This window comes from Paraburkholderia phenoliruptrix, assembly GCF_902859825.1.
In the GTDB taxonomy this organism is placed as follows: domain Bacteria; phylum Pseudomonadota; class Gammaproteobacteria; order Burkholderiales; family Burkholderiaceae; genus Paraburkholderia; species Paraburkholderia phenoliruptrix.
Window position 1 is genome coordinate 1 of record NZ_CADIKB010000016.1, and the last position, 57,671, is coordinate 57,671.

Annotated in this window: 50 protein-coding genes (1 of these 50 running past the window's edge); 23 read left to right on the top strand and 27 right to left on the bottom strand. The window is 63.1% G+C overall.

The features are described from left to right. The first annotated feature begins 202 nt into the window (after window positions 1–202). A complete protein-coding gene (locus HV711_RS17245) occupies window positions 203–514 on the top strand; it encodes a superinfection immunity protein (RefSeq protein WP_013590280.1) in 312 nt (103 codons plus the stop codon). A gap of 17 nt (window positions 515–531) precedes the next feature. Here the strand turns inward: HV711_RS17245 and HV711_RS17250 are convergent, their stop codons facing one another. The 8 genes from HV711_RS17250 to HV711_RS17285 form a co-directional block, all read right to left on the bottom strand. Next, window positions 532–801, bottom strand: coding sequence for a YodC family protein (locus HV711_RS17250; protein ID WP_013590281.1), 270 nt, complete (start codon window positions 799–801; stop codon window positions 532–534). Window positions 802–1,303: 502 nt separating this feature from the next. Continuing rightward, window positions 1,304–2,884, bottom strand: a complete 1,581-nt coding sequence (locus HV711_RS17255) for an MFS transporter (protein WP_035479051.1) — start codon at window positions 2,882–2,884, stop codon at window positions 1,304–1,306. A gap of 30 nt (window positions 2,885–2,914) precedes the next feature. Further along, a complete protein-coding gene (locus tag HV711_RS17260) occupies window positions 2,915–3,505 on the bottom strand; it encodes a TetR/AcrR family transcriptional regulator (RefSeq protein ID WP_035479052.1) in 591 nt (196 codons plus the stop codon). A 142-nt stretch (window positions 3,506–3,647) separates the two neighbouring features. After that, window positions 3,648–4,496: an isocitrate lyase/PEP mutase family protein gene (locus HV711_RS17265; RefSeq protein WP_013590284.1), complete on the bottom strand. Its 849-nt coding sequence runs from the start codon at window positions 4,494–4,496 to the stop codon at window positions 3,648–3,650. A gap of 141 nt (window positions 4,497–4,637) precedes the next feature. Beyond that, window positions 4,638–5,063 carry an OsmC family protein gene (locus HV711_RS17270; protein WP_013590285.1) on the bottom strand — a complete coding sequence of 142 codons (426 nt, stop codon included), beginning with the start codon at window positions 5,061–5,063 and terminating at the stop codon, window positions 4,638–4,640. 252 nt (window positions 5,064–5,315) lie between these two features. Then, the gene (locus HV711_RS17275) at window positions 5,316–5,870 is read right to left on the bottom strand and encodes a carboxymuconolactone decarboxylase family protein (protein ID WP_035479054.1); all 555 of its coding nucleotides are present in this window, start codon (window positions 5,868–5,870) and stop codon (window positions 5,316–5,318) included. A 67-nt stretch (window positions 5,871–5,937) separates the two neighbouring features. Further along, window positions 5,938–7,266 carry an aspartate aminotransferase family protein gene (locus HV711_RS17280; protein ID WP_028359838.1) on the bottom strand — a complete coding sequence of 443 codons (1,329 nt, stop codon included), beginning with the start codon at window positions 7,264–7,266 and terminating at the stop codon, window positions 5,938–5,940. 169 nt (window positions 7,267–7,435) lie between these two features. Beyond that, complete coding sequence (locus tag HV711_RS17285; RefSeq protein ID WP_013590289.1) at window positions 7,436–8,290, bottom strand: MurR/RpiR family transcriptional regulator; 855 nt, start codon at window positions 8,288–8,290, stop codon at window positions 7,436–7,438. A gap of 166 nt (window positions 8,291–8,456) precedes the next feature. Here HV711_RS17285 and HV711_RS17290 point away from each other — a divergent pair, with 166 nt between their 5' ends. Both HV711_RS17290 and HV711_RS17295 read left to right on the top strand, forming a co-directional pair. Further along, window positions 8,457–10,025 carry a sensor domain-containing diguanylate cyclase gene (locus HV711_RS17290; protein WP_035479056.1) on the top strand — a complete coding sequence of 523 codons (1,569 nt, stop codon included), beginning with the start codon at window positions 8,457–8,459 and terminating at the stop codon, window positions 10,023–10,025. A gap of 328 nt (window positions 10,026–10,353) precedes the next feature. Next, window positions 10,354–10,665, top strand: coding sequence for a hypothetical protein (locus HV711_RS17295; protein WP_035479058.1), 312 nt, complete (start codon window positions 10,354–10,356; stop codon window positions 10,663–10,665). A gap of 71 nt (window positions 10,666–10,736) precedes the next feature. Here the strand turns inward: HV711_RS17295 and HV711_RS17300 are convergent, their stop codons facing one another. After that, the gene (locus tag HV711_RS17300) at window positions 10,737–13,019 is read right to left on the bottom strand and encodes an amylo-alpha-1,6-glucosidase (RefSeq protein ID WP_013590292.1); all 2,283 of its coding nucleotides are present in this window, start codon (window positions 13,017–13,019) and stop codon (window positions 10,737–10,739) included. 330 nt (window positions 13,020–13,349) lie between these two features. Here HV711_RS17300 and HV711_RS17305 point away from each other — a divergent pair, with 330 nt between their 5' ends. Beyond that, window positions 13,350–13,751 (top strand): hypothetical protein, encoded by a 402-nt coding sequence (locus tag HV711_RS17305; RefSeq protein WP_035479061.1) that lies wholly within the window; start codon window positions 13,350–13,352, stop codon window positions 13,749–13,751. Between the two features lie 111 nt (window positions 13,752–13,862). Here the strand turns inward: HV711_RS17305 and HV711_RS17310 are convergent, their stop codons facing one another. Further along, on the bottom strand, window positions 13,863–14,915 hold the full coding sequence (locus HV711_RS17310; RefSeq protein ID WP_028359834.1) for a rod shape-determining protein: 1,053 nt from the start codon (window positions 14,913–14,915) through the stop codon (window positions 13,863–13,865). 196 nt (window positions 14,916–15,111) lie between these two features. Continuing rightward, window positions 15,112–15,771, bottom strand: coding sequence for an alpha/beta hydrolase (locus HV711_RS17315; RefSeq protein ID WP_035479063.1), 660 nt, complete (start codon window positions 15,769–15,771; stop codon window positions 15,112–15,114). A 337-nt stretch (window positions 15,772–16,108) separates the two neighbouring features. Between HV711_RS17315 and HV711_RS17320 the strand changes: the two genes are divergently transcribed. The 10 genes from HV711_RS17320 to HV711_RS17365 all read left to right on the top strand — a co-directional run bounded on the left by HV711_RS17320 (window position 16,109) and on the right by HV711_RS17365 (window position 28,505). Further along, window positions 16,109–17,695, top strand: a complete 1,587-nt coding sequence (locus HV711_RS17320) for a DHA2 family efflux MFS transporter permease subunit (protein ID WP_035479176.1) — start codon at window positions 16,109–16,111, stop codon at window positions 17,693–17,695. Between the two features lie 91 nt (window positions 17,696–17,786). Further along, the gene (locus HV711_RS17325; RefSeq protein WP_013590296.1) at window positions 17,787–18,701 is read left to right on the top strand and encodes a glutaminase; all 915 of its coding nucleotides are present in this window, start codon (window positions 17,787–17,789) and stop codon (window positions 18,699–18,701) included. A 280-nt stretch (window positions 18,702–18,981) separates the two neighbouring features. Further along, on the top strand, window positions 18,982–20,820 hold the full coding sequence (gene glmS / locus HV711_RS17330) for a glutamine--fructose-6-phosphate transaminase (isomerizing) (RefSeq protein WP_035479065.1): 1,839 nt from the start codon (window positions 18,982–18,984) through the stop codon (window positions 20,818–20,820). 129 nt (window positions 20,821–20,949) lie between these two features. After that, window positions 20,950–22,482: a N,N-dimethylformamidase beta subunit family domain-containing protein gene (locus tag HV711_RS17335; RefSeq protein WP_035479066.1), complete on the top strand. Its 1,533-nt coding sequence runs from the start codon at window positions 20,950–20,952 to the stop codon at window positions 22,480–22,482. 481 nt (window positions 22,483–22,963) lie between these two features. Continuing rightward, window positions 22,964–23,704, top strand: a complete 741-nt coding sequence (locus tag HV711_RS33955; protein WP_013590299.1) for a helix-turn-helix domain-containing protein — start codon at window positions 22,964–22,966, stop codon at window positions 23,702–23,704. A gap of 12 nt (window positions 23,705–23,716) precedes the next feature. Beyond that, on the top strand, window positions 23,717–23,929 hold the full coding sequence (locus HV711_RS17345) for a hypothetical protein (RefSeq protein WP_014971881.1): 213 nt from the start codon (window positions 23,717–23,719) through the stop codon (window positions 23,927–23,929). 156 nt (window positions 23,930–24,085) lie between these two features. Then, window positions 24,086–25,039, top strand: a complete 954-nt coding sequence (locus HV711_RS17350; protein ID WP_063826548.1) for a GlxA family transcriptional regulator — start codon at window positions 24,086–24,088, stop codon at window positions 25,037–25,039. 46 nt (window positions 25,040–25,085) lie between these two features. Continuing rightward, window positions 25,086–26,390 carry a flippase gene (locus HV711_RS17355; RefSeq protein WP_028359828.1) on the top strand — a complete coding sequence of 435 codons (1,305 nt, stop codon included), beginning with the start codon at window positions 25,086–25,088 and terminating at the stop codon, window positions 26,388–26,390. Between the two features lie 36 nt (window positions 26,391–26,426). Then, window positions 26,427–27,386: a glycosyltransferase family 2 protein gene (locus tag HV711_RS17360; RefSeq protein ID WP_014971884.1), complete on the top strand. Its 960-nt coding sequence runs from the start codon at window positions 26,427–26,429 to the stop codon at window positions 27,384–27,386. Window positions 27,387–27,596: 210 nt separating this feature from the next. Beyond that, window positions 27,597–28,505 (top strand): LysR family transcriptional regulator, encoded by a 909-nt coding sequence (locus HV711_RS17365; protein ID WP_028359827.1) that lies wholly within the window; start codon window positions 27,597–27,599, stop codon window positions 28,503–28,505. Window positions 28,506–28,510: 5 nt separating this feature from the next. Here HV711_RS17365 and HV711_RS17370 read toward each other — a convergent pair whose 3' ends face one another. From HV711_RS17370 to HV711_RS17410, 9 genes are all read right to left on the bottom strand, one after another. Then, entirely contained in the window at window positions 28,511–29,887 is a 1,377-nt protein-coding gene (locus tag HV711_RS17370) for an MFS transporter (RefSeq protein WP_028359826.1), read from the bottom strand. Window positions 29,888–29,954: 67 nt separating this feature from the next. Continuing rightward, a complete protein-coding gene (locus HV711_RS17375) occupies window positions 29,955–31,676 on the bottom strand; it encodes a GMC family oxidoreductase (protein WP_035479070.1) in 1,722 nt (573 codons plus the stop codon). A 50-nt stretch (window positions 31,677–31,726) separates the two neighbouring features. Beyond that, window positions 31,727–32,533 carry an enoyl-CoA hydratase/isomerase family protein gene (locus HV711_RS17380; protein WP_013590306.1) on the bottom strand — a complete coding sequence of 269 codons (807 nt, stop codon included), beginning with the start codon at window positions 32,531–32,533 and terminating at the stop codon, window positions 31,727–31,729. Window positions 32,534–32,537: 4 nt separating this feature from the next. Beyond that, entirely contained in the window at window positions 32,538–34,121 is a 1,584-nt protein-coding gene (locus HV711_RS17385; protein ID WP_035479073.1) for an AMP-binding protein, read from the bottom strand. Next, window positions 34,114–34,650 (bottom strand): (2Fe-2S)-binding protein, encoded by a 537-nt coding sequence (locus HV711_RS17390; protein WP_013590308.1) that lies wholly within the window; start codon window positions 34,648–34,650, stop codon window positions 34,114–34,116. Before HV711_RS17390 ends, HV711_RS17385 begins: the two co-directional genes overlap by 8 nt. Further along, complete coding sequence (locus tag HV711_RS17395) at window positions 34,647–35,468, bottom strand: FAD binding domain-containing protein (RefSeq protein ID WP_035479076.1); 822 nt, start codon at window positions 35,466–35,468, stop codon at window positions 34,647–34,649. The genes HV711_RS17390 and HV711_RS17395 overlap by 4 nt, the downstream gene beginning before the upstream one ends. Continuing rightward, the gene (locus HV711_RS17400) at window positions 35,465–38,506 is read right to left on the bottom strand and encodes a xanthine dehydrogenase family protein molybdopterin-binding subunit (RefSeq protein ID WP_035479078.1); all 3,042 of its coding nucleotides are present in this window, start codon (window positions 38,504–38,506) and stop codon (window positions 35,465–35,467) included. The genes HV711_RS17395 and HV711_RS17400 overlap by 4 nt, the downstream gene beginning before the upstream one ends. Before the next feature lie 4 nt (window positions 38,507–38,510). Then, window positions 38,511–39,125: a UbiX family flavin prenyltransferase gene (locus tag HV711_RS17405; protein ID WP_013590311.1), complete on the bottom strand. Its 615-nt coding sequence runs from the start codon at window positions 39,123–39,125 to the stop codon at window positions 38,511–38,513. Beyond that, window positions 39,118–40,611, bottom strand: a complete 1,494-nt coding sequence (locus HV711_RS17410) for a UbiD family decarboxylase (RefSeq protein WP_013590312.1) — start codon at window positions 40,609–40,611, stop codon at window positions 39,118–39,120. Before HV711_RS17410 ends, HV711_RS17405 begins: the two co-directional genes overlap by 8 nt. A gap of 278 nt (window positions 40,612–40,889) precedes the next feature. On the opposite strand from HV711_RS17410, the gene HV711_RS17415 reads away from it, so the two are divergent. Next, on the top strand, window positions 40,890–41,834 hold the full coding sequence (locus tag HV711_RS17415; protein WP_035479082.1) for a LysR family transcriptional regulator: 945 nt from the start codon (window positions 40,890–40,892) through the stop codon (window positions 41,832–41,834). Window positions 41,835–41,858: 24 nt separating this feature from the next. Here the strand turns inward: HV711_RS17415 and argE are convergent, their stop codons facing one another. From argE to HV711_RS17435, 4 genes are read right to left on the bottom strand one after another with little or no spacing between them, the layout of a single operon-like run. Further along, window positions 41,859–43,016 carry an acetylornithine deacetylase gene (gene argE, locus HV711_RS17420; protein ID WP_035479084.1) on the bottom strand — a complete coding sequence of 386 codons (1,158 nt, stop codon included), beginning with the start codon at window positions 43,014–43,016 and terminating at the stop codon, window positions 41,859–41,861. Then, the gene (locus HV711_RS17425; protein ID WP_035479087.1) at window positions 43,009–43,686 is read right to left on the bottom strand and encodes a DUF1028 domain-containing protein; all 678 of its coding nucleotides are present in this window, start codon (window positions 43,684–43,686) and stop codon (window positions 43,009–43,011) included. Before HV711_RS17425 ends, argE begins: the two co-directional genes overlap by 8 nt. A gap of 9 nt (window positions 43,687–43,695) precedes the next feature. Then, the gene (locus tag HV711_RS17430; protein ID WP_035479090.1) at window positions 43,696–44,136 is read right to left on the bottom strand and encodes a RidA family protein; all 441 of its coding nucleotides are present in this window, start codon (window positions 44,134–44,136) and stop codon (window positions 43,696–43,698) included. A gap of 18 nt (window positions 44,137–44,154) precedes the next feature. Continuing rightward, window positions 44,155–45,462, bottom strand: a complete 1,308-nt coding sequence (locus HV711_RS17435) for a flavin-containing monooxygenase (protein WP_035479093.1) — start codon at window positions 45,460–45,462, stop codon at window positions 44,155–44,157. Between the two features lie 160 nt (window positions 45,463–45,622). On the opposite strand from HV711_RS17435, the gene HV711_RS17440 reads away from it, so the two are divergent. The 6 genes from HV711_RS17440 to HV711_RS17465 all read left to right on the top strand — a co-directional run bounded on the left by HV711_RS17440 (window position 45,623) and on the right by HV711_RS17465 (window position 52,208). Continuing rightward, window positions 45,623–46,549 carry a LysR family transcriptional regulator gene (locus HV711_RS17440; protein ID WP_013590318.1) on the top strand — a complete coding sequence of 309 codons (927 nt, stop codon included), beginning with the start codon at window positions 45,623–45,625 and terminating at the stop codon, window positions 46,547–46,549. 136 nt (window positions 46,550–46,685) lie between these two features. After that, entirely contained in the window at window positions 46,686–47,822 is a 1,137-nt protein-coding gene (locus HV711_RS17445; RefSeq protein ID WP_035479095.1) for an SRPBCC family protein, read from the top strand. A gap of 21 nt (window positions 47,823–47,843) precedes the next feature. After that, the gene (locus HV711_RS17450; RefSeq protein ID WP_028359813.1) at window positions 47,844–49,025 is read left to right on the top strand and encodes an ABC transporter ATP-binding protein; all 1,182 of its coding nucleotides are present in this window, start codon (window positions 47,844–47,846) and stop codon (window positions 49,023–49,025) included. 1 nt (window position 49,026) lies between these two features. After that, window positions 49,027–50,073 (top strand): ABC transporter substrate-binding protein, encoded by a 1,047-nt coding sequence (locus HV711_RS17455; protein WP_014971899.1) that lies wholly within the window; start codon window positions 49,027–49,029, stop codon window positions 50,071–50,073. Window positions 50,074–50,101: 28 nt separating this feature from the next. Continuing rightward, complete coding sequence (locus HV711_RS17460) at window positions 50,102–51,355, top strand: ABC transporter permease (RefSeq protein WP_035479098.1); 1,254 nt, start codon at window positions 50,102–50,104, stop codon at window positions 51,353–51,355. Window positions 51,356–51,380: 25 nt separating this feature from the next. Then, on the top strand, window positions 51,381–52,208 hold the full coding sequence (locus tag HV711_RS17465) for an ABC transporter permease (protein WP_028359811.1): 828 nt from the start codon (window positions 51,381–51,383) through the stop codon (window positions 52,206–52,208). Between the two features lie 66 nt (window positions 52,209–52,274). Here the strand turns inward: HV711_RS17465 and HV711_RS17470 are convergent, their stop codons facing one another. Next, window positions 52,275–53,171: a LysR substrate-binding domain-containing protein gene (locus tag HV711_RS17470; RefSeq protein WP_035479100.1), complete on the bottom strand. Its 897-nt coding sequence runs from the start codon at window positions 53,169–53,171 to the stop codon at window positions 52,275–52,277. Window positions 53,172–53,305: 134 nt separating this feature from the next. Between HV711_RS17470 and HV711_RS17475 the strand changes: the two genes are divergently transcribed. Beyond that, window positions 53,306–54,730: a M20 family metallopeptidase gene (locus HV711_RS17475; protein ID WP_013590325.1), complete on the top strand. Its 1,425-nt coding sequence runs from the start codon at window positions 53,306–53,308 to the stop codon at window positions 54,728–54,730. 46 nt (window positions 54,731–54,776) lie between these two features. Further along, window positions 54,777–56,066, top strand: coding sequence for an MFS transporter (locus HV711_RS17480; protein ID WP_035479103.1), 1,290 nt, complete (start codon window positions 54,777–54,779; stop codon window positions 56,064–56,066). Between the two features lie 135 nt (window positions 56,067–56,201). On the opposite strand, the gene HV711_RS17485 is transcribed toward HV711_RS17480, so the two are convergent. Then, window positions 56,202–57,131, bottom strand: a complete 930-nt coding sequence (locus HV711_RS17485; protein WP_035479180.1) for a substrate-binding domain-containing protein — start codon at window positions 57,129–57,131, stop codon at window positions 56,202–56,204. Window positions 57,132–57,327: 196 nt separating this feature from the next. Continuing rightward, window positions 57,328–57,671, bottom strand: the final stretch of a protein-coding gene (locus HV711_RS17490) for an MFS transporter (RefSeq protein WP_035479105.1). The gene runs 901 nt beyond the window's last position; only the last 344 of its 1,245 coding nucleotides appear in the window; its start codon lies off the right edge, out of view — the gene reads right to left on this strand; the stop codon is at window positions 57,328–57,330.

A 57,671-nucleotide genomic window follows, 5' to 3' on the forward strand; every position in this document is an offset into this window, starting at 1 on the left:
CCGGCCGCGGCGCTGCGGTCGGCCGGGCAGTGCTCACACCCGCCGGCATGGCGAGCTTTCATTGAAGCTGCACGCGGCAAACAATCGCGCGACAATCGCCATAACGGCCGCATGCGCCGCATGCGTGCATGGACTAGCCCGGTTCGCGGGCCGATGGTCTGACTAGCCGGCGTATAGCGGGTCGCGTTTCGGGAGGCGGCACATGGATGAGCGCGTTGCCGTTCAGATCGTCACCGTGGTGATCGCGCTGGCGCTGTATTTTCTGCCGGCGATTCTGGCCGATCGACGCAAGCGCGTCGACGTGCTGACGCTCGCGCTCTTCAACGCGTGTCTGGGCTGGACCGTGCTGGGATGGCTGCTCGCGCTCTACTGGTCGCTGCAGCCGAACCCGCCGAAAAATCTCGCGGGCGAAGTGGTGGAAAAACGCAAGCTCGTGCGGATGCGCGCGTTTTCGTCCGCGCTGCTGCTACGCGTGCAGCGTCGCGAGGCGACGCGCGAGCACCCGGAGAAATAAATACACGCAGTGTTGCCTTATGCCGCGCGGCTCATGCGGTTCCATTGCACGGAGCCGGCCGGAATGCAGCGCGGCTCGGCGCGCACGCTGGAAGGCGCGAACATTTCGCGGCGCAATTCGCCGCGCTCGTCGAACCATTCGCAGATCAGCCAGTCGCCGGGATTGAGCGCCACTGGGCCGGCATACGTGACCGTCATGCGCGGGCCGCCGTCTTTCAACGTGACGACGTCGCCGGTGGAAAAGCGGGCGGGAGGCGGTGTGAGTGCGTCAATGGTAGCGGTCAGCATTTTCAATCCTCTACGGAACCGTTTGCAGTATTTAAGTCATTGCGCCGTCTGTCGATTCGGACTCGACTCAGCCTCGACCACGAACGACTGAGAGAGACCTCTAAAACGCGTTCAGATTAACAACCGAAATTAAATACGGCAAGTGCTTTTTATTGATAGGGTTTTCATTAACATGAGAAAGACATTTTGCCGCATTGCAATTGCGGGTTACACCGGAGGCGCCTCGCATAAGGCCTGCAGGCGCCTCGGTGCGGGAGCGCACAGACCGCAAGAATTACTGCCACAGGCGTCCCGCGGGTAGAAAATGCATGGACAAAAATGCTTCAAAACTGAAACATGTTTGATCCTGATCAGGGTTGTTACTATTTGCCGCGCATCTGAATTACCTATGAATGAGCCGATCATCCGTAAATGGCGCGCCAATTAAAAATGAAATCCGTGTGAAACGCGTTAATCATTTTTGTGCTGCTACAGCGATGAAAACGATTACCGCCGCGCGGTTTTAAAGCGCGCGTGCCGCGCGGCGCCTTGCGAGTTGCTGGTGCCGCACGAGCAGGACCGAGATGCCGATGCAGATGAACATCAGCGCGGCGTTGATCGCGAGGCTCAGCTGGAACGCGTGGGCGTACGCGGCAGGTGTCGCGCGGGCGGCGGCTCCGGTCGCTCCGCCAGGGACGGCCGCCCCTAGCGCGCCGAAAAATGCGCCGCTGATCGCGGCTGTGCCGAACGCCGAGCCGATCTGCAACGTCGACGAAATCACGCCCGACGCGAGCCCCGCTTTTTCAGGCGCCACTTCCTGCGACGTAATGCGCATGATGGACGGCAGCAGCAAGCCATTGCCGACGCCCGCGCAGACGAGCCCCGCGTAGAACGCCAGGTCGGGCGCCGCCGCCTCGCCCGCGGCCCAGCCGGTCACGGCGAAGCCGAGCGTCATCATCGAAAAGCCGAGCGTGAGCACATGGCTGCCGATGCGCTTGACGACGGCCGGCGAAGCGAGCGGCCCGATCACGAAGCCGATCGCGAACGGCATGATGGCGATGCCCGAGGCGAGCGGCGTCCAGTGCAAGCCGGTCTGCAGAAAGATGCCGTAGGTCAGGAAAAACGCGCTGTTGCAATAGAACAGGAACGCCAGCACGAGGCCGAGCGCGAACGCGCGGTTGCGAAACAGCTGCAGATCGACGAGCGGGTGGCCGCCGCCCCCCTCCACCCGCTTTTCCGTGGCGACAAAGAGCGCGAATGCGGGCACCGCGAGCGCGAACATCGCAAAGGTCCAGGCCGGCCAGCCGGCCTCGCGGCCGTGCGTCATCGGGTAAATGACGAGCAGCAGCACTGCGGAGAGCAGCGCCACGCCCTTGATGTCGAGGCTGGTGCGCGTGGCCGGCTGGTTTTCCGGCACGAACTTCCATGTGCCGAGAAACGCGGCAATGCCGATCGGAATATTGATCAGGAAGATGATGCGCCAGTCGAGCCCGAACGGGTGATAGGTAATCAGCGCGCCGCCGCCGAGCTGCCCGACAATCGACGAGAGTCCAAAGACGAAGCCGTAAAAGCTCATCACCCGCGTCTGCTGATGCAGCGGCACGACCGCGCGGATCGTCGCCAGCACCTGCGGCGCCATCACGGCCGCCGCCATGCCCTGCACGATGCGCGAGATCACAAGCATGTGGCCGCTCGTCGCGAAGCCGCACAGCGCGGACGCGATCACGAACGCAGCCATGCCGGTCATGAACATGCGGCGCCGGCCGAACAGATCGCCGAGCCGGCCGCCGGTAATGAGCAGCACCGCGTACACCGAGGCGTAGGCCGACACGACGAGCTGCAGCTGCGCGTCGGTCGCGTAGAGGCCGGTGCGAATGGACGGCAGCGCGAGATTCACGATGAAGTAATCGAGCGGCGCGAGGAAAGCGCCGACGAACAGCACGGCGAGCGCGAGCCCCTGGCGCTGGAAGCGCACGGGGGGTCGCTCGGCGGCGCGCAGGGTGGCGCTGTGGTTGCGGGTCGCGGTTGCGGCTTCGGTTGCGGCTTCGGTTGCGGCTTCGCTGGGAAAAACCGAGGCTGACGATTGAATCGGGTCGGATTTCATGACTGATCGTTCAATAAATCGGCAAAAAAATTAGACGAGGGCCCGCATCGCGACATCGACGATACCGACTAGCGCGTCTTCCTTGTGGGCGACCCGGCCGAGCACGCGCAGGCCTTGCATCACGCACAACAGAAAATCACCGACGGCTTTTTCGTCCAGCGTGGCGTTGAAGGCGCCGCTTGCCTGCCCGCGGATGACCGACGCCGCCAGCAAAGTCGCCATGCGGCGCTGGATGGCGGCGACGCGCTCGCGCAACACCTCGTCGCCGGGCTGCATCTCGAGCGTGGTGTTGGTGATGAAGCAGCTGCGCTCGCCGGACAGCGCGCAGGCGACCCGCGCGTAATGCAGCAGTGCATTGCGCAATGCCTCTTCCGGCGGCACGGGTGCATTCAGCCGCTCGGCGAGGCGGGCGACGGAGCCTTCGGCGTAATGGTCCAGCGCGGCCAGCATGATGCCGTGCTTGTCGCCGAAAACGCCGTACAGGCTGCCGCGCAACAGGCCGGTCGCTTTGCACAGGTCGTCGATGGAGGTGGCGTGATAGCCGTGGTTCCAGAACACCTGGCTCGCGCTGGCCAGCACGGCCTCTGTATCGAACTCGCGCGGACGGCCGCGCGGGCCCATCCGCCCCGCCTTTTTTCGCGACGAATTGGGCTGCGAGGGAGGTTGAAAGCGGCGTTGACCGGAGGGCTTCATCCCACCCATATTATGACCAACCGTTCAACAAATCAACCCGGAATCTCGTAGCCCACCCGGGCGGCGTTTGTCAGCGCGGCGTCGGCCACTTGCGCTCGGCGGTCGCGAAGAACTCGTTCAGTTCGTTGCCGCTCGCCGCGTCCTTCGTGTAAGTGAAGGTGCCCTGATCGCGAATCTCGTGCGCGGCGCGCAAAAAAGCGCCGAGCGCCGCGCGCGCGAGCGAACCGCCGACGCTCACCCGCCGCACGCCCATCGCGCGCAGTTCGTCAAAGCTGAGCAGCACGCCCTGCAAGCCCATCAGCACGTTGACAGGCCGCTCGAGCGCGCCGACCACGGCGGCGATTTCCTCGCGCGTCTTGAGCCCCGGCGCATACAGCACGTCGGCGCCGGCTTGCTGATAGGCCTGCAGCCGGCGGATCGTGTCGTCCAGATCGGCACGGCCCGCCAGATAGTTCTCGGCCCGCGCGGTGAGCGTGAACGGAAACGGCTGCGCGCGAGCTGCTTCGACCGCGGCGCGCACCCGCTCGACGGCGGCCTCGAACGGGTAGATGGGCTCGTCGGCGCGGCCGGTCGCGTCTTCTATCGAGCCGCCGACCACGCCCGCCTGCGCCGCCTGGCGGATCGTCTCGGCACAGTCTTCGGGGGCGTCGCCGAAGCCGTTTTCCAGATCGGCGCTGACGGGCAGATCCGTCGCGCCGGCAATCTCGGCGAGATGGACCATCATCTGCGCGCGGCCCACCGCGTTATCCGGCAAACCACGCGAAAACGCATAGCCGGCGCTGCTCGTGGCTAGCGCCTTGAAGCCGGCCAGCGCAAGCAGCCGCGCCGAACCGATGTCCCACGGATTAGGAATGACGAAAGCGTCTTGCGCTTTGTGCAACGCCTGGAATTGCGCTGCTTTTTCGGCTTGAGTAGTCATCGCGATGTCATCGAGAAGCGCCGCGCCGGCGCTAGCGGCCGGCACTGCGGCGTGAGTTGCCCGGAGTTGTCATGAACGGCGAGGCGATAGAGAGGCGATAGACCCACGCTTCGCCCGCGCCGCGGTTGTCTGTGTTTGGACTCAGGTCTCGAGCCGGGCATCCATCGTGATGGTGGCGTTCAGCACTTTCGAGACCGGACAGCCGGCCTTCGCGTCCGCAGTGGCCTTGTCGAACGCGGCCTTGTCCCCGCCGGGAATTTTCACGGCCACGTCCAGATGCACGGCGGTGATGGTAAAGCCGCCGCCGTCTTTATCGAGCGTGACGGTCGCGGTCGTGCCGATCCGCTCCGGCGTGATGCCCGCCTTGCCCAATTCCGCGGACAGCGCCATCGAAAAGCAGCCCGCGTGCGCGGCCGCGATCAGCTCTTCCGGATTCGTGCCGATGCCGTCCGCGAAGCGCGTGGAAAACGAATATTGAGTCTCCTTGAGGACGCCGCTGTCGGTGGAAATGGAGCCCTTGCCGTCTTGCAGACCGCCTTGCCAGACTGCTGATGCCTTGCGCTTCATCGTTCTCTCCTGTTTCTGCCCTGCTTCGCGCGCTGCGTAATGATCGTGATGCCCGCCGCAACGGTCCAGCCCGGAGGTTCCGCGGCGCCTGCATCGGTCGCGAGTGCGGCGCTGCCTGAAGGGCGCAGACGTGGACCGACCTTCATGATAGGCCCTTCCGTGTGCCAACGCCGTGACGGCGGCAGGCGCGCGGTATCAGTGCTGCGGCCATCAAGCGACCAGCCGACCAGCCGACCAATCGGCCAGACGGGCTTACTCGGCGAACGGCAAGCTGTCCTGGCCGATGGCGCGCATGTCGAACACGTTCAGCGTCATCGCGACGAGCGCGTAGTAGCCGAGCAGCCCCACGAGGTTGATGACCACCTGATGCCCGAAACGCCCGAGCGCCTTCTGATACGTCGCGTCGGACACGCGTTTGGTGTCGTACAGCTCGCTCGCGAAATCGTGGACGAGCGCGTCGTCGGCATCCGCGAAGGCAGGCCGCCGGCCCGCGCGGATCGCCTCGGCGTCGGCCGCGCGCACGCCGGCTTCGAGCGCAATCGGATAGTGGATGTACCACTCCGCCTGCGCCTGCCAGCGCGCCGCCGTCACGAGAATGGCGAGTTCGGAGAGCCGCAGCGGCAAGCCTGTGCCGTAGCGGCAGAAGGCGCCGAGGCGCTGCGCGTGCTGCGCGAGCTCCGGGCTATGAATCCAGCCGAGAAAGGGGCCGTTCAGGTTACCGCGCGGACCGGACACAATCTCGTCGAGAACAGCCTTTTGTTCCGGCGACGCGTCGGACATCTGGAAGGCGGGCAAGCGCTCGGTCATCGTGGCCTCGCAAGTCGAAAATGGATGAAATCAGGTATGTTTTCAGCGCGGCTTTGCCGTCGCGCGCTCAGGCTGAGGCGAGTGCGCCGTCGATCGCATCGGCGAGACGGCTCACCATCTCGTCGATGTCGCGCGCGGTGCAGATGAACGGCGGCGCGAGCAGCACATGATCGCCGATCTTGCCGTCAACCGTGCCGCCCATCGGGTACACCATCAAGCCGCGCGCGAATGCTTCCCGGCGAATCGCCGCATGCAGCTTGAGCTGTGCGTCGAAAGGCGCCTTGGTCTCGCGGTCCTTCACCAGTTCGACGCCGACAAACAGTCCGCGCCCGCGCACATCGCCGATATGCGGATGCTGCGCGTAGTGCTCGCGCAAGCGCCCGCGCAGCTGTTCGCCGCGCGCGAGCACATTGGGCAACAGTTTCTCGTCGGCGATCACGCGCTGTACTTCGAGCGCCGCGGCGCATGCGGTGGCGTGGCCGATATAGGTGTGCCCATGCTGAAAAAAGCCCGAGCCGCCGACGATGGTCTGATAGATGCGATCGCTCACGAGTGTTGCGCCGATCGGCTGATAACCCGCGCCGAGCCCTTTCGCAATGGTGAGGAGGTCGGGCGCGACGCCGTCTTCCTCGCACGCGTACAGATAACCGGTGCGTCCCATGCCTGACATGATCTCGTCGAGAATCAGCAGCACGCCGTAGCGATCGCACACCGCGCGGATCTTGCGGAAATATTCGCGCACCGGCGGCACCGCGCCCGCCGTTGCGCCGACCACCGTTTCCGCGACGAAGGCCGCCACCGTATCCGGGCCCAGTTCGAGGATGGTCTGCTCCAGTTCATCGGCAAGACGTTGCGCGAATTCGCTCTCCGTTTCGCCCGCGCGCTGTTCGCGATACGCATAGCAGGGACTCACGTGATGCGCCTCGATCAGCATCGGCAGGAACGGCTCGCGCCGCCATGCGTTGCCGCCAATGGCAAGCGCGCCGAGCGTATTGCCGTGATAACTCTGCCGCCGCGCGATGAAATGACGCCGCGCGCTTTCGCCCTTCTCCACGAAATATTGCCGCGCGAGCTTGAGCGCGGCCTCGATGGCCTCGGAGCCGCCCGACACGAAATACACGTGCGCGAGACCCGGCGGCGCACTGGCGACGAGCCGGTCCGCGAGTTCCTCGGCCGGCTGCGTGGTGAAGAACGAGGTGTGCGCGTACGGCAGCTGCTGCGCCTGCCGCTTGATCGCGTCGATCACGCGCTGATTGCTGTGACCGAGGCACGAGACGGCGGCGCCGCCCGACGCGTCGATATAGCGCTTGCCGGTGGAGTCGATGATCTCGATGCCGTCGCCGGCAACGGCAATGGGCAGCGATTGTCTGGGTGATCGATGGAATACGGTGGACATGGCTTTCGCTTCTCGTCGCGATAGATGGGCAAACCGAAGGCGCGCAATCGTGCAGCACGATGAATTGCACGGCCCCGGACTCAACAAGCGGTGCACATTTATACGTCAAAACAACATTTGTTGTCAAACACGGCGCACCGACACCAGTCCGTGAACCCCGTGAGGGAAATCAGGGCACGTAGGCGCCCTTGGCGTGCAGCGATTGCTCGGCGATGCCCAACTGCTCGACGGCGTCCGCGCCCTCGAGCGCGAGCAGATGCGCGACGAGCGACTCGGCAATGGCGGTGGCTGCCACGAGCGACGGAAAGAACGACGGGCTCTCGTGCGAGAAGATCAGCACCTTGTCGGCATTCAACGCGACGGGCGAGACCGCGCTGTCGGTAATCGCAATCAGCTTGCTGCCCTTTTCCAGCGCGGCTTCCGCGACGCGCGCGGCCTCGACGGAATACGGCGCGAAACTGATCACGATAGTGGCGCTGTCACGTTCGACGGTGCGCAATTGCATCTCCAGCGTGCCGGCTTCGCCGTTGAGCAGCGAGACGGACGAACGGAACAGCCGGTACCCGTATACGAGCCCGAAGGCGACCGGGTAGCAGGAGCGGAACCCGGCGACATGGACGTGCGGCGCACGCCGCAGCAGGCGCGCCGCCTCCACGATCACGCGGCTGTTGTGCGCGGCCGTGACTTCGAGATTGTGCTGCTGGGCGACGAGGAGGTCGTTGGCCAGCGCGTCCTTCGACTTGACGAGCGAGCGCGCGCGGCTCGTCAGCGGCTCGGGCCGCGTGCGCACCCGCGCAACGAACAGGTTGCGCAGTTCGTTCCAGCCCGGAAAGCCGAGTTGCTGCGAAAGTCGCACGAGCGAGGCCGGTTGTACCTGTGCGCGCTCGGCGACCTTGCGCATCGACGAGACCGCGACTTCGTCCGGATGGTCGAGCAGGAAACCCGCCCCCATCTGGAATTGCGGACTCAGTTCGGAGAAGCGCGCCCGGATGAGGGCGGCGAGCTGGTCGAAACTGTCTGGCATGCGAAGGTCCGGCCGAGGGTTGAGAGATGACAACAAATGTTACCACCGGGCGTGAGGCCGAAACGCGGCGCGGCGGGTACTCCGGGCAACTCCCCATAAAGAACCGCCGCGCCCCGCCGTTAAGACAGGCACCCTAGCTCCGCCCCATACCGATCCGAGCGGCCCCATGGCAGTCAATCTTTCCGTTTCCGAGTCGATCCTTACAACTCCGTCCGGGCTCGGCGCGGCCGTCTCGCCCGCTATCCGGGCCCGCCTGTTGTCCGCGCTGTTCGACAACCGGTGGCCGCTCGTCATGTCGATCGTCGCCAGTGCCTTCGTCGCGGTGGCTGCTTATATGCGCCTGCATCAGCCGTGGGCGATCGTGTGGCTGTTCGCGGACGTGTGGCTATTGCTAGGACGCCTGAGCATCATCCACGCCTATCTCACGCATGGCCGCAAGGGCGCGAGCAATCCGGGGCCGTGGGCGGCGGCCTATGCGCCGCTGTGCGTCGCCACGAGCCTCATGCTCGGACTCGGGACGATGGGCTGCGTCAGCACCGCCGACACCACGCTGGCCGCGCTCGCCATCATGGTCGCGTCGGGCATACTCGGCGGCATCGCCTCGCGCAACGCCGCCGTCCCGCGTCTCGCGATCGCCCAGATATGCGTGGTGTCGATACCTATCGGAATCGGCGCGCTGCTCTCGCCCACCGACGGCTCCTGGCTCCTGATGCCGCCTCTCGTGCTGTATATCGGCGCGATGACGTCCATTGTGCGGCGCCACTACCGGGGCCTCGTGGCGCTGATGATCGCCGAGCAGAACCACGCCGAACTCGCGGCACGCTTCGATGCCGCGCTGACTCATATGCCGCACGGGCTTTGCACGCTCGACCGGGCCGGCAAAGTGGTGATCGCCAATAGCCGTACTGCGCAGCTCTTCGGCGCGAACGTCGAGATGCTCCAGCTCAACTTGCCGCTGCCCGAGTTCATCGCCCATGCGGGTTTCGCGCAATTCGACGACGCGCTGCGGCAGCAGTTCATCGAGCGATGCAGCGCCTGGCTGCACGAAAAGCGGCGGCCTCTCGCGCTGGAACTGCGCAACGGCCGTCAACTGGAATTGCGGCGCAATCCGGTTCCGGACGGCAGCGCTGTCGTGATCATCGAGGATGTGACCGAGCGCAGGCAAAGCGAAGCCAAGGTGCTGTACCTGGCTCGCCACGACTCGCTGACGGGACTCGCGAACCGGCGCGAATTGCGCGAACGTCTGGAGAGAATCCTGTTGAAGGCGCATGCCGTCAGCGGAATGCGCACCGCTGTCCTGTACCTCGATCTGGACGGCTTCAAGCAGGCCAACGACCGGCACGGCCATACCGCGGGCGACGAAGTGCTGGAAACCGTCGCGGCGCGCCTGCGGCAGACGCTTCGTCACGGCGAATTCGCCGCGCGTCTTGGCGGCGACGAGTTTGCCGTAATCGTCGAACAGGCGACGCTGCACTCGATTGTCGCGATCGCACAACACGTGATTCGCGAAATCGCGAAGCCCTATGCGCTCGCGACGGGCGGCAGCATCAGCATCGGCACGAGTATCGGCATTGCATTGGCCGAGGCGCATGAACCCGTCGACGATCTGATCCGGCGCGCCGACGAGGCCATGTACAGCGCGAAAAATGCCGGCAAGGGCACCTATCGCATTTCCCGCGAGGAAAGCCGCCTGCCGCCGGATGCGGATTACGACGCAAACGTCGGCGCGGCGTAGCGCTTCGCGCCTCTTTGCCATTGCACGCCGCTTGTCCCATTTGCGCGCGATGCGTTGGCGCGGGCTTCGGCTTTCGCTTTCGCGTTGGCATTGGAAAGCGTTGGCAATGGAAATTGGAAAGCGCAATCCGCGTGCCGCTTCAGGAGACCGAACGCCGCCCGCGCCCGCCAGGCGGCCACTCCCGGCGAGTCATCAAAACGAAGTATTTCCCCCTGATTGACCCGCTTTCCGGCGTGCGCTAAGAATCCGGTATGCATACCGGCACGGCGTATCCGGCCGTGCGCGTTCACGACGCCGCGCGAGCGCCAAGTCAGTGGAGGACGCCATCATGCAGACGAGACTCGTGGCGATTGCGGCATGGGCCGTGGTTCAGACAGCAACGGTCTGCGCGCAAGGGACCGGGGCGGCCGCGGGCACGAGCCACCCGCGTGGGGACGCGGGCGCCTCAGGCGGCGCGAAGTCCCATGTTCCGCCCTCGCCTCCAGCTCCCGCGCCGACGACCGCTTCGCCTAACGCCGGCACGCCGCTTCTGCCCGGCGCGGGCATCGTCGTGGCGCCCGAAGATGCAGGCCGGCCGCCGCGTCCCGAAGCGTCGCCGGGCACGCCTGCCAACCCGAGCGGCTTGAAGAAGCCCGATTGAGCACGGCCCGACTCACAGGCAGCAAGCAAAAGCCTCGCGGCTCGCCGGCTCGCCAGCCATAGGCCGCGCCGTCACAGCAGCGCGACCACCCGCACGTCGCCCTGTTCCGCCGACGCCACCACCTTCTCGCCGATGCGCCTGAAGGTGATCGACACCGAAGCGTCGCCGACGCGCAGATCGCCCACTTCCAGCCAGTCGATGCCTTCCGGCAGCATCGGCTGCTCGATCACTACCTCGCGGCGCTCGGCGTCGATTGTGATACCCAGACATGCTTCGAGCATCATGAACGGCGAGCCCGCCGCCCACGCCTGCGGCAGGCAGGCAACCGGATAGGCGGTGGGCGGCTCGCCGCGCCGGCGCGGAAATCCGCAGAAGAGTTCCGGCAGACGCATGTCGAAATTGACGGCCGCCTGGAACAGCGCCTGCAGGAGCCGCACCGCCGCCGCCTTGCCGCCGTAGCGCGACAGGCCGCGTGCGCAGATCGCGTTGTCGTGCGGCCATACTGAGCCGTTGTGATACGCCATCGGGTTGAAACGCGACTGGCTCGCCGCCAGCGTACGCACCCCCCAGCCGGTGTGGAACAGCGTGGAATCGAGCGCGCGCACGACCGATTCGCCGCGCTCGCGTGAAGGCAAGCCGAAGGCCAGCAGGTGCCCGGCATTCGACGCCATGACGCGGCACAGTTCGCCGTGACCGTCGAGCGCTATGCCGTAAAAGCCCGACTCTTCCATCCAGTATTTTTCTTCGACGCATTCGCGCAGCTTTTTAGCCCGTGCCTTGTATTGCCCCGCTGCATCGTGCATGCCGCGCAGCTTCGCGTAATGGGCCATGGTGTCGAAGGCGGCGCTGGCATAGGCCTGCACTTCGACGAGCGCGATCGGGCCGTCGGGGAAGCGGCCGTCGGCATGGAACACCGAGTCGTGACTGTCTTTCCAGCCCTGGTTGGCGAGACCGCCGTCCGACTCGCGCTGATAGTCGAGCAGGCCGAAGCGGTTCTTGTCGCACACCCCCGCGACCCAGGCGGCCGCGCGTTCGAGCGCGGGCCAGAGTTCGTCGATCAGGCCGACATCGCCCGTGCGAGCCGCATAGGCGCCGGCGAGCACGATGAAGAGCGGCGTAGTGTCGACGCCGCCGTAATACAGCGCGAACGGCACCTCGCCGGTGGCCGCCATTTCGCCCTTGCGCATCTCGTGCATGATCTTGCCGGGCGCGGCATCGCGAAACGGCGAGTTCTCGTGCGCCTGATGCTCGGCGAGAAACCGCAGCACGCCGGCCGCGAGTTGCGGCTGCAACCACAGCGTCTGCAGCGAGGTGATCACGGCATCGCGGCCGAACGGCGTGGAAAACCACGGAATGCCCGCATACGGATACGGGCCTGTCGCGAGGTCGGTAGTGAGGAGGCCGAGATCCGCAAGCGAGCGGTCGATCCATGCATTGAAGAGCGGATTGCTCGAACGCACGCGCGCGGTCACGCGGCGACGCTCGCGCATCACGAGGTGCGCGTCGACCAGCGCCGCGCGCACCGCCGCCCGGCCGACGCGCGGCCGCTCAGTGTCGATCTGCGACATATGCGCTTCGCTCAGCGGATGAGTCGGCGACGACACGCCGGCACTCGGCGCGTCCGGCTTCTTCGCGACCACCTGCACGGCGACCGAGAGATAGATCGACACGCAGGCCTGCGCCGGCAGCTTGACCGTGTAGTCCGCTCGATTGGCAAAGAGCTTGTCGGGCTGCGGCGCGAAGGCGATCTGCACATTGCGCGCCACGTCGTCGAGGCCGACGTAGCCGAGCAGCACCTCGTCGTTCTCGACGCGCGCCGGCTCGATACTTCCCTGCTGCGCGCGCTTCAGGCCGCGCACTTCGAACATGTCGCGGAAGTCGCTCGCAAACGAAATGGACAGCGGCACGACAGCGTCGCTCGTGCCGTAGTTGGTGAGTTCGATTGCTTCGTTAAGCACCGTGCCCGACAGCACGCGCACGCGCTCGACGTGGATCACGCCTTCGGGCGTGCTGTCGCCGCCGAGCGGCGGCAACGGGCGGTTGGTCAGATGCGCGGTAAAGGACGTGTTGTCGCTGCTGACGCTGCCCGAGAGCAGCGACGGCGCGCGGCCGCCGAAGGTCAGGCGCAGTTGCGAGAGGACGCGGGTGTCGTTGACAAAGAGGCCGTCGTCGTGGCCCGTGATATCGCCGAGCGGGTCGTTGACGATAAAGGTATCGCCCGACTTCAGCACGTGCTGCGTGGCGCTCGCAACGTTGAGGTTTTCCGTCGGGATGAATACGCCGTCCGGCTCGGATTCGCGATGGTCGATTCCGCCCGAGTGGGACAGGCCGCCGAGGGCTTCAGGCTGCTGCATCAGGGTCGCTCCTATGGTTCGCTGCTGCGTATGCTTCACTTGCGGTCGCCGCCGGCGCGTGGCCGGCCGCTTCCGATTGTAGAAGCTCTCGTCTCGTCAGACGAACTTATCACGGGCGAGTTTCGGTTTTTTTTCGATGGCACGCGACCTGCAGGCATGCGCATGAGCGCGCTCGCAGCAACAATGTTTTGCTCCGGCGGCACTGAGTGCGCGAGAGGCCTTCTGCGATACTCCGTTCGTGTTTCGCTAGCCCGGCGGAACACATCGCTGTGTTTGGCCCGCCGTCGAGGCGGGTCTTTTTGATCAGCCAGCAGAACAGGAAGAACCCGAATGAACGCCTCGCTTGAAACGCTTTTTCCGGATCATGTGCATGCCGCAGACAGCGCCGTCAGCGCGCTGAACCATCAGGACATCGTGGTCGCTTTGTCGGCGGCTTTGAAGAAGCAGGACGTAGCGGTACTCCACATGCTGTATCCGCGCACCGACGCGCGCACGCATCGCAGTCTCGATACGCTCGTCGACGTGTTGCATGGACATGGCCTGCACGAAGTCGCCGACCTCATCGCGCAGGAAGCGCACTATCTGCTCATCAAGGAGCCGGCGAAGGCGTGGAAAGTCTTCCACGAAATTCGCAACGACTCGCTCGCGATCGGCGTGCACCTCTACTATCACGGTCTCGTGGGCGAAGCGGCGGAACGCGCGCTCGACAGGGACGCGCATCGCAAGGCATGAGCTCGTCGCTGACCTCGCCGCGCGGGTGATTGCGTCGATGCCGCGATGGAAGGCCGGCGCGATGCGCGGCGCAAGTTGATCGAATCGCGCGGGTGAAAGGCTACCGCAGCGTCATTCGCAGGCCAATTCGTCGAGCAGGCCCGTGGCGGCCGCCGCACCCGCGCCGCGCACCGCACAGGTGAGCGGCTCGTCTGCGACGCGCACTTCGAGGCCGATTTCATGGGTGAGGCGCCGCTCCAGATTGCCGAGCAGCGCACCGCCGCCCGTCAGCACGATGCCGTTGTGCGCGATATCGGTGACGAGTTCGGCCGGCGCCATTTCGAGCCCGCGCTTGACCGCGCCGATCACCTGACGCAGCGGTCCTTCGATGGCATCCGCGATATCGTGGTTGCTCAACTGGACCGTGCGCGGCAGCCCGTCGTCGACACTGCGGCCGGTCGCGTTCATGTGCTCCGCGGGGACGTCGCGCACGGCGGTGCCGATGTTCTTCTTCACGTGTTCGGCCGTCTGCTCGCCGAGCAGCACGCCATACAGATTGCGCACATAACTGACGATAGCCATGTCGAAGGCGTCGCCGCCCACGCGGATCGAGCCGCTGTAGGCGGTGCCGCCGAGCGTCAGCACGCCCACTTCCGTCGTGCCGCCGCCGATGTCGACGACCATCGAGCCCGTCGCCTCCGCGACCGGCAAGCCCGCGCCGACCGCCGATGCCAGCGATTCGCCGATCAGGCTCACCTTCCACGCGCCCGCCGACACGGCCGCTTCCTTGATCGCGCGGCGCTCCACCTGAGTCGCGCCGGCCGGCACGCACAGCGTGAAAGCGGCACGGCGGCTGAAAATCTGCCGCGGACGGGCCATGTCGACGAATTGCCGGATCATGTGCTCGGCGGCGGAAAAGTTGGCGATCACGCCGTGGCGCATGGGCCGCACGGCTTCGAGATTGCGCGGTGCGCGGCCGAGCAGCTGGCGCGCCTCGGTGCCCACCGCCGCCACGCGTTTTGGGCCGCTTGCGTGGTCCTTCTCGAAACAGACGACCGACGGCTGATTCAGCACAATGCCGCCGTCGTCGGTATAGATGAGAGTGTTGGCGGTGCCGAGGTCCACGGTCACAGCCTGGCGGAACAGTCGATCGAAAAGCGGGTGATGCGGCGTCGGTCTGGCCATAAGAAGGCTCTGTTGTGTCGCTCAGTAGCGTCGCTCGGCTGCCAGGCCAGCTCATGCGCGACAGTGTGGAAAATGCGCCCCCGGTCACCCAGGCCGCGGGCATTGCGCAGTCCCGCGACGGGCGTGATTTTCGTGCTATGAGCAGTTAACGGCAAGCCGATCAATAACTTTAGGGCCGCTTTTCGCGCCGACCGTATCAATCGCGCGACAGCGCGCCCAGCGTGCGTTCCAGCGCCGCCTCGCCGAGCGCAACGCCGTCCGCGCTGATCGTATGGCCGACGCCCGGCAACGCGTAGGCATCCACGGTATAGCCCGCCGCGCTGAAGGCGTCCGCGGCGTATTCGAGTTCCTGAACCGGAATCACTTCGTCTTCCTCGCCGTGAATCAGCGTGAGCGGCGTCCCGTTGCGGGCGACGACCGGCGACGCGAGCCGCCCGGAATAGGCGACGACGCAGGCGGCGCCTTCCGCGCTGGTCGCCACGTGATGCAGCGCCATGATGGAACCTTGCGAAAAGCCGACTAGCGCAAGGCGCCCGAAAGCAAGCTGCCAATGCGCGAGCTCGGCTTCGAGCATGCGGCGCAGGGCCGCGTAAGCCGCCGCCGCGCGCGCCTCGCGGTTGCCTTCGCTGATGTCGCGCAGACTGAACCACTGCCGGCCGCCAAAACCGCCGTCGAACGGATCGGTGCCGTCGAGCGAAGTGAAAGCCACGTCCGGCAGACGCTCGCTCCAGATGTCCGCGAGCGGCATCAGATCCCGCGCGTTGCTGCCCACGCCGTGCATCAATACCACCAGCGCTTTGGCGGGCGTTTGCAACGGCGCGCGCCGCCAGCCATGTTCGAATTGCTCCCAAGCCATATTGCTTTTCCTTCGCTTTCATTGAATTGCGGTTGATGGCGGCCACGCGCATTCCGCGCGATGCGGCGCTATGCGCGCTGGTTCGGTCCTAGCCGCGAGCATACGCTGTCGGCTCGGCTTGCGGTGCTGGCGGTGCCTGGTGCGGCTCGTGCAGCCAGCCTCGGCTGCCCGCGCCGGCGACGTCGAAAGATGAATGCAGGTATGCTTTTGCGAGCATTTGGCGGACCCGCGGCGCGGCTTGAGCGCGGCGCGCATGCACACGCACTTGCACGTGCAGCCAGCGTTGCGCCACGGCAAACCGCGCGAGGTCCGCCGCATATCGATCCGGGAGAACGTCTTGAGCCAACCTTCGTCCGCGGCGTCGCCCACGCCCGCCTCCGCTCCGCCCGCTCCTCCGCCGCCGCTCCGAGGCGGTCAGCTGGTGCTCGCGACCATCGCCGTCGCGCTCGCCACGTTCATGAACGTGCTGGATACGTCCATTGCGAACGTCGCCATTCCCACTATTTCCGGCAACCTGGGCGTTTCCGTCGACGAAGGCACCTGGGTCATCACCGTATTTGCCGCGGCCAATGCCGTGTCGATTCCGCTCACCGGCTGGCTCACGCAGCGCATCGGCCAGGTGAAGCTGTTCGTCGGCGCGATTCTGAGCTTCGTGCTCGCGTCGTGGCTGTGCGGCATTGCGCCGACACTGCCGGTGCTGCTGCTCGCGCGGGTGTTCCAGGGCGCGGTGGCCGGGCCGCTGATCCCGCTGTCGCAGGCCATTCTGCTCGGCTCCTATCCGAAGGAAAAAGCCTCGACCGCCCTCTCGCTCTGGGCAATGACCGCCACCGTCGGTCCGATTGCCGGCCCCGCGCTCGGCGGCTGGATCACGGACAGCTACAGCTGGTCATGGATCTTCTACATCAACATTCCGGTGGGCATCTTCGCTGCGGGTGTCACGTGGATGATCTATCGCACTCGCGAGTCGCCCACCCGCAAGCCGCCTATCGACGTGGTCGGGCTCGGTCTGCTGATCACATGGGTCGCGTCGCTGCAGATCATGCTCGACAAAGGCAAGGACCTCGACTGGTTCGCCTCGCCGGTTATCGTGATTCTCGGGCTGACGGCGCTAATCAGCTTTGCGTTCTTCCTCGTGTGGGAGTTGACGGAAGAGAACCCCATTGTCGATCTGCGGCTCTTTCGCGAGCGCAACTTTCTGGGCGGCACGGTAGCGATTTCCGTCGCGTATGGCGTGTTTTTCGGCAATCTCGTGCTGTTGCCGCAATGGATGCAGGAGTATTTGAATTACCGTTCCGTCGACGCAGGTCTCGTCACCGCGCCGCTCGGCGTGTTCGCCGTGATTCTGGCGCCGGTGATGGGCCGCGTGCTGCCGCGCTCGGACGCCCGCATCATTTCGACCATGGCGTTTGTCGGTTTCGCGATCGTCTTCTATATGCGCTCGAAGTACGTGATCGAAATCGACACCTGGCATCTCGTGATACCCACGCTGCTGCAGGGCATTCCCATGGCGCTCTTCTTCGTGCCGCTCACCGCCATCATCCTGTCGGGACAGCCGCCGCACAAGATCCCGGCGGCGGCCGGCCTGTCGAATTTCGTGCGCGTCTTTTGCGGCGCGGTGGGCACCTCGGTTGCCGGCAACGCGTGGAACAACCGTACCGTGCTGCATCATGAGCGGCTGACCGAACGCGCTTCGGTCGACAACCCGTTGTTCAATCAACAGATCGATTCGACCCAGTCGCTGCTGCATATGAATACGCAGTCGGCGCACGCGCTGTTCGATTTCACCGTCAATACGCAGGCCGCGATGATGGGGCTGAACGACATTTTCTTCGTGTCGGCGGTGATCTTTATTCTGATCATTCCGCTCATCTGGATCACGCGGCCTGCCAAGGGCGGTGGCGGGGGCGCAGCAGGCGCGCACTGAACGGCGCAGTGAGTTGCACATCGCGCGGGCGCCCTATGCCCAATCCGGTGGGACTTGCCAGTAGAATCGCGGCTCCACCGGGTTGAGCCTTATGAACTACGCATCCATTCTCGAACAGATTCATCGCGACTTGCGGCCTTATCTGGGCACCGGCAAGGTCGCGGATTACATTCCGCAACTGGCAAAAGTCCCCGCCGACAGCTTCGGCATGGCGATCGTCACGGCATCGGGCGAAGTATTCCGGATCGGCGAAGCCGACACGCGTTTTTCCATTCAGAGTATTTCCAAGCTATTCGCCTGCACCATGGCGTTCCGCCTGCTCGGCGACGCGCTGTGGCAACGTGTCGGCCGCGAGCCGTCGGGCAATGCTTTCAATTCGCTGGTGCAACTCGAGGCGGAGCACGGCAAGCCGCGTAATCCCTTTATCAATGCAGGGGCACTGATCGTCACCGATGTGCTGTGCCGGCGTTTCGTGCAAGCCGAAACCGCACTTGTCGAATTCATGAGACGCTTAACAGGCGAGACCAGCATCGACTACGACTCGCGCGTCGCTCAATCGGAATTGCAGCACGCGCATCGCAACCGCGCGATGGCGCATTTCATGGCGAGCTTCGGCAACATGGAAATGCCGCCAGAAGTCGTAGTCGACGCGTATTGCCGGCAATGCGCAATCTCCATGAGTTGCGTCGAGCTGGCCAAAGCCGCACTCTTTCTCACGAATCACGGGGTGGTGCCCGCCACTGGCGAGCGAATTCTCGATACGAGTTCCGCGAAGCGCCTCTCGGCACTCATGCTGACCTGCGGCACGTACGACGCCGCCGGCGACTTCGTTTACCGCGTCGGCTTGCCCGCGAAGAGCGGCGTGGGCGGCGGCATCGTCGCGGTGCTGCCCGGAGAGATGGCGGTGTGCGTCTGGTCACCTGGGCTCGACGCCAATGGAAATTCACTAGCCGGCGTGCTCGCACTCGAATGGCTGACGACTTATACGGGAAAGTCAATTTTCTGATTGCGAACGAGCGCAGGCGCACAGACATTCGCGGCGAATTGCCGCCACAGACCCTCATTTCACGAGAGCATCAATGTCATTTCTCCAATGACTAAACGGCATGCGCATGTTTCATGGCTGTTGCATGCGAAACCAACTTGCTCAATTACCGGACAACGGTTCAACGTTTCGCGCCGCGTGCGAGCGCGACGGCCTCGTCGTGTCTATGCTTGGTTGCAATGCAACAGAGTGAATAGTTCTGCCCTGTTGTCCGAATCGCAGCGAAATCAGGAGACCTTCCATGTGCGGAATCGTAGGAGCAGTGGATCGCCGCGATGTCACTTCCCTGTTGACCGAGGGCTTGCGGCGCCTCGAATACCGCGGCTACGACTCGTGCGGAATCGCTGTCCTGCAGCAGGGGGCACTCCGGCGCGTGCGCAGTGTCGCGCGGGTCGCGAATCTCGCCGCGGAAGTTGCCGCGGCTGACTTGTCCGGAATGATCGGTATCGCACATACAAGATGGGCGACGCATGGTGCGCCTGTCGCGAAGAATGCGCATCCCATCTTTTCCAGCGGCGAAATCGCCATTGTTCATAACGGCATCATTGAAAATCACGAATCGCTGCGAGAGGACCTGCAAGCGCACGGTTACGTTTTCGAATCCGATACGGACACCGAAGTTGTCGCGCACCTGATTCATCGGATGTGGACGGAGCAAGCGGCGCAAGGCGCAAAAGACCTGCTTTGCGCAGTGCGTCATGCTCTCGGGCGGCTTCATGGCGCTTACGCCATTGCGGTATTCGCGAGGAATGACCCGGGCCGCGTGATCGGCGCACGCGCGGGCTCCCCACTCGTCGTCGGACTGGGCGAGCAAGGCAACTATCTGGCCTCCGACGTCATGGCGCTCGCGGGCGCGGTCGAGAACTTCATTTATCTGGAAGAAGGCGACATAGCCGAATTGACGCTTGACGGCGTGCGGCTCGTCGATCGCAGCGGCCATGCCGTTGAGCGCGAGATCCAGGTACATCGTGCGAGCACGCACTCCGTGGAGCTGGGGCCGTATCGGCACTACATGCACAAGGAGATCTTCGAGCAGCCGAATGTCATTGCCGACGCCATCGAAAGAGTCGACACCATTTCCGCAGACTTATTCGGCCAGGGCGCACGCCACGCGTTTCGCGAAATCGATTCCGTATTGATCGTTGCGTGCGGAACGAGCTATTACGCCGGCATGACAGCCAAGTACTGGCTCGAATCGCTTGCTAAAGTAGCCACGCAGGTGGAGGTTGCAAGCGAATACCGTTATCGCAGCAGCGTGGCGAATCCAAATACGCTGGTCGTGGTGGTGTCGCAGTCGGGCGAGACGGCCGACACGCTCGCTGCGCTCAAGCATGCTCAAACTCAAGGCCATCGGCACACACTGGCTGTCTGCAACGTTGCCAGCAGCACCATGATGCGGCAAGCCGAATTCCAGCATCTGACGAGCGCCGGGCCGGAAATCGGCGTTGCGTCGACGAAAGCCTTTACCACCCAGCTCGTTGCGCTGTTCCTGCTGGCATTGGCGCTCAGCAAGCAGCGCGGACGCCTTCCCGCCGCGCAGGAGGCAACGTTCCTGGATCAATTGCACCGTTTGCCGGGCAAACTGAACAGCGTGCTGGCACTCGAAGCGCAGATCATCGCGTGGGCCGAAACATTCGCGCGGACCGACCATGCTCTTTTTCTCGGCCGCGGGCTGCATTATCCAATCGCGCTGGAAGGTGCATTAAAGCTGAAGGAAATCTCGTATGTCCACGCCGAGGCCTACCCTGCCGGCGAATTGAAGCACGGACCGCTTGCACTGGTGACAAGCCAGATGCCGGTCGTGGCAGTGGCACCGAACGACGCACTGCTCGACAAACTGAAGTCGAACCTGCAGGAAGTCAGGGCCCGCAGCGGCCAACTGTATGTATTCGCCGATGCCGATTCGCGAATTGCGAGCGGCGATGGGCTCCACGTGATTCGCATGCCTGAACATTACGGCAGCCTGTCGCCCATTCTGCACGTGGTGCCGCTGCAGTTGCTGGCGTATCACACCGCGTGCGCGCGCGGCACCGATGTCGACAAACCCCGGAATCTGGCGAAGTCCGTTACGGTCGAATGAGGTGTAGCGCACAGACGCGCGGCGCGCATGTGTGTACAAGCAAACAGTTGCGCAACCCGAATTGCGCGCCGCAATGCAATCGGAACTCATTAGCGGGCCTATGCCCGGCTATTCGCGAGGAAAGCGAACATGCAGATCTATCCGATTCATCCGAGCTTTACTGCGGGAGCGAGCTTCGACCTCGCGGTGGAGCCGAACAGGCGCTTTAGCATCGCCATTTATCAGCAACAGAACGACGACTCGCTTACGAGCCTGTGTGGCGTGGTCGTGGCAGGCAAAAGCGGCGTGAGCGCCAACCTGGTGGATGGCAAGTACGTCTTCCAGTCGACCGGCAATAGCGCGCCGATGCGCTTTAACGAGGACTGGAACTGGCCGACCATCACCCTCCGCCCGAACGTGTCGGGCTTGCACAGCGGCGCGTATGTGGCGATTGCCTACGAAGTGGACGGCGCGGGCAAGCCGGTTCATGAACTCGGGCGTGCCTGCGCCGCACATCGCCCGGTCTTTGCGGCGCGGCCGGAAAGCGACAGCATGGCGCTCGTCATCGCCCGCCCGCGTGCGCCCACGGCTGCCCTCGCGTACATCATTCCGACGGCAACGTACCACGCGTACAACTCGACGGGCGGCGGCAGCTTCTACGACGACCGCGTTCATCGTTATCGCGCGGCGAACACCGTGAGCTTGCGACGCCCCGGCGGCGGTCTCGGCGCGCGGCTCGGCGAACCGGTCGATCCTTACGACACCCGCTCGACACGCCAGCAATTCGCTCATTGGGACGGCAAGTTCATACGCTGGCTGCGCAAGGAAGGCATTGCCTGCGACTTCTACACGGATCTCGATCTGCACAGCGCGACCGCGCTCGATCTCACGCGCTACCGCTGCATGCTGAGCGTCGGGCATCACGAGTACTGGAGCGAGGAAATGCGGGCCCATGTCGCGTATTTCGTCACGCAAGGCGGAAACGTCGCGGTTTTCAGCGGCAATACGTGTTACCGGCCTGTCAGGTTTATCGGCTCGGAACCCGGCCAGCCGACTGAAATGCGCAAACTCGCGGAAAACTGGGATGTGCTGAAGGAACAGATCGACCTCGACCCGCGTGTAAGCGGCAATGAAAGCCATCTGATAGGACTGACGTATAAGCACGGCGGCGGCCACTGGGGCACGTGGTCACGCTGGCGCAGGCGCTGGGTCAAATGCGAGCGCGAGCCCATCGGCTTTACGGTCAAGCGACCGGAACACTGGGCCTTCGCGGGTACTCATCTGCAGAAAGACGCCACCTTCGGCGCAGAAGACCGCCTTGTCGGCTACGAGGCCGACGGCGTCCCTCCGGATTGGCCCAAGGACGCCTTCGAAACGCTCGCGGTCACGACTCGGCTCACGGGATGGGAAATGGGCGGTGCAGGCGCGATCGGCATATTCCGTCCACTGCTTCGAGACGGACGCCGCAGTAGAGGCGAAGTGTTCAACGTGGGCACAACCGACTGGGCTCGCGCGTTGGTCGACGTCACGGCAAAGAGCCATCTCGTCGTGCAGCAGATCACTCGCAACGTAATCCGCCAATACACAGGTACTGAAGAGACAAACGCGTTGCAACAGAACTCTGCGCTGCACGAAACAGCCGATGCCGGCGGCGAGATCGCATTACACACGGATGCAGGCTGAGGGGGCCGTTGCCGTGTCATAAACGCTGACCGTTGCCGACACAATGTTGTCGGGCCACGGCACGATCGAGGGGGCATTTTTATAGTGTGAATAAACGATCTTTACGTTAATTCGCATTCCTATGTATATCTTTCCATGTACTGAACATGGCGGTCTTTTAATTGCCGCTTTTCCTCTCGCATTAACCGTCTTTTTTACACTACACAAACAGGTTTTTGCTCGCCCTGCGCTTGCGCCCATCCGTTGATCAGCACGCTATAGCGGTCGTCTGCGTTGTCAGCCAAGGTTGGCCGGTGAAGGCTGAATTTAGGTGAGCACGCAACGAGCCTTACAGCGTATCCTTTCATTCAGATCCCAACGAAGAAGATTGCGTAAGCACCGTCCTCGGCGACGTCTCTTCGCTTCGCCCGACATAAAGCACTGTCATACCTGACCGGCATTCGACCAATAACGCGCAACGCTCTGAGCACCAGGAGACAGCATGAATAAACTCGCCCCCGCCAGGTGCCTCCCACCGACGGATAACGCGGCACAAGTACTTCGTCTGATTAATACGAATGCCCATATTGATATCGTGTCGAGCTATGAGTTCGAACGTCGTGACGAAGGCCCAATGAATGGAGAAAGACTTGCTGCCGATAGCGCCGCGTCGATGCGCCGCGCTCGCGAAGGCGCCGACAAACTGCAGATGCTGATTGCACCCGAAACCGATGCCACGCTTGCTTCCATCGTACGGTCCCGCCTGGATTGTCAAGACCTGATTGCGCCGGTATGGATCCTGGACCACACAGATCGCGGCAATGTGATGGCGCGGCCGGCTGAAATACGTATCACCTTCCTTCGGCAAGCCGATCACGCAAGCTCCGCAACGTCCGTTCAGCCGAGAAAGGAAGACGACAAGATTCGCGCTTGCGCGCAATGGCTCACCGAAAACTGCGAGCACGAGATTTCGATTGCCGATGTCGCTCAAACCGCGGCGATGAGTGAGCGGACTTTTCTGCGCCGGTTCCGTCAGCAGATCGGCACGACACCGTCCGAGTATCTGCTGCAAGCACGGCTGGAACGGTCTCGCAGGCTGCTCGGCGAATCGGATCTTCCGGTTGACAAGATTGCCCGACGCAGCGGCATGGGCAACGGATCGCAGCTCGCCAAGCTGTTTCGCAAGCGGTTCGGAGTCTCGCCCACGGAGTTCCGGCGCCGCGCCCGCACAGGTCCTGCCTGAGCGAGCGCGACCATGGAAGAAGGCCGGCCGCATGGTCATTGGCGAGACCTGCCCTTGGCGTCGCGTGCCGAAAGGTTCGCGTTCACGTCGATATTGATTGGTTTTGGAACTGTGTATGTTTTTGCCGTAATCATTGTTTTTCTTCTGGTGGCGATTGCAATGATTCCAGTGCGGATTTTCTCTGCGATTGCCGGCGTTATCAGGGCCGCAAAGCGGCGCGGATAACGGTGTTTCAGGCGAGCCGCGCACTGGCGATGCGCGACAAGCAATTGGCGGTTGTGCCGCCGATTAGCCGGGATTTGCAGAATCCGCCGCCACTACAATCCAGCTGTCGCCGTGTTTTCAGTGCATTTCATAACTATATTGGGAGCCCAAATCGTGATGGATCTCGTTGAACTCTCCAGGCCGATCGTCAATGAGAAGCGCGACTGTCCGGAAACGTCAAGGCACATTGGCCTTCTCGTGTCGCAGAACTTCTTTACAGCAAGCGCCGGCGCGATAGGCGACGCTTTCCGCCTCGCCAACCGGGCGGAAGTGCACCGCAGCGAAGACATGCCGTACCGGCTCACGGTATTGTCAGAAGAAGGCGGACTCGTCACCAGCTCGTGCGGTATTTCAATCGTCACCGAGCAATTGAACCGCTACAGCGTCAGTGACTTTCACGCGTTCTTTGTGGCATGCCGCGACGCGACGGCTACCGCCGAGCCGAACGACCGCCTGCACTCGTGGATTACGCGCCATGGCGCCGTTGCATCGCTGCGCATTACGCAGGGCTCGAGGCTTGCGGTGGTCTACAAGAATGCCTCGCGGCTCGCAGTCCCCGTCTTTCTATTCGACGACAATCCGGTGACGTCCCGCCTGAGCGGCACGACGCCTGCCGAGCTGGCACTCTCGCAGATCGAGCGCGACCTGGGTCCGCTCATTGCCAGAAAGGTCGCCCTCGAACTGCAGACCAATGCTGCGAAGCACACGCGGCCGCGCGAAGGCGACGCGAAATCGCTGACTACGGCGACCAAGGTTCGCGAGTCGGCCCGCTGGATACAGGAGAATTACAGCAAGCCGATTTCAGTTGCACAGGCAGCGGAATCGGCGGCAATGAGCAAACGCAATTTCCGGCGCCGCTTCAAACAGGAGTTCGGCATGACGCCGCTGGAGTATCTGCTGCGCACGCGTTTTGACGTTGTCTGCACAATGCTGAGTTCTACCAACATACCGGTGGGGAAAATTGCGCGACGATGCGGAATGGGCGACGGCAACCGCCTCGGCCGTCTTTTCAAGGAAAGGTACGGCATGTCGCCTACTGAATTCCGCGCCCAGCGGCACGTGAGCCTGTGAGCGGCTTACTCATGAAGAAAGCCACCCTCGCACCAGGCGCATTGTTATGACGACTCCGATCCGCAAGACGCTGTTGTATCTGATCCTGATCCAGGGCGGCAATTACATCGTACCGCTGCTGATGTTGCCGTACCTGGGTCATGTGCTCGGTGCGAGAGAGTTCGGGGTGCTGGCCTATTGTCAGGCTGTCGCGCAGTACATGGTGTTGCTGACCGACTACGGTTTCAACTTCACGGCCACGCGCCTCGTGTCCGTGAAACGCGACCATCCGGAGGGGCTCGCCGAGGTTTATACGAGCACATTCGCTGCACGGCTCGTGCTGGTTGCCGCGGCGCTTCTTCTGATCGTTGCAGGTATCGCGTACGTGCCGGATCTGCGAGACCATGCGGACGTGCTCGCCGCGCTGTTCGTCGGCATCGTTGCGAACGCCGTTACACCGATCTGGCTTTTTCAGGGCCTCGAATGTATGCGTGCATTGGTGCTGCCGACCTTTGTTTCGCGGCTTCTCGGTCTCGTATTTCTCTATCTGGCCGTCAAGGGACCGGGCGATGCGGCGCTGGCTGCACTGGGCGTCAGTCTCGGCAATGTTCTGCTCGCGGTTTGCGCGCTGTGGATTCTGCATCGCAACCGATTGGTGAAACTCGTCGGCATCTCCGCGACAAAAATTGCCGAGGCGCTGAAGGACGGCTTTCCGTTATTTTTCTCGTTTGTATTGATCAGCTTCTATGTGAACTTCAATTCGATCCTGCTGAATTACTTCCACGGACCGGAAGTAGTGGGTCAGTTCGCGATGGCGGACAAGATTCGTGTGGCCGCACAGGCTATGTTCATGGTGATCAGTCAGGCGTTCTATCCGCGCATCAGCCAATACCACGCAACCGATCGGCAAGCCGCACAGCGTCTCATGCGCATGGCGATGCTCGCCGTGTTCTCCACGTCGATCAGCCTCTTTATCGGCATCGAATTGCTTGCTGCATGGGGGATCGAAACATGGGTCGGCCCGCAGTTCGATGCGTCGATCCCCCTCTTGCGACTCGAAGCGGTGCTGCCACCGATCATCAGCGTAGCCGTCGTATTCGGCGACCTCGGACTGCTCGCTCAAGGCCGGGCGCGTTCGCTGACCAATGTGTTTCTCGGCGCGACGGTTCTGCATCTTCTCTATGTCGTTCCACTCACGCGCTATGGCGGCGCAAAAGGAACGATCGCCGCGGTGATCCTGACCGAAGTGGTCGGCGCGGCGGCCTTCATGTGGCTGTATTTTCGCGGCGCCGCGCCTCGCGCACGAAGCGCGGCGCGGATGTCCGTTGCGTCGCCGGCGAGCCAGGAAGCACGCGGCGCGGATGCCGGTTGAATTGCAGTACTGCTTACCTAATTATCGAGGTGCCTTATGCCAGTTTTTTCGATCATCGTGCCGGCCTACAACGTGGAGCACTATCTCGACGAAGCGCTCGCCAGCGTTGCAGGACAGTCCTTCACGGACTTCGAGGCGATCATCGTGGATGACGGCTCCACGGACGGCACCGCCGCGATTGCGCGACGCTATTGCGAAAGCGATTCGCGATTCCGGTATGTGTATCAGCCGAACAGCGGGCAATCCGCGGCGCGCAATCTCGGCACCTCGCTGACGACGGGCTCCTACGTCTACTACATGGACAGCGACGACCTGATCGACACCGACACGTTGAGCGTGTGCCATCGGGAATTCAGCCATTCCGACATCGATGCCGTCATGTTCGAAGCGGCGGTATTCCCGAACGACGCGCCCATGTACAAGCAGGAGGTCAACGGCTACCGGCGTCCGCTCGGCACCGCGAGATTGTGGTCGGAAGAGTTCGTCGTCGAGTCGTTGCGGCAAGGGCGCTATTTCGTGTCGCCGTGCTGTTTCATCGCGCGGCGCTCGGCCATCGGCAATCTGCGCTTCATCGAAGGCATTGTGTACGAGGACAATCACTTCTTCGCGGCCTTGCTGCTGCAGCAAAGGATCAAGCTCGCGGTGCTGAATCAGGCGCTATTCAAAAGACGGCTGCGAATGGACTCGACGATGTTCACGACTAAAACGCTGCACCATTACAACAGCATGTACCGGTTGCTTCACGAGATGTCGGAGCTGTCGTTCATTGCGCTCGACCCACCGGCGCGCGCGCGGATCAAGCAGGAGATTATCGGCAAAACGCTTGGCGACCTGCACTTTGCAAGCGCACTGGTCGGCCCTGATTTCAAGCTGCGCAGCATGAACGTAGCCGCAACCTGGTACGTCGCCACGCATATTTCCCCGCGGCTCTTTTCGGCGAAACGTCTATTGCTCGCGCTCGTGCCGGAACTCTACCGGCTGAAGCCTGAAATCTGACTGCGGTGCGCGCCCTTCTTTCGTTCAATTATCGCGCGGGAGTCGAGTTAAAAACGCAAGTCGCGCCGGACGCCAACCGGGCGTGGCTTGCGTTCGCGGCGGGCACAGGACGTCCACGTGACGATTTCATGGGAGATACTCACCGGACCACCTCATGAAAGACGGCGCACGGTACTATCTTCGTCGCCCCGTCCCGGATGTCCCTGTCCCATGGAACTGAAGCAGATCCAGTACTTCATCGCGCTTTTCGAAGAAGGCACCGTCACGCGCGCCGCCAGGCGGCTCAACATTGCGCAACCGGCGCTCAGCATGCAGATCGCCAAGCTCGAAACGGAGATCCGGCAGAAGCTCTTCGAGCGCGGGCCGCACGGCATGGCGCCGACCGAAGCCGCACGGCTGATGTACCGCCTTTACACGCCGATCATGCGCGACATCGATCACGCACGCGAGCACCTGAGTCGTCGCGATGTCATCGTGACAGGCCGCGTGTCGCTGGGGATGGTGTCGTCGGAGGCGCAGAGCGTGTTGCCCGAATCGCTCGCCCGATTCGATGCGCTTTTCCCGCAAGTGGAAGTCTCCGTCGCCGATGGCTTCAGCGCACAACTGATCGACGCCGTCGAATCCGGCCGGCTCGATGCCGCCATCATCAACAAGCCGCGCGGACGGCTGACGCTCCACGTAGAGCCTTTGCTCGTAGAAGAAATGGTGCTGGTGACCAGCGTCGCGCACGGCCCAACGCTGCCCGACGAAATCGATCTCACGCAACAGTCCGGCATCGAATTCGTCCTGCCCACACGCCGCAACGGCCTGCGAGGCGCGCTCGATGCCGCGCTGATGGCGGCTGACGTCGTCGTCAAGCCGAAGTTCGAGATCGATCTGCTCAGCACCATCGTTCAGTTCGTTGAGCAAAGCCATGTCGCAACAATCCTGCCGCGCGTCGTCGTGCAGGCGAAAGTGGACGAAGGACGCTTGCGCGCACGCACGATCGCGTCGCCGCCGATCGTGCGTCACATCATTCAGGTCACGCATCCGAAGCGGCCGATCGGGCCGGCCGCCCAGGCGTTGATCGCCATCATCACCGAGGAGATCCGGCGCGTGACGGCAGGATCGCTCGAATGAGTCGATCAGGAAGGTGTGCGCGCCGAGCCGTTGTCGAGCTTGCCGAGCGTCTCCGGCACCACGAACGCGCCGATGAGAAAGATCACGCTGATTGCACCGACGAAGATGGAGAGCGTCGACGGCAACTGGCCCGCATCCTTCGCGACGAGCGAGACGAATGTCGGCATCATTCCGCCGATCGCGAAGCCGATATTCCACGAAAGACCCGTACCCGTCGCGCGGATCGCGGTCGGGAAGCGCTCGTTCAGGAAGATCAGCACGGGCGCATAACCCGCGCTGCCGAGCGCGGAAAGCAGCACCGCGTAGACGCCGACCATCGTGATGCTTTGCGCCGTCGGCAGCAGCAGGAACAGGCCGGGCAGCGCCACGAGCCGGATCATGCCGATCCAGATGAACGCGCCCTTGCGGCCGATGAACGTGCTGATGTGCCCCGCCGCGACCGACGCGATCACCACGGCCACGCTGCAGATCATCAGGATCGCGGCGGCCGCGCCGTTCGGCGCATGACTCACGACTTTGAGGAAGGTCGGCAGATAGCCCGACGTGAGGTAGTAGCCGCTGCCGCCGCCGATAGTCAGCAGCAGATTGACGAACAGCACGCTGCGATAGTCACGCGAGAACAGCGTGCGGATCGGCGAGCGCGCCACTTCGACGGTCGCGCTTTTCAATTGCGCGGCGGCCTTCGCGGCCTTCTCGGCGGCAAGCTTCTTCCAGAGCGGCGATTCTTCCAGACTGTTGAACACGAAGAAGCCGAGCAGCGAACTCACGATACCCGTGAAGAACATGCAGCGCCAGCCCCACACGTCGAATGCATTGCCGGGAAACAGCGAGGACATCGCCAGATAGGTAACCGACGCGAGCAGCGCGCCGAGTCCCGCGCCGCCGCCGCCGATCAGCCCCGACACCGCGCCGCGATACTTCGGTGCGACGGACTCGGTACCGATGGTATGCGTGGATGCAACCACGCCGCCGACGAACACACCCTGCACGAGACGCAGCAGCAGAAACAACACCGGCGCGGCGATGCCCGCCTGCGCGACCGTCGGCAGCGCGCCGAAGGCCGCCGTCGACACGCCGACGCCGACAACCGCGACGATCATCGCGCCCTTGCGGCCGTGACGGTCCGCGTAAGAGCCGAAGAGCGCGGAGCCGAGCGGCCGCATCAATAGCGTCACCGCAAACGACGCGTAAACAGCGGCGAGCGAAAGCATCGCGTGCTCGGACGGGAAGAACAGACGCCCGACGATCGGCGCGACGTACAACAACACGAACAGGTCGAACAGATCGAGCGCCCAGCCCATGCACGACGCCATCACCGCGCCCATGATCTGCCGCTGATTAACCGGGAGCACGGTGGCCCCGTCTTGCGCTGCTACAGACATTTGCATCTCCTTGTGTGTCACAGGCACGCTTTGTTGGGTGCGCGCTCTTGTCGAGGTTGAAAAATCGTCAGTGGGCCGCGGCGAACGGCATTGCCACGCCCGCCCGTCGCTCGGCAACCATCGCATCGGCGATTTTCTCGGCGATCATGATGGTCGGTATGTTCGTATTCGCCGATGGCAGCCGCGGCATCAGCGAGGCATCCACCACGCGCAGCCCTCGTGTGCCTCGCACACGGCCCTGCGTGTCGGTCACGGCGTCGCGCTCGTGTGCGCCGCCCATGCGGCAGGTGCCGCTCGCATGCCACACGCCGAACACGTTCGCGCGGATGAAATCGGCGAGCGCGCGGTCGTCGTGGATCAGCGAAGTCATCTTCAGGCCGCGCGTGAAGAAGCGTTCGACCAGTAGACGCCGCAGCGGCGGCGGTGTGTCGAGCAACGCGCCGAGGATCGAAGTCATAAGCGCATTGCCTTCGCCGACCTTGCTCAGCGCCTTCACGCGCGGCGAGAAAGCGGCCGGGAAGAAGTCGCGCGAATCGCGTCCCAGGCCCGACGCATCGACGATGCGCGCCAGCATCCGCACGCCGGCGGCGAGCCGTTGCAGATCGCGTTCGTCGTCGAGCAGATTCAGATCGACGCGCGGCGCAACCGTCGCGTCGGGCGACGCCAGTTGCACGCGGCCCAGTGAATAGGGCCGGTTGCACCACAGGAAAAAGAGGCCGAGCCGGTTGCCGAGCGCATGCCACGCTGCGCGCGTCGCGCTCGACAAATACAGATCCGACTCGTCGCAGCCCGCGACGCCCGAACTCATGCGCGCGGCCATCATGCTCGCGCGGCGTCGCGCAAGCGGCATCCGAAAGCGCGGCTCGAGAAAATGACAGAACGTGAGCGACGGATGATCCTGCAGATTGCGCCCGACGCCCGGCAGATCCACCGTACACGGAATGCCCATCGCCGCGAGTGGGCGCGCATCGCCGATGCCGGCGCGCATCAGCATGGCGGGCGACTGCAATGCGCCCGCGCTCAGCACCACTTCGCCCGCATCGAAAGCCACGCGCTCGCCGTTCGCCGCAATCGCGACGACGCCGCGCGCCGTCGCGCCTTCCATCACGATGCGCTCCACGCGCAGATTCGAATAGATGTTCAGATTCGAGCGCTTGCGCGCGGCTTCGTCGAGATAGGCGATGGCCGTCGACACGCGCTTATCGTCGATATTCGAGAACGCGCCCGGAAAGAACCCGTCGCCGAATTCGCCATTCTGGTCCTGAAGTTCGGCGAAGCCGTTCGCGCGCAAACCCTTCGCGAATGCATGACAGAACGCTGGCCAGTCGCTCGGCATGATGCGGCGGATCGGCACGGGACCGTCGGTGCCGTGCAAGGGGCCGCCTGGAAAGTCCACATCGCGTTCGAGCTTGCGAAAATACGGCAGCACGTCCCGCCACGACCAGCCTTCGGCGCCGTTCGCGGCCCATTCGTCGTAGTCGCGCGGCAGGCCGCGATTGGCCGACTGCACGTTGATGCTCGAGCCGCCGCCCATCACGCGGCCCTGCTCGTAGACGCGCGGCGCGGCCTGCTGCGTGGCCTTCGCCTCCAGATCGGGCCAGATGTACGTGTCGCCGCAGAAGACGGGCATGGGATAGCTGTCGAGAATCGCCGCGGGCACCGCGCCCGGCGGCGTGTCGGCGCCCGCCTCGATCAGCGCGACGCGCACCGACGGCTCTGCCGACAGTCGATGCGCAAGTACGCATCCTGCCGAGCCGCCGCCTACGATCACGTAGTCGAAGCGATCCATCGCGTTGTCTCCTCCTGTCTCGTTCGCCGCGCGGCGTGTCAGGTATCAGCTCAGCTGCCGCGAAACACCGGCTTGCGCTTGCCATGAAACGCTTCGACGCCTTCGCGGAAATCGTCCGACGCGCGCAGACGGCTATAGCAATGTCCTTCGAGCTCGATCGCGATCGACAAGGGCGCGTCTTCCGAATCGTTCAGAAGCTTCTTCGCGGTACGTTGCGCGAGCGGCGAGAATGCACGCAGTTCGTCGACGAGCGCATCCGTTGCCGATTCCAGTTCGGCGTCAGCGACGCAATCGACCGCGATGCCCCACTCGTACGCTTCTTTGCCCGGAATGCGGCGCGAGCGCATCACGATGTCCTTCGTGCGGCCGATGCCGACCATCGACTGCAAACGCGCCGAGCCGCCCGAGCCGGGAATCTGGCCGAGCTTCTGCTCCGGCAGCGCATAGAACGTCGTATCGGTGACAATGCGGAAATCGCACGCCAGCGACAACTCGAAGCCCACGCCGAAGCAGAAGCCGCGATTGGCCGCGATCACCGGTTTAGAGCACCGCGCGGGCGCTGCGATGTTCCAGGCGAGCTTCGATACGTGCTCCGGCGAGGCCTCCAGAAAGCCCTTGATGTCACCGCCGCTCGAAAAGTGCTCGCCTTTCGCGCGCACGACGATCACGCGCACGCGCTCGTCTTCGTCGAGGGCCTCGAAGACGGCGCGCAACTGCTCGCGTGCGTGCATCGAAATGACGTTGAACGGCGGCCGATGCAGGATGATGTCGGCGCGCTCGCGCTGCGCGTCGATGTCGACCGAGAAGCCGTCAAGGTCTTGCAGCAGGGTCTGGCCGCGATGGTTGAGATCACTCATTGTGTTACTCCTTGGTGGTTTCTGAAGGCTGCGCGGCCTGCCCGTTCGAATCGGGCGTGTACTCGCCCGCTTGCAGCTTGCGGCGCAGAATCTTGCCGACCGGCGACTTCGGAATGTCGTCGACGAACACGTAGTCGCGCGGGCGCTTGAAGTTGACGAGGTTCGACCGGCGGCACCATGCATCGAGCGCAGCGGAATCGACGTGCTCGCGGCGCTTGATGAATGCAACCACGCGCTGGCCCCAGCGCTCGTCCTTGACACCCGCGACCGCGACTTCATCGACGGCGGGATGCAGCGACAACACCGATTCGATATCCACCGGCGAGATGTTTTCTCCACCGCTGATGATCATGTCGTCGACGCGGCCCGTCACGTACAGATCGCCGTCGCGGTCGAGATAGCCTGTGTCCCCGGTGAAGTACCAGCCCTCGCGCAGGCACTTCGCATCCGCGTCCGGGCGATTCCAGTAGCCTTCGAAGGCTTCGTCGCCGAGCAGGTCCACGATGATCTGCCCTTCTTCGCCGACCTCGGCGATTTCATCGGGCGAGAGCGCATCGAGCCTGACGACGCGCAGCCGCGTATTGATGCCCGCGCGGCCCGCGCTGCCGGGCTTTCTTGTCGCGTCCTGATCGATGCTGAACGTGTAGACCTCGGACGAGCCGTAGTGATTGACGAAGAGCTCCGGCTCGAACGCGGCCGAGAGGCGCTTGAGCAGGCCGTCGTTCATCGGTGCGCCCGCGAAGCCGAGCTTTCTGACCGACGACGTGTCCGTGTTCGCGAACGCGCTGTCGGCAAGCAGATCGTGATAGAGCGTCGGCACGAGGTAGAGACAGGTAAGCGCGTACTTCGAGATGCATTCGAGCGCGAGCTTCGCGTTCCAGCGCCGCACGCAGACGAAAAGACCATCGACGAGCGCCATGGCGAGCAGCGAGCGCACCCCCATCGTGTGATAAAGCGGCATCACGCCGAGCGACCGTTCGCCGCGCCTGTACAGGTTCTGCGCGACGTGCGCGAGCGCTCCCGCGCGTTCATGCCGATGCCGGCGCGGCACGCCCTTGCCTTTGCCCGTCGTGCCGGACGTGTAGAGGATTAGCGAGATGTCGTCGGCGCTGGCGTGCGCCGCATCGCTCACGTCGTTCACGTCGCCGCTACGCGTTCGTTCGGCGATGAGCGCATCGAAGCGGGTGGTGCGGCCGGGCGCGTCGTCGAGTCCGACGCGCGGCACGTTTTGCGCAGCGGCGCTCTGCGTGACGGAATCGGCGCTGACGGGTTCGTAGACGATCGCCTTCGCCCCCGCGTCGGTCACGCAGTAGTCGACTTCTTCCGGCTTTGCGCGCCAGTTGAGCGGCACGATCACGATGCCCGCAAACTGCCCGGCCCAATGCAGCGTCGCCATTTCCCAGCGGTTTTGCAGCACGACGAGCAGCCGGTCGCCGCGTTGCAGGCCGAGCCCGCGCAGGCCATCTGCGACATTCAGGATGATGCGATGCCACTGCGCGTACGTCAGTTGCACATCGCCATCCACGAGCGCGAGCGCGTTCGGACTGCGCTCGACGCTTTGCAAAAACGTGCGGCCGAGATCAAGCATGTTCGACCTCTTGCGTGCTTGCCTCGGCCCGGCGGCGCGCCGCCACATCGAGCACGGCGGCTACGATCGGCGTGTAGCCCGTGCAGCGGCAGATGTGGCCCGACAGCATTTCGCGCACTTGCGCCTCGGTCGGATCGGGCACGCGTTGCAGATAATCCGCGCAGGACATGAGGATGCCCGCCGTGCAGAAGCCGCACTGCAGCGCGTGATGCCGCTGGAACGCCTGCTGCAGGTCGCCGAGCGTCTGACCGGGCGCAAGGCCTTCGACGGTATCGATATGCCGCCCATCGGCCTGCACCGCGAGCATCAGGCACGAGCGCACTGCGACGCCGTCGACCTGCACGGTACAGGCGCCGCACACGCCATGTTCGCAGCCGACGTGCGTGCCCGTCGCGCCGAGTTCGTGCCGGATGAAGTCCGACAGCAGTTCGCGCGGCTCGCAGTAGCCGCTTCGTTCGCGGCCGTTCAGCGTCAGCGCGATGCGCTGCGCTTTGCCGTGCCGCATGAGGGTGTCTGACATCTTGCTCACTTTGCCTCCTCGATCACGCGCCATCCGAGTTGCCGGACCAGATTCCGGCGATATTTCGCGCTGATGTGCGCATCGTCCTGCGCGTTCAGTTTCCAGCTCAAATCGTTCAGTGCGCCGCGCAGGTCGTCGCCCTGCAGACGCGGCCATTGCTCCCGCACGGGCCGGTCCGCGACACCGCCGACCGCAATACGGATCGACTCGTCGGTGACCACAGCCGCGCACGCGACGATCGCAAAATCGCCGTGTCGCGCAGAAAACTCCGCGAACGCGTAGCGCTCGCCTGCCTTGCGCAGCGGGAAGCGCACCGCTTCGACGAGTTCGTCGGGCTCGCGCGCGGTCATCAGCATTCCCTGAAAGAAGTCCTGCGCGGCGAGCGTGCGGCGCCTCTTTCGCGAGCGCAGCATCACGTCGCCGCCGAGCGCCGCAAGCACGAGTGGCAACTCCGCGCTCGGGTCCGCATGCGCGATCGATCCGCACACGGTGCCGCGATTGCGGATCTGAAAGTGCGAGATATGCGGGAAGGCCATCGCGAGCAGCGGCGTTTCGTCGGCGAGCGTGCTGCGCCATTCGACGCTGCCTTGCGTCGCCGCGGCGCTCACGACGAGATGCCCCGCCTGCCTGTCCGGGCGCACGGCATCGAGTTCGGCGGTGCGCGAGATATCGACGAGCACCTTCGGCTGCGCGAGCCGCATGTTGAGCACGGCCATCAGCGACTGGCCGCCCGCCAGCACGCGCGCGTCTTCGCCGTATTGCGCGAGCGCGTCGAGCGCGTCTTGCGCGGTCATCGCGCGCAGGTAATCGAACGGTGCGGGCTTCATGCGTGCCTCCTGAAACGTGCAAGGAGTCTTGCGATCCACGATCCATGCGCTTGCACAGGCTTGCCCGCCGCCTGTCGTCCGAGCGATTCGAACAACTGCTTCAGCACGACCTTCGCCGCGCCTTCGAGCATGCGGCCGCCGACCGCCGCGACCTTGCCCGACACCTGCGCTTCGTAGTCGTACGTGAGCCGCGTGCCGCTGCCTTGCGGCGTCAGTTCGACGAGACCGCTGCCCCGCGCGCTGCCGAGCGGGGAAATCCCCGCGCCAGCGAGTCGCAGCCGGCTCGGCGCATCGATCTCCGACAAACCGATACGCGCCTCGAAACGCGCCTTGATCATGCCGACGCCGACGGTCACGTCCGCGCGATACTGGTTCGGCGCCGTCTCTTCGAGCGCGTGACAGCCGGGAATGACGTTCGCGAGCGCCTTCGGATCGAGCAGCACGGCAAACACAGCTTCGGGTGTCGCGGGGAGTTCGACGGCGCCCTGCGCCGTCAGTGCGCGTCCGCCGCCTGGCGTCGCGGGCTTCGTCGCGGGCGCCTCGCGATATTGCGGCCGCGACGGTTCGGGATCGTCCATGCCGATCATCGCCATCACGCTGGGCGGCGTAAGCGGCAGGCGAATGTCTTCGACACCGAGCGCGTCCGCCACGGCATTCGCGATGCACGGCGGCGTGCTCATGTTGTTGCCTTCGCCGAGCCCCTTCGCGCCAAGCGGCGTGAAAGGCGAAGGCGTCTCCAGATGCACGATCAGCGGATCCGGCACTTCGCAGGTCGTCGGCATCAGATAGTCGGCGAGCGTGCCGGACTGGAAACTGCCATCCGCACCGTAGCGGAACTCTTCCATCAGCGCCGCGCCCACGCCTTGCGCGAACGCGCCTCGAATCTGGCCATCGGCGAGTGCGGGATTGAGGAGCGTGCCGGCGTCGTGCACGGTCACATATCGGTCGATACGCACGCGTCCCGTTATCCGATCCACTTCGACACCGCACATGTCGAACGCGAAGCCATACGCCGCCGATGTATTGATGTGGTCCTGTTCGTCGGGCGCATCCATGTGCGGCGGCGACCAGAACACCGTTTCGCGCAGACCCGGCTCTTCGCCCTCGGGCAGGAGCGCGGGCGCCCAGTGCGGCGCATTGCTCGCGGCGCGCGCGAACGGCAGCGCGCGGTCTGCGGCGTCGCGCGGAAAGACGCGCGCGCCTTCGAAGCACACGTCGCCGGGCGCGCAACTGAACTGCTTCGCGAGCACGCGCGCGAGCTTGTCGCGCACGCGCGTCGCGGCGAGATGCACCGTGCCCGCCACCGCGCCCGCGAAGCGGCTGGAATAATTGCCCGCCGCGACGGACCAGGCGTCCTTGTGCGTATCGAATTCGACGTTGACGACGATGTCCTTCGGATCGAGTCCCAGCACATCGGCGACGACTTGCGCGCACACGGTCATATGGCCCTGGCCCGCGGGCGTTGATGCGATCGTGACGACCACGCCGCCGAGCAGATCGACGCTGACCGTCGCGCTCGCAATCGCGCCGTTTTTTGGCCCGGCTTTCCTGCGGGCGTCGGCGGGCATCACGGTCGTGATGTAGCCCATGTTCGAGACCGACGGCTCCACGATCGCCGCGAAGCCGATGCCATACAGGCGCCCTTCGTTGCGCGCGGCGTCGCGGCGCGCAACCAGTTCCCGGTATCCGCCTTCGTCGAGTGAACGGCGCAACGCTTCCTGATAATTGCCGGAATCGAGCAGCGCGCCCGCCGCCGCACGATACGGAAACGCATCGGCGGGAACGAAGTTGCGGCGATACACGTCGAGCACATCGAGCTTCAGTTCGATCGCGATGCGCTGGATCAGCCGCTCCAGCGCGAAGTACACCTGCGGCCCGCCGAAGCCGCGCACGAGCCCCGTCGGCGTCCTGTTCGTCAGCACGACGCGATTGCGCACCAGCAGATTCGAGATCGCGTAACCGCCCGTCAGGCAGCCGTGCATCCGGTAGAGCGTCGCGGGCTCGGGCGCGCGCACGTAGCCGCCGACGTCTTCCAGCTGATCGTAAGACAGCGCGACGATGCGGCCATCCGCTTCGACGGCCGCTTCTACCGTCGAAACACGCGCCGCCGCCGAGGTCGCCGCGCTCAGGTGTTCGAGCCGATCCTCGACCCACTTCACCGGCGCGCCCGCCTTGCGCGAGGCGAGGCACATCAGCACGACATACGGAAACACGGCCTGCTTCACGCCGAAGCTGCCGCCGGAATCGCGCGGGGCCTTATGACGCAGACGATTGGCGGGCACGTTCAACGCCATCGCCATGACGGCGTGCAGCGAGAACGGCCCCATGAAATTCGACGTGACGTCGTAGCCTTCGTCGCCCGAAAGATATTCGGCGATGACCACGCCGCACTCGATCGGCGCGCACGTGTTGCGCGGATAATGCGCGACGAGCTTGACGCGATGCGGCGCGCGCTCGAAGGCGGCTTCCGGCTCGCCGTAGCGGAAATGCCGGTCGCTGATCACGTTGCTGCCGACGCGTTCGTGCAGCACCGGCGCGTCGTCCCTTGCGGCTTGTTCAATCGACGTCACGGGATCGAGCGTCGCGTAGTCGACCTTGATCAGATCGAGCGCGTCTTCCGCGAGCGCACGCGACTCGGCCATCACGACCGCGACGGGCTCGCCGACGTAGCGCACGCGGTCCATCGCGAGCGCCCACTGTTCCATCGGCGATTTCACGCCGACGACGAACGGTCGCGACCACGGGCGCAAATCGTCGCGCGTGAGCACCGCGCGCACGCCGGCGAGTTTCGACGCGGCTTGCGTATCGATCGACAGGATGTCCGCATGCGCGTGCGGCGAACGCAGAATCGCGGCGTGCAGCGTGCCCGCCTTGACAGCGATGTCGTCGCCATAGCGGCCACGACCCGTCAGGATCGCCGGGTCTTCGAGGCGCTCCATCGAGCGTCCGACGTGACGCTGCGGTGCGGCCGTTTCGCGCATCTCTTTGCCGGCGACGCGCGCGTCGATGTCGGCAAATGCGGTTTCGCGCTGATTCATGACGTTACTCCTCGGGTGCGGCGCGGCCGCCGAATTCGTCGGCGAGACCACTCCAGCGGCGCGCAATCTCGTCGTGCTCGATGCCGAACAGATCGAGAATGCGCCCGACCGTGTGGCCGACCACGTCCTCTATAGTCTGCGGATGCGCGTAGAACGCGGGCACCGGCGGCATCACGATCGCGCCCATCTCCGTGGCGAGCGTCATGTTGCGCAGATGCGCGAGATTGAGCGGCGTTTCGCGCGCGACCAGCACGAGGCGGCGGCGCTCCTTGAGCATCACATCGGCGGCACGCGTAAGCAGGTTGTCCGCGAAGCCGTTCGCGACGCCCGCGAGCGTTTTCATCGAACATGGCGCGATCACCATGCCTTCGCTGAGAAACGATCCGCTCGCCACGGCCGCGCCAATATCGCGCACGTTGTGCACCACATCGGCAGCGGCTTCAAGATCGCCGCGCGCGAAGCCGAGTTCCTGTGCGGCGGTCACCGCGCCCGATGACGACACGACGAGATGCGTCTCGTGCGTGCCGAGCCGGCGCAACGCGGCGAGCAAACGCACGCCGATCACCGCGCCGCTTGCGCCCGACATGCCGACGACGATGCGCTTCTTTCGCTCAGCCATGATCGCGCGACAAATAGGCGTCGAACGCGCTGTTGTCAGCGGCGACGAGGGCTTGCAGGTCGACCGTGTCCTCACCCGGTATGTGCACGCGCGTGAACACATGCGCGGGATACACGACCGGGCGTGTCGCGTCGAGGCCCATCTTCGCGCTGACGCCTTGCAGATGCGACGGCGCGTCGTCGGGCTGACCGACCGTCGTCGATGGATCGAGCGGCGAACCTTGCGCGCCGGCTATCACAACGAGATCGCGATCTGCCTGGAAGCGCGTCGCGATCGCCCACTCGATTTCCGCGGGATCGTGCACGTTCACATCTGTATCGACGACGACGACCTGCTTGATGTCGTAATGCGCGCCGAACGCACAGAGGATGACGTTCTTCGCTTCGCCTTCGCGCTTCTTGTCGAATTGCACCCACAGGTGATAGCGGCACACGCCGCCCACCGACAGATGCACGTCTTTCACGCCGGGATGGCTGCGCTGAAGATGCGCGAGCAACGTGGCTTCGCGCGGAATCGCACCGAGCAGCAGGTGCTCCATTTCGGCGGGCACAATCGTATGAAAGATCGGGCCGCGCCGATGCGTGACGGCCGCCACTTCGATGACTTCGCGTGCTTCCTTCGCGCTGTAGTACTTCGGAAATTCGCCGAACGGACCTTCCGGCTCGCGCACGTTCGGCAGAATGCGCCCTTCTATGACGATCTCCGCGAACGCCGGCACGTGCACGCCGTTCGTCACGCATCGCGCGACTGGCAGCGGCGCACCGTGCAGCGCGCCCGCGATTTCGAGTTCGTCGTGATCGATCGGCGTGATCGCCTGCGACGCGAGCATTGTGAGGGGATCGACGCCAATCACGATTGCGACGTCGAGCGCGTCGCCAGCGGCTTCCGCGTCGCGCTGGAATGCATGGAGATGACGCGGCAGCAGCAGAATCGCCATGCGATCGGGGCCGTGCACCTGAATGCGGTTGATCGAGACGTTCTGCACGCCGGTGCGCGGATTGCGCGCGATCACGAGACCGGCGGTGATGTACGGGCCGCTGTCGTGTTCGCTGTGCGTGGGAATGGGCAGCAGCGCGTGAAGATCGATGCCGCTCGTATGCACCACTTGCTGACAGGGCGCGTCCTCACGTTGAATCAGTTTCGATGCCAGCGGGCCAGCCGCCGCAGCGGAAAAACGTGCGAGCAATGCGGATTCGTCGACGCCCATTGCTTCCGCGATCCACGCGCGCTTCGACATGAAGCCGCTCACGACGGGCACCGTATGGCCGTGTGGCCGCGTGAAAAAAGCAGCCTGTTCGCCGTCTAGCCGCTTCGCGACGGCGGCGAGTTCATGCTCGAGCGCAACGGGCGTATCGATCGTCGCGACACGGCCGGTTTTCGCGAGATGCGCGAGCCAGTCGCGCAGCGACAGCGAGCCGGTGTCGGCGTGATCGCGTGCCCAGGCAAATGAGGGAATACCGTGCGTTGCGGCCTCGCGTGTGTTCATCATCGTCTCCATCTATGCACGCCTGCTATGCCAAGCGCATGGGATGAAGCGTAGCGAGATCGCGCCATAACATCTAATACTGTTTACTGATGTGATGGATCATTCGTTCTTATATCAGTGTTAGCCCGGATGACAGCGTTCTTACAGTTACGTATCAATGGAACGCTCCCCGCGCCTGTACGGAAGGGCCCCTCACGATACGGCACCCTGCACCGTCGACGAGCGCAGGGTGATAATGTCACCCCGCCCCATTAGCATCGCTGATGCCCCGAGGGAACATGGACCTCAAGCAAATTCAGTACTTCATCGCGCTGTTCGAAGACGGCTCGGTCACGCGCGCCGCGAAGCGGCTGCACATCGTGCAACCGGCCTTGAGCATGCAGATCGCGAAGCTCGAGGACGAACTGCATCAGCAGCTGTTCGAGCGCGGCGCAGACGGCATGGCGCCGACCGCCGCGGGACGGCTGATGTATCGCCTGTTTTTACCGATCATGCGCGACCTTGCTCACGCGCGGCAGCAACTCGTGCAGCGCGACGAAGTGGTGACGGGGCACGTCGGCATTGGCCTCATCGCATCGGTGACGGAAAGCGTGCTCGCGGATTCGCTGTCGCGCTTTCACGCGCGTTACCCCCACGTCGAAGTCACCATCGCCGACGGCTACAGCGCGACCTTCATCGACTGGGTGGCGGGCGGTCAGCTCGATGCGGCCATCATCAACAAGCCGCGAGCGCGCCTTTCGCTCGACTCGCACCCGATGCTCGACGAAGAAATGGTGCTGGCGACCAGCGCTGCGCATGGCCCCGACTTGCCGCGTGCCATCGAACTCGCGCAATTGCCCGAACTCGAACTGGTGCTGCCAACGAAGCGCCACGGCCTGCGCGGCGTGCTCGACAGCGCCGCGCAACACGAGGACGTGCTGCTCGCACCGCGCTTCGAGATCGACGTGCTCTCCACGATTCTCAAGCTCGTCGAGCACACGCGCTTCGCGACGATCCTGCCGCGCATCGTCGTGGAGCGTGCCGCACGGCACGGCACCTTGCGCGCGTGCCCCATTCTCGCGCCGCGTATCGTCCGGCACATTCTCTGCGTGAGCCATCCGCGCCGGCCATTGAGCGCGGCGGCGGAGGCGCTGATCGCGACCATCGGCGACGAGTTGCATCGGGCGTCGACCATTACGGGCGACGAGCCCTCACAGGACGCGAAGGAACCCCACGGGCACTAACACGCCATGTCCGATTGGCGAGCCTCAGGTGGAGAGGTGATCGGCTAAGCGACGCAACATGGCATCCGACTCGCGCAATTGCTCGACGGTGATGTACTCGTCGGGCTTGTGTCCCTGGTCCATGCTGCCGGGTCCGCATACGACGGCCGGAATGCCTGCCTGTTCGAACAGACCGCCTTCCGTACCGAAGGCCACCGTGCCGAATTCCGTCGATCCCGAAAGCAATGCAAGCAGACGTGCCGCTTCACTGTCGGGCGGCGTCGCCAGACCCGGATACGACGACAGCGGCGTCAAACTGATGCCGGTATCCGCCTTCACGGCACGCATCTTCGGCAGCAGTGTGGCCTGTGCATACGTCTGCAAGCGGTCCGCGACCTCCGTGGCATCGAAGCCCGGCAACGCACGCACTTCGAAATCGAACTCGCACTCCACGGGCACGATATTGAGCGCGCGGCCGCCTTGGATGACGCCAGTTTGCACCGTGGAATACGGCGGATCGAAACGTTCGTCGCGATGTTCGGCCTGTGCGAGTTCTTCGCCGATCTCATCAAGATGGTTGATGAGACGCGCGGCATATTGAATGGCGTTGACGCCATAGGGCGCGTAGGCCGAGTGACACGGCGCGCCCTTCACACAGCAACGCATTGCAAGCTTACCTTTATGACCGAGCACCGGCTTGAGTTCGGTCGGCTCGCCGATCAGACAGAGCACGGGTTTATGCGCGCGACGCGCGAGTTGTTCGAGCATTGGACGAACGCCGAGGCAACCGACTTCTTCGTCGTATGAGAATGCGAGATGCACCGGCATCTTCAAGTCGCGCTTGACGAAGATCGGCACTGCGGCAAGAACGGAAGCAAGAAAGCCCTTCATGTCCGCCGTCCCGCGGCCGTATAGACGCCCGTCTTTCTCGACGAGCCTGAACGGATCGACGGTCCACGCCTGACAATCGACGGGCACCACATCCGTATGACCCGACAGCGCAACGCCGCCGCGGTGGCGCGGCCCGATCGTCGCAAAGAGATTGGCCTTGGTGCACTCGTCGTTATAGAACAACTCACATTCGACGTCATGCGCCACGAGATAATCTCGAATGAATTCGATAAGAGCCAGATTGGAGTCGCGGCTGACTGTCGCGAAACCGATCAGCGCCTCGAGCAACGCACGGCTCGACATCTCATTCATCGCCCGGTACGCCGTAGCTCGGCGCCGCGGCCGGATTCAATGCGCGCGTCACATAGTCGTTCATCTGCGGTTCGTAGGCGGTCCACAACTCGCCGAGCTTGCCGATGGGATCTTCGTCGACCCAATCGACGCGCAGGTCAACAAGCGGCCACGTCAGGTCACTCACTAATTTCAGCGCCGCAGAGTGCACCGGCCCCGCTTCGCCGCCTGCCGCGATTGCAGCATTCATTGCTGCGAGCAATCTGTCGGCAAGATGGCCTTCGGCGTTTGCAAACGCGGCCGGCATCGCTTCAATGACGTGCTTTCCAGACAGCATGTTCCCCGCGGCGACACACTGGTTGCCCGCGACGGCATGATACGTGCCCAACGCTTCCTTGCCGCTGAAGAATGCGGTGCGGCCTTTTGCATCGACCACGGTCACCTGGCGAAACTCACTCCATTCGTTTGCATCGAGTGCCTGTTTCAGGGCCTCTGCTGGAGCGAGCTGCTTGCCGGCGAGAAGATCGAGAATCTGCGGCCCGAGTGCGGGCAACGTGATGTTTTGCGTTGCGACCGCGCCCACTCCCGCGCGCAGCCACGGGCAGCGTGCGCCCACGGCAATGCTCGACGAACTGATCGCAATACCGAGTTGGCCCGTCTTTTCGCAACGACCGACGATAGAGAAAGTCATGCGTACTCCTTATGCCTTGGGCGGCGGCGTCCATCCATCCGGAATGACGGCGATCACATCGATTTCCATTAGCCATTCCGGCTGTCCCAACGCGACCACGGTAAGTCCTGTCGAAATGGGAAACACACCCTTGAGCCACTTGCCGACTTCGCGATACACCGGTTCACGAAACCGCACGTCAGTCAGGTAGGTGGTCGTCTTGACGATGTGGGAAAGGTCACTTCCCGCTTCTTCGAGCAACTGCTTGACGTTCTTCATCGCCTGCTCGGCTTGTGCGCGCGGATCGCCGAGGCCGACGAGGTTGCCCGCGAAGTCCGTGCCGATCTGTCCACGCACATACACGGTATTGCCGGCGCGCACGGCCTGGCAAAGATCGTTGTCGAGCGTCTGGTTCGGGTACGTATCCTTCGTGTTGAACATGCGGATACGGGTATGCGTAGGTTGGCTCATCGATTTGCCTTCAATGTTTTAATTGACTTGAACGCTCTCTTCACGCCGCGGCTTCTGGCTGTTGCTTTGCGCAGTGTCGTAGTACGCCTCATATTCGCGCTGAGTGACGATGTGATCGGCGATGTGCTTCGCGTCATGCCACACACCCCAGATAAATGCCGAGCCGCGTCGCGACAACCAGGGAAGGCCGAGGAAATACACACCTCGCTCGTTCGATACACCGCGTTGGTGTTTCGGCTTGCCTTTCTCGTCGAACGTATCGACTTGCAGCCACTTGAAGTCGGTCGCGTAGCCCGTTGCCCAGATGATCGACGTGACGCCTGCCTGTTCGAGATCGAGATCCGTCAGCGGGTGGGTCAGACAGGCGGGGTCGGACGGAATCAGGCGTGCTTCCGGTTCAGCAGGAAGGTCGAGGCCGTTGCGGACTGCGTAACTGTCGGCTGCATCGAGCAGAGACAGATAGTTTTCATCTCCACGCGCAATGTTTTCCGCGAGGTCGGCGTTGAAGTGCACGACATTGCCGTCAAACGATTTCGTCAGACCGACGAGCGTAATGCCCTGATGCCCGAGTCGGCGGAAGTCCACGGTTTGCCCGCCACGCGCACCGCTCACCGCGATGGTCACGTGCTCGCGGCCAGGCTTCATCACTTCGGCATCCCACTCGCCGAGAACGCCGAGCCACCAGCAGAAGTCGCGTCCGCGATACGCGCGCGGCGGACGGTCATGCGCACCAACAGACAGATACACGTTGCGGCCCGCGCGCTGCAGTTCATCGGCAATCTGCACGCCCGACGAACCGGCGCCCACGACCAGTACGCCACCAGCGGGCAACTGCTGCGGGTTGCGATAGTCCGCCGAATGGATCTGCGTGAGCGATGCATGGCGCGGCGCGATCGGCGGAATCACGGGCTTCTGGAATGGACCTGTCGCCACGACGACGCGCCTCGCCTCCAGCACGCCATCCGACGTCTCGACGGTAAAACCTTCGCGCCCCGTGTTGCGTACCACCTTCGTCACTTCGACGCCGGTGCGAATCGGTGCTTCGAACTTCCTCGCGTAGGCGACGAAGTAATCTGCGACTTCTTCTTTGGGCGCAAAGGCATCCGGCCGGGTCTCCGCGAATTCAAGGCCCGGAAAGCGATCGTGCCAGGCGGGGCCGTTCGCGACAAGCGAATCCCACCGTCCCGTGCGCCAGCGCTCCGCAATGCGTGCGCGTTCCAGCACCAGATGCGGCACCCCATGGCGGCTCAAATGTTCGCTCATGGCGACGCCGGCTTGGCCCGCGCCTACTACGAGCGTATCGATCGACGTTGTTCCCACTGTCATGGCTATGTCCTTCCGAGAGGCGGTATGTCGTCGTGGGAATCTACGCGCCGAAACAGGATCGATAAAATATTTTCAAAAAATGCAGAGCATCGGAAAAACCTATGCACGGTTTTTTGTCCGCTCCACAATGCAACGCATCCTGCTCTCTTGATCGACGCCGATGGAAAGCCACCCGCTACGCTATTCGTTGCGCCAGTTGCGCTATTTCGTGGTCACCGCCGAAGCACTTTCCTTTACCGCAGCGGCCAGGAAACTGCACATTTCGCAGCCGTCCATCTCCACGGCTTTAGCCGATCTGGAAGTGTCTTTCGGCGTGCAGCTCTTCATTCGACACCACGCTAGCGGTCTCTCGCTGACGCAGGCCGGGCGCGATTTATTAGGCCAGGCTCGCAATCTTCTGAAGATCGCAGAAGAATTGCAGATGGCCGCTAAAGAGATGGATGGCGGAATGACGGGCTCCATCGCCCTGGGTTGCCTCGTGTCGCTCGCGCCGCCGCTTATGCCGGGACTGATTGCGCGCTTCACCGAAGATCACGCAGGCATTTCCTTTCGCACCGTCGAGGCACACCAGGATGCGCTGCTTCGCGGCTTGCACGACGGCTCGCTCGATATCGCGCTGACGTACAGCCTGGATCTCACCGAGGACATTGCCTTCACGCCGCTGCTGTCCTTGCCGCCTTACGCCATTCTTCCGCGCACGCACCGGCTGGCGCGCGCCCGCAAGATTTCGCTGGCGGATTTATTGCCCGAGCCCTATGTGATGCTCGATCTGCCGCACAGCCGCGAATACTTCGCTGCGCTCTTCGACGCGGTGGGCAGCCGCCCCGTCCCCGCGTTTCGCTCGTCCCAGCCGGAAGTGGTGCGCGGCATGGTGGCAAATGGACTCGGCTACAGCCTGCTCAACTTTCCGCTCAAGTCCAATCGCACCGTGGATGGCGAAGAGTTCGTGATTAAACGCTTTAAAGACAGTGTCAATCCAACGATGCTCGGCATCGCACAGTCTCGCACCATGAAACCCCGTCAGGTGGTGCATCGCTTCGCTTCGTTTTGCGAGAACTACATACGGCGCTTGCACATCGACGCTTGAACAGCGCTGCATAGCCAAAAGCTTTGCGTTGTATCCGAAAACTATATTTTGACTGGGATATTGGCTTGATAGATTGAGTCCATGCCGAGCGCATTGCGCCGGGCGCTCCTGCTTAACGCACGCAAGGGACGAAGTCATGGACAACGCCGGACTGACCGAGTTGATCGACGCATTGCGCACCGGCTGCGATCGGCCGTTCAGCGACGCTCGCGCCATGCCGCCCGGCGTCTACACGTCGGCGGAATTTCTGAAGCGCGAAGAGCGCGACATCTTTCAGCGCGAATGGCAATGCGTCGGCCGCGCAAGCGCGCTCAAAGCGGCCGGCGATTATCTGACCGCACGCATCGGCGCACAACCGGTCGTCGTTTTGCGCGATGAACAAATGCAACTGCGGGCGATGTCCAATGTGTGCCTGCACCGCATGTCGATGTTGCTCGAAGGACGCGGCAATGTACGGCGCATCGTATGTCCTTATCACGCGTGGAATTACTCGCTCGACGGCGCACTGAAGGGCGCGCCTCTCATGGACCGTCAGGAAGGCTTCTGCAAAGAGCGCTACAGGCTTCCCGCCGTGCGCTGCGAGGAATGGCAAGGCTGGATCTATGTCACGCTCGATCAGGATGCCCAACCGGTCCACCAGCAGCTGGCGGAACTGAGTCCGCTGATCGACGCCTACGGTATGACCGGCTACATCGAAACTTTCTATGAAGAGCACGTGTGGGACACCAACTGGAAGGTCCTCGCCGAGAACTTCATGGAGAGTTATCACCTGCCGATGCTTCATCGCGCGACGGTAGGTCCGCACTCGCGTCTTGAAGAGATGGAGTGCCCGCCGGGGTATGCGGCATTCAACTATCACTGGATCACCAAGGAAGCGTCTCTGCCTATCGGCAACGCGCATCCCGACAACACGCGCCTGACCGGCCACTGGCGCAAGACCACCGCTTTACTCGCCATCTATCCGACTCATCTGATCACGCTCACGCCCGGTTATTTCTGGTACCTCGTGCTGCAACCGCAAGGCGTCGGGCGCGTGCATATACGGTTTGGCGGCGGCCTGTCGCCGGAATTCATCGCCGATCCGAAAGCGAATGCGCATATGGCCACGCTCAAGAAATTGCTCGACGAGGTGAATGCCGAAGACAGGCGCGGAGTCGAAGCGGTCTTTCACGGCGTGCATGCGCCGCTTGCCAAACCGGGCCACCTCAGCCATCTGGAACGGCCGAACTATGACTTCGCGCGTTATCTCGCGAGCAAGCTGAATTCGCATTAAGAACGACAGGACGCAACTACGATGTCTAATCCCTCCTTCATTTCGTTCTCGGGCGTGAGCAAATCGTATGACGGCGCGAACTATGTCGTCGACGATCTGAACCTCGATGTGCGCAAGGGAGAATTCCTGTCGCTGCTCGGGCCTTCCGGCTCAGGCAAGACGACCACGCTGATGATGCTGGCGGGATTCGAATCGCCGACACAAGGCGAGATCCGGCTCGACGGCAAGCGGCTCGACGACAAACCGCCGCATCAGCGCGACATCGGCATGGTGTTCCAGAACTATGCGTTGTTTCCGCATCTGACCATTGCGGAAAACGTCGCGTTTCCGCTGTCCGTCAGACGCGTGAGCCGCGCCGAACAGAAGACGCGCGTGAAGCGTGCGCTCGACATGATCGAGTTGCCGCATCTGGCGAATCGCCGCCCTGCGCAACTCTCGGGCGGACAACAGCAACGCGTTGCGCTTGCGCGCGCACTCGTGTTCGAACCGAGTGTCGTCCTGATGGACGAACCGCTCGGCGCACTCGACAAGCGTCTGCGTGAAACGATGCAATACGAGATCATGCGGCTGCATCGCGAGTTGTCCTTAACGATTGTGTATGTGACGCACGATCAGGCCGAAGCGTTGACCATGTCGGATCGCGTCGCCGTATTTTCCGATGGTCGCATCCAGCAGGCCGCCACGCCAAGCGAGCTTTACGAGAACGCTCAGAACGCATTCGTCGCGAACTTCGTCGGCGAAAACAATGGACTGACCGGACGCGTAGTGAGTTGCGATGACCGCTGGGCGACGTTCGCGTTGTCCGACGGCAGCATCATTCGAGGCCGATGCGAGGCAGGCTTGCGCATCGGCGATGACGCCATGCTCGCACTGCGCCCCGAACGAGCGCACATTCCGAGCGCGGAAGGTCTGCAAATCGGCGAACACGATAACGTCGTGCAGGCGCGCGTGGAAGAGCTTGTCTATTGCGGCGATCATCATCGTGTGCATCTTACGCTCGGCTCGCGCGATTCAATCGTCGTCAAAGTGCCCAATACGCAACGTCATGCGCTGCCTTCGGCGGGCGACACGATCCAGGTCGCCTGGCGTCACGACGACTGCAAGATTCTCGCGATGGCCGCGGCGCCCCGCCCGCACGCGATCGATACCTTCGCCACGCCCTCACCTTCTCTCATCACGACCGCACCCGCAGGAGCCAACTGACATGCGCACCCGACTCAAAGCACAATGCGCCGCACTCGCCCTACTCGCTCTCGCCGGCGTAACCACTCAGGCAGCCGAAACGCTGAACGTGGTGACGTTTGGCGGTGCGTTCGAAGCTGCGGCCAAGAAGGCCTGGATGGACCCGTTCACGCAGTCGAACGGCACGCAGTTCTCGCTCGAATCGTATGACGGCGGACTCGCGAAGCTTTCGGCAATGGAACAGGCCAAGAACACCACATGGGACCTGATCGACCTCGAAACCAACGATGCGATCACCGCCTGCGACGAAGGTCTGCTCAGGAAGTTCGACAAAAAGTCGCTCGGCAAGACCAGTGACTTCATTCCCGGTTCGATCAGCGATTGCGCGGTGGCCAGCATGGTCTGGTCGACGGTCTACGCTTACGATTCGAGCAAGCTGAAAAATGCACCGACCACCGTCAACGATTTCTTCGACGTGCAGAAATTCCCCGGCAAGCGCGGTCTGCGCAAATCGCCGAAGGTCGCGATGGAATGGGCGCTGATCGCCGACGGTGTCGATCCCAAGGACGTTTATAAAGTGCTCGGCACGCCGGCAGGCGTCGACCGCGCCTTCAAAAAGCTCGATACGATCAAGAAGAACATTGTGTGGTGGGAGTCGGGCGCGCAAGCGCCGCAACTGCTCGCCGACGGCGCCGTGGTGATGGTGCAGGCGTATAACGGCCGCATCGACGATGCAGTGAAGAAAGACCACAAGCCTTTCAAGGCCGTGTGGGATGCACAGGTCTACGATTTCGAATGGTGGGGCATTCCGAGCGGCGCGAAGCATGCCGATCTGGCCTCGAAGTTCATTGTGTCGCAAGCGCAGCCGAAGGCATCGTCGGATCTGGCCAAGTACATCGCTTATGCGCCGCCGCGCAAGGACGCGGTCGCGCTCGTCGATAAACAGCGTCTTGCCGACATGCCGACCGCGCCGGACAACTTCAAACGCGCCGTGCAGATCAACGCGAACTTCTGGGCCGACAACGCCGATGCGATCAACAAGCGCTTCCAGGTGTGGCTCACGCAATAACTCAATTCAAGCAGACGGGAAGACGAACATGCCTGCATCGGTCCACGCAAACACTACCGGTCTTCCTCGGGAAACGGCTGGCCGCGCGTCCTATAACAAGGCGCAACGGCGCGCATCGGTGCAGGCGCTTCTGCTCGCATTACCGCTCATCGTATTTCTGCTCTCGACGTTCATCGCGCCCATCGCCATGCTGCTCGCACGCAGCGTGCAAAATCACGAAGTGGCAGACAGCATGCCCGCGCTCACGCAAGCCTTGAATGCATGGGACGGCCAGGACATCCCGGGCGAGCCTACTTTCGCGTTGCTCGCGTCGGGCCTGAAACAGGCGCAGGAAAGCGGCCAGCTGGGAGCGGTCGCACGCCGGCTCAATTTCGCGCAGCCGGAGTTTCGCAGTCTGCTGATGCGCACGGCACGCAACATTCGCGACAATGCACCGAAAGCGTGGAAGCCTGCGTTGATCGGTATCGATGAACGTTGGAACTCGCCCGAAGTGTGGCGCCTGCTGAAACGCGCGGCCGAGTCGCCCACGCCCGACTATCTGCTTGCCGCCATGGATGCGCAAGTCACGCCGCAAGGGGCCATCGCGTCGATGCCCGCGAATGCGTCGGTCTATCGCGAAGCATTCGTTCGAACCATATCGATCAGCGCGACCGTTACGCTGCTTTGCCTCGTGCTCGGTTATCCCGTTGCATGGCTGCTCGCGAATCTGCCCGCGAGGACGGGCAACCGTCTAATGCTGTTCGTGATCGTGCCGTTCTGGACGTCGCTGCTCGTGCGCACGACCGCGTGGTACGTTCTGCTGCAACCGGGCGGTGTCATCAACAGCGTGTTGTCCGGGCTCGGTCTTGCCACGCATCCTGTACCGCTGATTTTCAATCGCACCGGCGTGTTGATCGGCATGACGCATGTACTCTTGCCCTACATGATTCTGGCGATCTATTCGGTCATGAAGAGTGTTTCGCCCGTCTATGTGCGCGCGGCAAAATCGCTCGGCGCGCATCCGTTCACGGCATTCGTGCGGATTTATATGCCGCAGACGCTGCCAGGCATCGGTGCCGGATGCTTCCTCGTGTTCGTGCTGGCGCTCGGCTACTACATCACGCCTGCACTGCTCGGCGGCGCAGGCGACGAGATGATCAGCCAGCTCATCGCCATGCAAACCAACACCCAGCTCAACTGGGGACTCGCGGGCGCGCTGTCGGTGTACCTCGTGATCTTTACGGCGATCTTCTACTTCCTGTTCAACCGCATCGTCGGCATCGACCGGCTGCGCTTCGGTTGACTTATCGGCATCGAAGGACACGCTCATGCAAGACAAACGCAACACGGTGCTGACGGAACGCGTCGCTGCGCGCTGCGTGCGCGTGCACACCGCGCTCGTGCTGTTCTTCCTGATCGCGCCCATCCTCGCGATCATTCCGCTGTCGTTCAATTCCGGCTCGTATTTCTCGTATCCGATGCAGGGCTTTTCCTTTCGATGGTACGAGCAGGCACTCACAAGCGCGGACTGGCAGCGCGCGTTACTGAACAGCGTGGGCATCGGCGCGGCATCGACCTTGATCGCAACCTGTCTCGGCACGCTCGCCGCACTGGGGTTGTCGCGTTCACAGTTTCCGTTGCGCTCGGTGATCATGCCGATCATCATTTCACCGATGATCGTGCCCATTGTCGTCGTAGCGGCCGGCTTCTACCTCATCTTCGCGCCCCTCGGACTGGTGAACTCGTACGCCGGCGTCGTGCTTGCCCATGCGGCGCTCGGCACGCCGTTTGTCGTCATCACGGTGACCGCATCGTTGTTGTCGTTCGATCAGAGCCTGTTGCGCGCCGCGTCGGGTCTCGGGGCCCGTCCCTGGACTGCATTCCGCCGTGTCACCCTGCCGCTCATCACGCCTGCTGTCGCAACGGGCAGCGTGTTTGCGTTTGCGACATCGTTCGATGAAGTTATCGTGATCCTGTTCATCGGCGGGCCCGACCAGAAGACCGTACCGCGCCAGATGTGGAGCGGTATCCGCGACTCCATCGATCCGTCCATTCTCGCGGTCGCGACCATGCTGATCGTGTTTGCGGTGTTGCTCTTTGCGAGCATCAACTGGTTAAGAGCGCGGGCGTCCGCGGCGAGCCAGACGTTGACCTGATTGCGCGGCACGAAAGTGGCGTAGGCTGAGTGACAGACGTGCCAGTTGGCTGGATTGGCGACGAACTCACGATTCGTCCTGCAGTTGCGCGATCAACCGCAGGACGAATTCTTTCAATGCGGCCGACAGCACACGCCCAGACAAGGTCTGAATCTGTACGCTGCGCAGCGTCATGCCGGGATGGTCAATCGGGATCGCCACGAGACCGTCCTGCTCCAGCCGCGCCCGCACCGTAAACCGGCTCGTCAGTGAGACTGCGCCTGACACCTGCGTGAAAACGCACAACGTGCTCGAGTTATTACAGGTTAAGACTGGCTCGAACAGCAGGCCCTCAAGACTGGATGTCACGTCGAACATTTGCCGGATCGTCGTGCTGCGATCGAGCAGTGCAATCGGAAAGGGCTGCAGGTCGGCCAGTGACACGTTGCTGCGAGCGGCCAGCTCATGGCTACGCTTCATCAACGCATAGATCGGCGCGCTGCGCGCGTACTCGACGCGAATCTCCGGGTCACGCGCAACACTAAAGGTCAGACCGATATCCGCGTCGCCGTTACGCACGCGCACTGTCACGTCCTGAGGCGCCGCCACCGTCAGCTCGAAGCGCGTACCCGGCGACTTTTCCAGAAAGCCGGCGATGACGTGCGGCAGCATGTCCCGCGCAAATGCTTCCGATGAGGCGATACGAATCGTGCTTCGATCGAATGAGGCAAGCGCCTTGATTTCATCGAGTACCTGCTCACCCTCGAGCAGGGTTCTGCGCACATGAGCGGCCAGAAGTTCACCGGCCTTGGAGAGCGCCATGCCGCGCGGTTGCCGCTCGAATAGCGGATACCCCACTTCCTCTTCCAGCTTGGCAATCTGCCGGCTGATCGCCGAGATCGTCACGTGCAATTGCTCAGACGCTTCGCTTAGCGAGCCGGTGTTCGCAACCGCCAGAAAGTAACGAAGAGCGACGCTGTGCATGCAGGACGCGCTGGTTTGCGCTTTTGGAAAGGAGAGTCTGCAAATAAGTCAATTGTGGTGCGGCTTTTGACTTCGTACGCTTGGTTGATCGAAGCAATCACTCGCAGCATACACGCCTACTGGTGAGGAGCATGATGACACGCGATGAAGCGATCGACAATGCCATTTCATATTTCGATTCGGGCGCTTTCTTGCGGGATCTGCAGCGCAGGGTCCGGATGGAGACCGAAAGTCAGGAAGCTTCGGGTATGCCTGTACTTTGGGATTATCTGAGCGGCGAGTTGGTCCCTTCGGTCCAACGACTCGGCTTCGAGACCCGCATCGTGGCGAACCCGGTCGAAGGTTACGGCCCGTTCCTGCTCGCGGCGCGCATCGAAGATCCCGCCCTGCCCACCGTCCTTATCTATGGACACGGCGACGTCGTGCGCGGATACGCGGGCCAATGGAAGAACCAGATGTGCCCGTGGAATATCACCATAGACGAAGACCGCTGGTACGGCCGGGGCACTGCAGACAACAAAGGCCAACATACGATCAATCTGGCGGCGCTCGAACAGGTCATGGCCGCAAGAAACCAGCGCCTGAACTTCAACGTAAAGCTGCTCATCGAAATGGGTGAAGAAGCGGGGTCACCCGGGCTTCAGGCGCTTTGTGAACAGCACAAGGAAACCCTCGCGGCCGATCTTCTGGTCGCTTCCGACGGCCCCCGTGCCAGCGCAGCCACCCCTTGCGTTTTTCTCGGCTCACGCGGGCTTGTCAACTTCACCCTCTCGCTCAACCTGCGCGACGGCGCCCATCACTCAGGCAATTGGGGCGGCCTGCTGCGCAACCCCGGTACTGTGCTCGCTAACGCGATTGCGTCCATCGTCGATGCGCGTGGCCGGATCCTGGTAGAGCAGTTATGCCCCCGAGACATTCCTGAGGTCATACGTCATGCATTAAAAGACGTCGCCGTAGGCGGCGGCCCCCACGATCCGGCGATCGATCCCGACTGGGGCGAACCGTTCCTGACCGCCCAGGAACGCGTCTACAGCTGGAACGCGCTGGAGGTGCTGGCGTTCACGACCGGAAACCCGGCCAATCCGGTCGGCGCCATTCCCCCCACCGCTCGGGCGCATTGCCAGCTCCGATATGTGGTCGGCACTGACGCCGGCAACATCGCCGCGTTCCTGCGAAGCCACCTGGACCGGCTTGGCTTCAGCATGGTCGAGGTCGAGATCGGCGAACAGATGGACGCGACACGCCTGCCGCCCGATGACCCATGGGTCGAGTGGGCACTTGACTCTCTGCGGCAGACAACCGGAAAGAAACCGGACCTGCTGCCGAATCTCGGCGGATCAATACCCAATCACGTCTTCATGGATATCCTGGGCATGCCGACGATCTGGATTCCCCACTCGTATAGCGGCTGCTCCCAGCACGCGCCGAATGAGCATCTGCTCGCAAGCGTGGCGCGCGAAGCGCTGCAGATCATGGCTGGCCTCTTCTGGGATCTCGGTGAAAACGGCGCGACGGTTCGAAGTCGACGCCAACGCGTAACAAATCATCAACTGGCATAGGTCCCTTTTCTCGAGCGAATACTCCTTCCATCTCCAGGACTCTCACATGCACACCGCCGCGACTGTGACTGATACCGCTTCAATTGAAACCAGGCGTTCCAGCTTTTACCGGATTATCCTGGCCGCCTCGATCGGCAACGCACTGGAATGGTTCGATATCCTTATCTATGGATTTTTCGCCACCATCATCGCCAAGACATTCTTCCCGGCCTCGAACTCCACTGTGTCGCTTCTGATAACGCTTGGAACGTTTGGTATTTCCTACCTCGTCAGACCGCTCGGCGCACTCGTGCTCGGCTCCTACGCGGACCGGCGCGGCCGCAAGGCATCCATGATGGTGTCAATTGTCATGATGATGCTAGGCACCGCCCTGATAGCCCTGATGCCGGGCTACGCGACGATGGGCATCGCGGCGCCGATTGCGGTCGTGTGCGCGCGCATGGTCCAGGGATTTTCCGCGGGAGGCGAATTCGGCAGCACCACCGCCTTCATGGTCGAACAGGCACCTGAGCGAAAAGGCTTTATCGCCAGCTTCCAGTTCGCAAGCCAGGGCCTGAGTTACCTGCTCGCAGCAGGGTTCGGAGTCATCCTGACGAATACGCTCGAAACGTCTGCGCTCGAATCCTGGGGTTGGCGCTTGCCGTTTCTGTTCGGCATCCTGATAGGACCCGTAGGCCTTTATTTGCGCAAGCACGTCCATGAAGGGCAAAATTTCCGGGAAGCCAGATCGGAAGAGCATCCGGTCAGCACGGTGTTTGCCCGTCAGAAGGGCCGCATGCTCCTCGCCATCGGCACGCTGGTGGTGTCGACCGGAACCAGTTACGTCATCCTTTACATTCCAACCTACGCGGTCCGCCAGCTGCATCTTCCCGAAAGTTTCGGTTTCATGGCGGCGATGCTCACCGGTGCCATTCTCACGTTTGTCACGCCGTTTGTTGGCCATCTCTCCGACCGTGTCGGACGGGTGCGCTTGATGGCGTGGGCCGGCATCGTCTTCACCTTAACCATTTACCCAGTTTTTGCGGTTCTCGGCGAGCACGCTGGCCTTGGCGCACTCATGGCGACGATGGCGTGGGTGGGGCTGCTTAAGGCCGTCTATTTCGGGGCCCTGCCCGCTTTGATGGCGGAGACGTTCCCGATCGAAACACGGGCTACCGGCATGGCGATCAGCTACAACATTGGGGTGACTATTTTCGGCGGCTTCGCCCCGTTGATTGTGGCGTCGCTGATTCAGGCGACCGGCAGCAAGCTGGCCCCGGCCTATTATCTGATGCTGCTCGGCGTGATCAGCCTGATTGCGTTGTGGCGATGCCGCAAGACGCTGAATCTGCGGTGATGAGTGGTGCTGATGAGTGGCGGCGTTGACCGCATCGTTGAAGGCGTTGCCGGCAGTGAATTTACCCATCCTGGCCGCAACAAACAGCATGCAGCTGGTTGGCTGCGCCGCTTCGCATGACGGAGCCAGGCGCGCTTAGCGTGCGTAGGTTGCCAACACCGCTCTGATCGCCGGATCATGTATGTTGTTCGGCGTCACCGTTACCACATCGACGAATACCGTTGAGAGAACGGGGTGGCCGTGCAAGGCACCGACTAATGCCTCCACGGCGAGATAACCCATGCGGTAAGGGTCCTGCACCACATCGGCATAAATAACGCCGCGTTTGAGTCCAGCCATGAATTCCGGGCGCCAGTCGAATACGACGAGGCGCGGCCGGTCGCCGATCGCCTTGGCTTCCACCACTCGCAGGGCGCCATAGGCAATCGGCTCAGCCGGCGCGAAGACAGCGTCAAGACGACCTGTGTAGCTGTTCAGGGCGTTGGCGATCAATCCCTCCGCATCACGCGGCCGGTATCCCACGTAAGAATCGACAACGACATCCCATTGTTCTTTGCGTGCGACGCTAAGGAACCCGTTTTCGCGCTCGGTCGTGGAACGGATGTTCGGCGCGAGCCGCAGCACGGCCACCTTGGCACCCTTTCGCAGGACGGGCAAGAGGCTCTGCGCGGCTATTCTGCCTGCCTCGAAATTGTCGGTAGAAACGGTTGAGAGGGACTTGTAATCGGCGCTTGCCCGGTCGACCAGAACGATTGGGACCGAGATAGAAGCAGTAGAGGCGCCCCGCAGCGGCTCGGGTGCCAGGACAATGCCAGCCACGCCTTGCTGCACGAGGTAGTCGATGATATGCAGCTGGAGATTGGGCGTCTCGAGCGACGCCCCGTCGGACGGGTTCCGCATGAGAAGCTGAACCTGCTGGTCGCTCGCCGCACGTTCAATTCCCCTGATCATTGTCTGATAGAAAACGAGCGACGACCCGGGCAAAACGACACCGATGGTCGTCGACCAGGCGGCCGCAACCGTGCCGGCCCACACGCAGAGAACCCCGAAAAGCGAAAGAATCATGCGCATATTTAACTGACCATCGCTATAGACTCTGCCGAAAAGGGCTCCGCGCGACCGGAGTCCTTTCATAACGATACTCTATGAGGCGGTCGTACGATTTATTGTCAGCATTGTTGTCACGACTCGATAAATACGAACTGTCCGGATTGGGTAGAGGCGTCGATGTCCACCGCGGAGTGGCACATGCTTTCGGATTTCAAGTCGCCAGAGGACCATCGTCATCCACTTTGCGGCGAAGGCCGCAAGCCTGTTTGAGCGTGGTGCCGAAGAACAGCCACAGCGCCAGCGATCCGGTAGAGACGGCGCCCAGCACGAGGAACGCGCTCGCGTATCCGAAATGCTGGGCGAGTACACCGCCCAGCGCCGGACTCAGTGCCGCGCCGATTCCCTGCACCGTCATGACCACGCCTTGTCCGACGTTGACCCGTCCCGTGCCTTGCAACAGCCGCACCACCAGCGCGGGCACCGCGACGCTCTGCAAGCCCGCGCCGACGCCGTCAAGGGCCTGAACCGGCCATACGCCCCACGCGGTGATCAACA

Excerpts from the sequence above, each read along its gene's own strand:
- HV711_RS17245 (WP_013590280.1), top strand. The coding sequence starts at position 203 with ATGGATGAGCGCGTTGCCGTTCAGATCGTCACCGTGGTGATCGCGCTG.
- HV711_RS17260 (WP_035479052.1), bottom strand. The coding sequence starts at position 3,505 with ATGGGCCCGCGCGGCCGTCCGCGCGAGTTCGATACAGAGGCCGTGCTG.
- HV711_RS17470 (WP_035479100.1), bottom strand. The coding sequence starts at position 53,171 with ATGCACAGCGTCGCTCTTCGTTACTTTCTGGCGGTTGCGAACACCGGC.
- glmS (WP_035479065.1), top strand. The coding sequence starts at position 18,982 with ATGTGCGGAATCGTAGGAGCAGTGGATCGCCGCGATGTCACTTCCCTG.
- HV711_RS17305 (WP_035479061.1), top strand. The coding sequence starts at position 13,350 with ATGAACGCCTCGCTTGAAACGCTTTTTCCGGATCATGTGCATGCCGCA.
- HV711_RS17315 (WP_035479063.1), bottom strand. The coding sequence starts at position 15,771 with ATGGCTTGGGAGCAATTCGAACATGGCTGGCGGCGCGCGCCGTTGCAA.
- HV711_RS17270 (WP_013590285.1), bottom strand. The coding sequence starts at position 5,063 with ATGAAGCGCAAGGCATCAGCAGTCTGGCAAGGCGGTCTGCAAGACGGC.
- HV711_RS17285 (WP_013590289.1), bottom strand. The coding sequence starts at position 8,290 with ATGCCAGACAGTTTCGACCAGCTCGCCGCCCTCATCCGGGCGCGCTTC.
- HV711_RS17415 (WP_035479082.1), top strand. The coding sequence starts at position 40,890 with ATGGACCTCAAGCAAATTCAGTACTTCATCGCGCTGTTCGAAGACGGC.
- HV711_RS17475 (WP_013590325.1), top strand. The coding sequence starts at position 53,306 with ATGACACGCGATGAAGCGATCGACAATGCCATTTCATATTTCGATTCG.
- HV711_RS17325 (WP_013590296.1), top strand. The coding sequence starts at position 17,787 with ATGAACTACGCATCCATTCTCGAACAGATTCATCGCGACTTGCGGCCT.
- argE (WP_035479084.1), bottom strand. The coding sequence starts at position 43,016 with ATGAATGAGATGTCGAGCCGTGCGTTGCTCGAGGCGCTGATCGGTTTC.
- HV711_RS17485 (WP_035479180.1), bottom strand. The coding sequence starts at position 57,131 with ATGATTCTTTCGCTTTTCGGGGTTCTCTGCGTGTGGGCCGGCACGGTT.
- HV711_RS17425 (WP_035479087.1), bottom strand. The coding sequence starts at position 43,686 with ATGACTTTCTCTATCGTCGGTCGTTGCGAAAAGACGGGCCAACTCGGT.
- HV711_RS17265 (WP_013590284.1), bottom strand. The coding sequence starts at position 4,496 with ATGACTACTCAAGCCGAAAAAGCAGCGCAATTCCAGGCGTTGCACAAA.
- HV711_RS17400 (WP_035479078.1), bottom strand. The coding sequence starts at position 38,506 with ATGAATCAGCGCGAAACCGCATTTGCCGACATCGACGCGCGCGTCGCC.
- HV711_RS17435 (WP_035479093.1), bottom strand. The coding sequence starts at position 45,462 with ATGACAGTGGGAACAACGTCGATCGATACGCTCGTAGTAGGCGCGGGC.
- HV711_RS17460 (WP_035479098.1), top strand. The coding sequence starts at position 50,102 with ATGCCTGCATCGGTCCACGCAAACACTACCGGTCTTCCTCGGGAAACG.
- HV711_RS17430 (WP_035479090.1), bottom strand. The coding sequence starts at position 44,136 with ATGAGCCAACCTACGCATACCCGTATCCGCATGTTCAACACGAAGGAT.
- HV711_RS17360 (WP_014971884.1), top strand. The coding sequence starts at position 26,427 with ATGCCAGTTTTTTCGATCATCGTGCCGGCCTACAACGTGGAGCACTAT.
- HV711_RS17365 (WP_028359827.1), top strand. The coding sequence starts at position 27,597 with ATGGAACTGAAGCAGATCCAGTACTTCATCGCGCTTTTCGAAGAAGGC.
- HV711_RS17280 (WP_028359838.1), bottom strand. The coding sequence starts at position 7,266 with ATGTCCACCGTATTCCATCGATCACCCAGACAATCGCTGCCCATTGCC.
- HV711_RS17295 (WP_035479058.1), top strand. The coding sequence starts at position 10,354 with ATGCAGACGAGACTCGTGGCGATTGCGGCATGGGCCGTGGTTCAGACA.
- HV711_RS17370 (WP_028359826.1), bottom strand. The coding sequence starts at position 29,887 with ATGTCTGTAGCAGCGCAAGACGGGGCCACCGTGCTCCCGGTTAATCAG.
- HV711_RS17440 (WP_013590318.1), top strand. The coding sequence starts at position 45,623 with ATGGAAAGCCACCCGCTACGCTATTCGTTGCGCCAGTTGCGCTATTTC.
- HV711_RS17465 (WP_028359811.1), top strand. The coding sequence starts at position 51,381 with ATGCAAGACAAACGCAACACGGTGCTGACGGAACGCGTCGCTGCGCGC.
- HV711_RS17355 (WP_028359828.1), top strand. The coding sequence starts at position 25,086 with ATGACGACTCCGATCCGCAAGACGCTGTTGTATCTGATCCTGATCCAG.
- HV711_RS17380 (WP_013590306.1), bottom strand. The coding sequence starts at position 32,533 with ATGAGTGATCTCAACCATCGCGGCCAGACCCTGCTGCAAGACCTTGAC.
- HV711_RS17310 (WP_028359834.1), bottom strand. The coding sequence starts at position 14,915 with ATGGCCAGACCGACGCCGCATCACCCGCTTTTCGATCGACTGTTCCGC.
- HV711_RS33955 (WP_013590299.1), top strand. The coding sequence starts at position 22,964 with ATGAATAAACTCGCCCCCGCCAGGTGCCTCCCACCGACGGATAACGCG.
- HV711_RS17405 (WP_013590311.1), bottom strand. The coding sequence starts at position 39,125 with ATGGCTGAGCGAAAGAAGCGCATCGTCGTCGGCATGTCGGGCGCAAGC.
- HV711_RS17335 (WP_035479066.1), top strand. The coding sequence starts at position 20,950 with ATGCAGATCTATCCGATTCATCCGAGCTTTACTGCGGGAGCGAGCTTC.
- HV711_RS17290 (WP_035479056.1), top strand. The coding sequence starts at position 8,457 with ATGGCAGTCAATCTTTCCGTTTCCGAGTCGATCCTTACAACTCCGTCC.
- HV711_RS17375 (WP_035479070.1), bottom strand. The coding sequence starts at position 31,676 with ATGGATCGCTTCGACTACGTGATCGTAGGCGGCGGCTCGGCAGGATGC.
- HV711_RS17455 (WP_014971899.1), top strand. The coding sequence starts at position 49,027 with ATGCGCACCCGACTCAAAGCACAATGCGCCGCACTCGCCCTACTCGCT.
- HV711_RS17345 (WP_014971881.1), top strand. The coding sequence starts at position 23,717 with ATGGAAGAAGGCCGGCCGCATGGTCATTGGCGAGACCTGCCCTTGGCG.
- HV711_RS17450 (WP_028359813.1), top strand. The coding sequence starts at position 47,844 with ATGTCTAATCCCTCCTTCATTTCGTTCTCGGGCGTGAGCAAATCGTAT.
- HV711_RS17350 (WP_063826548.1), top strand. The coding sequence starts at position 24,086 with ATGGATCTCGTTGAACTCTCCAGGCCGATCGTCAATGAGAAGCGCGAC.
- HV711_RS17395 (WP_035479076.1), bottom strand. The coding sequence starts at position 35,468 with ATGAAGCCCGCACCGTTCGATTACCTGCGCGCGATGACCGCGCAAGAC.
- HV711_RS17255 (WP_035479051.1), bottom strand. The coding sequence starts at position 2,884 with ATGAAATCCGACCCGATTCAATCGTCAGCCTCGGTTTTTCCCAGCGAA.
- HV711_RS17480 (WP_035479103.1), top strand. The coding sequence starts at position 54,777 with ATGCACACCGCCGCGACTGTGACTGATACCGCTTCAATTGAAACCAGG.
- HV711_RS17275 (WP_035479054.1), bottom strand. The coding sequence starts at position 5,870 with ATGACCGAGCGCTTGCCCGCCTTCCAGATGTCCGACGCGTCGCCGGAA.
- HV711_RS17300 (WP_013590292.1), bottom strand. The coding sequence starts at position 13,019 with ATGCAGCAGCCTGAAGCCCTCGGCGGCCTGTCCCACTCGGGCGGAATC.
- HV711_RS17445 (WP_035479095.1), top strand. The coding sequence starts at position 46,686 with ATGGACAACGCCGGACTGACCGAGTTGATCGACGCATTGCGCACCGGC.
- HV711_RS17385 (WP_035479073.1), bottom strand. The coding sequence starts at position 34,121 with ATGCTTGATCTCGGCCGCACGTTTTTGCAAAGCGTCGAGCGCAGTCCG.
- HV711_RS17410 (WP_013590312.1), bottom strand. The coding sequence starts at position 40,611 with ATGAACACACGCGAGGCCGCAACGCACGGTATTCCCTCATTTGCCTGG.
- HV711_RS17250 (WP_013590281.1), bottom strand. The coding sequence starts at position 801 with ATGCTGACCGCTACCATTGACGCACTCACACCGCCTCCCGCCCGCTTT.